Here is a 57,671-nt window from a genome sequence, read left to right as displayed (position 1 = left end):
GAAATCCACGTGGTGAACCGCACCCTGGATCGAGCGCAGGAGCTGGTCGATCGCTTCGGGGCGAAGGTTCACGCACATCAAATGGACAGCATTGGCGAGGTCATTGCAGGGGCTGGGCTCTTTGTTAACACGACATCCCTGGGAATGGGCGGCAGCAACGTACCGGAGTTGCCTTTTGACAGGATGGCATCGAATGGTGTGGTGAACGACATCATCTACACTCCGCGGCTTACACCGATCCTGATGCAGGCGGCTCGCGCCGGTCGGGTTTCGGTGGGTGGACTTGGAATGCTGTTGCATCAGGCGGTCCCGGGCTTTGAGAAGTGGTTTGGCCAAAGACCGGAGATAACGGACACGCTTCGTCAGATGATCATCAGCGACGTGGATCGAGAGACATGATTCGTCTGGGTCTCACCGGCTCTATCGGCACCGGGAAATCGACAACGGCTCGAATGTTCGCGGAAGAGGGTCTTCCCGTAAACGACGCCGATGAGGTTGTTCACCAACTGTATTGCGGGGAGGCCGTGCCGGCAGTGAAAAAAGCCTTTCCCGAGAGTGTGCTCGACGGCTGTGTCGATCGCCAAATCCTGTCGGGATTGCTAGCTAAGAATCCGGCTAGGTTTCATGAATTGGAAGCAATCGTTCACCCCTTGGTGGTCCAGAAAGAACGTGAATTCTTACTATTCCAAAAGGCAGCGGGCGCTGACATCGCGGTGCTGGACATACCCCTTCTGTTCGAAACAGGCGCCAACCAGAGGGTCGACAAGGTCGTTGTCGTGACCTGCGACCCCGAGACCCAGCGGCACCGCGTGATGGCGAGACCTGGGATGACGGAAGAAAAGCTGAGGATGATTCTGTCGCGCCAGATGCCAGACGAGGAAAAGCGTCGACGGGCCGACTATGTGATCGATTCGGGTCGCGGCATGGCAGACGCCAAAGAGCAGGTCCGGACAGTGATAGACGGCTTGAGAAATTTAGGAAAGTAGCCGATGCGCGAGATTATATTCGATACCGAAACCACGGGACTGGAGTTCAAGAACGACCGGGTCATCGAAGTGGGGGGCGTGGAGTTGCTGAATCACTTCCCGACGGGGCGGACATTTCATGTCTATATCAATCCCGGGGAACGCAAGGTTCATCCTGATGCTCTCGCGGTGCATGGGATAACGGACGAATTTCTCAAAGATAAGCCGATTTTTTCCGAAATCGTAGCGGAGTTGCTGTCTTTTTTCGAAGGAGCTCGCTGGGTTGCCCACAATGCGAATTTCGACATGAGCTTTATGAATGCGGAATTCGAACGCCTCGGTCTTCCCCCGATAGGCACCGAGCAGGTTGTGGATACGCTGGCCATGGCCAGGCGCAAACATCCAATGGGGCCGAATTCCCTCGATGCATTATGCCGGCGATATGGCATCGACAACTCCCATCGAACGAAGCACGGAGCTTTGCTCGACGCAGAGCTGTTGGCCGAAGTCTATATCGAAATGCAGGGGGGGCGACAGGCCGCCTTGGGACTTGTGCATACGGAAGCGGGCGCCTCGAGGCGTGCAGAGGATACCGCGGAAGAGATTGTGCTGCTCGACGCGACAAGACCTCATGCGCTAGCCGAGCGTCTTACCGCCCACGAGATTGAATGTCATGGAGCGCTCCGCCAAAGGCTCGGCGCAAAAGCGATCTGGAACAAGTACGAATGAAAAGCCCCGGTCGAAGCCGGGGCGTAGCTGACGTCAATAAAAGGAAAATCAGTTTGGGGCAGCAGACACCTGAGCCCTTGTCTTCTCCTCCGCCATCCGCTGGGCGAACATCTGAGCAAAATCGATCGGGTCGATCATCAGAGGGGGGAAGCCGCCATTGCGCGTCGCATCGGCGATAATCTGCCGCGCGAATGGGAACAGCAGACGCGGGCATTCGATGAACAGAAGCGGCAGCATGTGCTCCTGCGGGAAACCTGCAATTCTGAATACACCGCCATAAACGAGCTCCGCCGCGAATACGACCTTGTCTGCGTCTTTCGCTTCTGCCGTCAGGCTGAGAACCACGTCGAAGTCAGTATCCGAAAGCGGATTGGCATTAACGTTGACATTGATGTTGATGGCCGGCGCCTTGTCACGCGCCTGCAGAGACCGGGGCGCCCCAGGATTTTCAAAGGACAGATCTTTGATGTACTGGGCAAGAATGTTCAATGTCGGGCTTGTTGTTGCCTGAGCGCCGTTCTCGTTGGCCATAATGGTCCTCGCATATTGAAGTTTGATGGCCATCTAACATTTCGATATGGGCCTTACAACCCTCCGACCTCTCGGCAGCCTGCTGGCTTAAGAAGCCTCACGAAACTGTTCGGCTTCCGTATTTGAATGATCGGCATTTGCAGACTATATGAAAAAGCGGAATTTAATTGGAGCGATGGCCGGGTTCGTATGGGATCGAATGAATTTGTAACGCTGTTCTTTTTGGTGGCGGCTGTGTTGATCTTTCTGCAGCTGCGCAGCGTGCTGGGTCGCCGCACAGGAAACGAAAAGCCTCCCTTCGATCCTTACAGTCGGAGGGACTCGACCAAGCTGCCCGAGGGCGAAGATGGAAAGGTCGTCACGCTCCCCAAGAGAGAGGTGAATGACGACGGAAATCGTTTCGCCGTGGCAGACTCGTATGCCCCCACCGGCACCGCTCTCAACAGCGGACTTCGCGAAGTGTTGAAAGCCGACCAGAACTTCAGCCCGCGTGAATTTCTGGATGGCGCCAAGATGGCCTATGAAATGATTGTTTCGGCCTTCGCTGAGGGAAACCGACAAACTCTGTCCTCTCTTCTGTCGCCCGAAGTCATGGAAGGGTTTGACCACGCTATCCGAACCAGGGAAAGCCGCGGTGAAAAGGTTGTGTCTACCTTCGTCGGTATCGAAAAGGCGGACATCGTGCAGGCTGGTGTGAGGGATAATGAGGAGCATGTGACCGTCCGCATCACCTGCCAGCTTATCCAGGCGACATACGACAAGGACGGTAAAGTCATAGACGGGGATGCGGACGTCGTGTCTGAAGTGAACGACATCTGGACCTTCGCGCGGGACGTGCGGTCTAGAGACCCGAACTGGAAGCTCATTGCTACTGAAGCGGATCAATGACCGGTCGTCGCGCCGACTTCACACTGAAGCCCTGCACCTTCGCAGACTTGCCGAGGTGGGAAAACGATGATGCGACATGCCTTCTCGAACCGCTACGGAAATGCCTCGACTACGTAAAGAAAACCAAGCCGTATCGGGTGGGCAGTCTCGGCCTGCTGTCGGACGATCTGGCTGCAGTGGCGACGACCATTCCCACAGCGGCATCAACCACGCCTGAACGGGCGCGTCACTTTTTCGAAACCAGCTTCGTTCCCTTCATGATTCAGCCGTCCGATGGGCGCCGGGGGTTCGTAACCGCGTTCTACGAGCCTGTCGTCGAAGTCTCCGATCGTCCTGACGACGTGTATTGCTATCCGTTTTATCGGCCCCCAGTGGATCTGATAGAGATCGCCGACGGAAACCGGCCGGATGGTTGGCCCGCCGATTACCGCTTCGGCCGTCGAACCGGCGAAGAAATTTCGATTTATCCTGACCGAAGGGCGATCGACAGTGGCCTCCTTGAGGGCAGGGGTCTTGAGATAGCCTGGGCTAAATCGTCGGTAGATGTCTTCTTCGCCCACGTACAGGGCGCGGCGCAACTTCTGTTCCCGGACGGACAAACTAGAAGAATCACCTATGCCGCAAAAAATGGACATCCATTTACCGGGATAGGTCGACACCTAATCGACATTGGAGAGATCCCGGAAAGCCAGATATCCATGCAGGCGATCCGGGCGTGGCTTCGCGACAACCCCGCGCGCGTGGAAGAGATTTTGTGGACGAACCGCTCCTACATATTCTTCCGCGAAAGCTTGGTCGATGATCCGGCTCTCGGCCCGATCGCTGCTGCAAAGGTCCAACTTGTTCCCGGGCGGTCGCTCGCCGTCGATCGGGAAATTCACACGTTCGGCTTTCCGCTTTTCGTCCACGCAGAGACTATCACGCACATCGATGATGAGAGACCCTTCGCCCGGTTGATGTTGGCGATGGATACAGGCTCGGCCATTGTCGGACCCGCCCGTGGAGATATCTTCACGGGCTCCGGGGATCTCGCCGGCGAGCATGCGGGAGCGGTGAGAAGCGCCGCAGACTTTTACATTCTGATCCCGAAGGATGCGGCATCGAGGTACATCCCATGAGCCGGGACAGGAAGCTCACGCCGGAAGATCGGATCCTGTGGGGGCGGATCGCTCGCACGACGCGTCCGTTGCCGGGCCGACTGGAGGAGATGCTTCAGCTCACGGAGGAATTCGAAAAGATAGTCCCTGAAGCGGGCGGTTCCAAGGAGGCCAGTGTTGCGGTCACCCCTCCATCCCAGCGCGACGCAGCGCGACGTGACAAGGTTGGCGGCGTGCACCATCCGTTGGAGCGGCCCGTGAAGCGAAAGTTGTCTCGGGGGCGACTGGCTCTTGAGGCGCGACTCGACCTTCATGGTTTGATCCAGAGCGAGGCGCACACGGTGTTGCTCGATTTTCTGATCCGGGCTCACGAGCGAGGTCTCAGGCACGTTCTCATCATCACCGGCAAGGGAAGTTCCCTGGGAAGTGATGGGGCATTGAAGCGTGCCGTCCCGATGTGGTTCGCAAATCCCCAGTTTCGGTACCTGATATCCTCGTATGAAACTGCCGCACACCATCACGGCGGTGAGGGGGCGCTCTACGTTCGTTTGTCGCGTGGGGGGAGAGAACCGTCGTGACTCCCTTTGCAGAATTGGTGCGCGACCTGCGTCGTCAGAGAGGGGTGTCGCAAAAGGAGATGGCGTACGCCATAGGCGTCTCACCGGCATATCTCTCGGCTCTCGAACACGGGAAACGAGGCAAACCGAGTTTTGATCTGCTGCAACGGGTCGCCGGCTACTTCAACATCATCTGGGACGAAGCCGAACAACTGTTTCAGACTGCTGGCGTCTCCGACCCAAAGGTTACCATCGATACGTCAGGTCTCCCAACTCCCTACACCGCATTTGCTAATGCTCTGGCGGCTGAAATACGAACGCTTCCGATCGAGTCCCTTCTGGCTCTTCAGGAAGTCCTCGACCACGCGCAAAAGCGTGGTAACTGACGTGTTTTCCCCCTGTTTTGACTGCCTGCGGCCTGCGGATGTTTTGATCGCTCGAACAAAACCTCTATAGTCCCGCGTAACGCTGCGGCTGATTCGAAATAGCCGTTTTGCCTTAAATGGAAAGAACCTTGATGAGTGACATTCCTGTAACTGCAACCGCAGATTCGTCAGAATACGGCGCCGATTCGATCAAGGTGCTGAAAGGACTTGACGCGGTCCGGAAGCGGCCGGGGATGTATATCGGCGATACGGACGATGGTTCGGGCCTGCATCACATGGTCTACGAAGTCGTTGACAACGCGATCGATGAGGCGCTCGCCGGTCATGCTGACCTCGTGACCGTCACTCTTAATGCCGACGGATCCGTGAGCGTAACCGACAACGGGCGTGGTATTCCAACCGATATACACTCCTCCGAAGGCGTGTCGGCTGCTGAAGTTATCATGACGCAGCTGCATGCTGGCGGCAAGTTCGATCAGAATTCCTACAAGGTGTCTGGCGGACTTCACGGCGTGGGCGTCTCTGTCGTCAACGCGCTGTCCACCAAGCTGACGCTCCGCATCAGGCGTGGCGGGAAAATCCACGAGATGAGTTTCACCCACGGCGTGGCTGATGCACCGCTTCGCGTCACAGGTGATTATGAAGGACGGTCGGGCACGGAAGTCACCTTTCTGCCGAGCCCGCAAACATTCACGAAGATCGAGTTTGATTACGGCACCCTCGAACATCGATTGCGAGAGCTCGCTTTTCTGAACTCCGGAGTGAGAATTCTGCTTACGGATCGCCGTCATTCGGATGTCCGGCAGGACGAGATGATCTACGATGGCGGTCTGGAGGCGTTCGTTTCGTATCTCGACCGCTCTAAGAAGCCCTTGGTCGAAAAGCCGGTTGCCATTCGCGGAGAGAAGGATGGCATCACGGTTGAAGTGGCCATGTGGTGGAATGACAGCTACCACGAGAACGTGCTCTGCTTTACCAACAACATTCCTCAGCGGGATGGCGGGACGCACATGGCGGGGTTTCGCGCGGCTCTGACCCGCCAGATTGTCGGCTATGCCGATACGGCGGGAATTACCAAAAAGGAAAAGGTGTCGCTGACTGGCGACGACTGCCGCGAAGGCCTGACGGCCGTTCTGTCCGTCAAGGTTCCCGATCCCAAATTTTCCTCTCAGACGAAGGACAAGTTGGTATCGTCAGAGGTAAGGCCGGTGGTGGAGAGCTTGGTGAACGAGGCGCTCGGAACCTGGATGGAGGAGCATCCTACGGAGTCGAAGGTCTTGGTCGGAAAAGTCGTCGAAGCCGCGGCAGCTCGTGAGGCGGCTCGCAAAGCCCGAGAACTCACACGCCGAAAAGGTGCCCTCGATATCGCCTCTCTTCCGGGCAAGCTCGCCGACTGTTCAGAGCGGGATCCCTCGAAATCCGAATTGTTCCTGGTCGAGGGCGACTCGGCGGGCGGGTCGGCCAAACAGGGGCGTTCGCGCGAGACGCAGGCAATTCTGCCCCTTCGAGGCAAGATCCTCAACGTTGAGCGCGCGCGCTTCGACAAGATGTTGTCGAGCCAGGAGATCGGCACGCTGATCACAGCGCTCGGAACGTCGATCGGCAAGGACGAGTTCAATCCCGACAAGCTTCGGTATCACAAGATCATCATCATGACGGACGCCGACGTCGACGGTGCGCACATCAGAACGCTTCTTCTGACTTTCTTCTTCCGGCAGATGCCCGAGCTCATCGAACGGGGACATCTCTATATCGCACAGCCGCCGCTCTATAAGGTGACGCGCGGAAAATCAGTGCAATACCTGAAGGACGAGAAGGCGCTCGAGGACTACCTCATCTCAATGGGTCTTGACGACACGACGTTGCAACTTGGATCTGGTGAAGTCCGTGCGGGTGCTGATCTCCGGGAAGTCATCAACGATGCGTTACGTCTGCGTTCGCTGGTGGAGGGATTGCACTCCCGTTACAGCCGAAACGTTGTTGAACAGGCGGCAATCACCGGGGCTTTGAACCCCGAACTGACGCGCGACAAAGCCCGCGCCGAGGCGACGGCGGCTGAGGTTGCACGGCGGCTCGATCTTATTGCCGAAGAGACCGAACGCGGCTGGACCGGTCACGTGACAGATGAAGGCGGGCTGCGGTTCGAGCGCATGGTTCGCGGCGTAAAGGAAGTCGCCGCTATCGATGTCGCCCTTATCGGATCGGCGGATGCTCGTCATATCGATCAGCTTTCCACCCGTCTTCAGGAGGTTTACGCAAGCCAGCCGCTCCTTTCACGCAAAGACGGTCAGACGCAGATCTCCGGGCCGCGCGCGCTGCTCGATGCAATTTTCGCATCCGGCCGCAAAGGACTGTCGATGCAGCGGTACAAGGGTCTCGGCGAGATGAACGCCGAACAGCTCTGGGAAACAACACTCGATCCGAACGTGAGATCCCTTTTGCAGGTCCGGGTGGCTGACGCAACGGATGCCGACGGCCTCTTTGCGCGACTGATGGGGGACGAGGTGGAACCGCGTCGCGACTTCATTCAGGAAAACGCGCTCAGTGTAGCCAACCTGGATATCTGACGTTTTCACGTGAATCAGGCGAGGTCTGATTCACGTGAAACACTAGTCGACCATCAATACGTGTCTAAAGGCGATTTCGCTGAGCGGCCGACGACCACTCGGCGTTTCGTCGCCACTTGGGATGCCTTCGCGTATCTTGCCGATTGCTACTGCTACCTCTACCTGGTGATCTTGCGGAACACGCAAAACCTCAGCCGCACGCACAAAGTTGACACCACCCATTGCGTGGGCGGCCAGCCCACATTTCAATGACTGCAAAGCGATAGCCATCCAGGCCGCTCCCGCGTCAAAACTGTGGCTGCGAAGCGGCCTTGTTGAACCGTCCGGTCGTCGGCTCAACGTGTCGGAAATTACGAAAATCAGAGCGGAAGCATTTCTAGCCCACGCTTTGTTTCCGTCATCAAGAAGTTCAAGCGCCGTCTCGAATTCGTGGTCTTGACGCAAGAAATAGATAATTCGCCATGGTTGACGGTTAGATGCAGAGGGAGCCCAGCGGGCAGCCTCGATAATTGTCAGCAACGTATCATGGTCCATGTCCTCGCCGGTGAAAGACCGAGGCGACCACCTGTCTAAAAATATGGAATCGATCGGGAACTCCGAGATTCTTCCGTTCGATGCTGTCATGTCCGATCCTCTTGGCATTCGTGCGCTTATCGCGAACGCTCCTGTGATTCAAATTTCCTAAACCAGCCTTTGGAGAAGAAAATTTAAGTTCGGGGATCTATGATTTACCGCATGGAACCACGCGAGCAAGAGAGCGTTTTCGCGGGTGCAACAAAAGCGTTACACATTACGCGAACTCTGATAGCGTTTGATGCATGTAACGAATGATCGTTCCCGAACGGGAAGGGGTGGCCAATGTTCTACCAATTGTACGAGATGAATCACGCGTTCATGGCGCCCGTCCGGGCAACTGCGGATGCTATGAATCTCGCCTGGAAAAACCCCTTGAACCCATGGTCACATACCGTCGTTGGGCGGTCTCTTTCGGCCGGGTTTGAAGTCTTCGAACGTGTGACACGCCGGTACGGTAAACCCGCTTTTGGGCTTCCCACGACCACTGTCGCTGGCGAGAGGGTCGCGGTGGAGGAAGAGATCGTATGGCGCAAGCCCTTCTGCGACCTGATCCATTTCAAGCGACATCTGACGCCCGGTGCGGACAAGGGCCCGCGTATCCTCGTCGTTGCGCCTATGTCGGGTCATTATGCCACTTTGCTTCGCGGCACTGTCGAAACGCTGATGCAAAACGCAGACGTCTACGTCACCGATTGGATCGACGCACGAATGGTGCCGGTCACGGAAGGCGATTTCGATCTCGATGATTACATCGACTACGTCATCGAGATGCTGCATCACTTGGGTCCGGATACCCATGTAGTTGCCGTCTGCCAGCCTTCGGTTCCGGTTCTAGCGGCCGTTGCCGTGATGGAAGGGGATGGGGACACCTGCGCGCCTTCATCGATGACTCTGATGGGCGGTCCGATCGATACGCGCATCAATCCGACCGCCGTGAACCAGCTGGCACAGGACAAGCCGCTCGAATGGTTCCGCGACAACGTCATCATGCAGGTGCCGTGGCCACAGCCCGGTTTCATGCGCCAGGTCTATCCGGGCTTTCTGCAGCTTTCCGGCTTCATGTCGATGAACCTCGATCGTCACATGATAGCGCACAAGGACTTCTACATGCACCTCGTCAAGAATGACGGGGACTCGGCCGAGAAGCATCGCGATTTCTATGACGAGTACCTGGCTGTCATGGATCTGACCGCGGAATTCTATCTGCAGACGGTCGATACGGTCTTCATCAAGCATGCTTTACCCAAGGGCGAGATGATGCACCGGACGAAGCGCGTCGACATGACCGCGATCCGCAATGTCGCGCTCCTGACAGTCGAAGGCGAAAACGACGATATCTCCGGTGTCGGCCAGACCAAGGCGGCGCAGACGATCTGCACCAACATTCCCGACCACATGCGTATGCACTACATGCAGCCGGACGTCGGTCATTACGGGGTCTTCAACGGCTCCCGCTTCCGTCGTGAGATCGCTCCGCGGATCATCCAGTTTGCTAAGACGCACACCAAGAGTGTCAAGGCGCAGACACCGGTCAAGCGCGTCATTAAGGGCGGCAAGGCCCTCTGATACTTTTGACAATCCGAATTTAAGAAGCGGATTCAGTCGGTTCTCCGATTGGGTCCGCTTCTTTCTTGAAGCCCGCCCGCGCATTTCCCACATCGAAACCATCGGACGGCATTCCGCCGCCCGCGAGAACGAGGTTATCGATGATGAACCAGTCAGCACTGCTTCGGCCGGATTGGACTCCGGCAACCGTCGCCCTGATGGTGCTCGGCTTCATGGTCTTCTGGCCGCTCGGTCTGGCCATGCTCGCCTACATCCTGTTTGGCGAGAAGTTTCAGAACTTCAAGCGCGAAGCCAATCGCAAGGCCGATACGGCTTTCGCCTGGTGCCGCACCAACAGCTACTCTGCCTCTGGCTCGACCGGCAACGTCGCCTTCGACGACTGGCGTAAAGCCGAGCTCGAGCGTCTGGACGAAGAGCGTCGCCGTCTGGACGAGATGCGCGCCGAATTCGACACCTATGCCCGCGAACTGCGTCGGGCCAAGGACCAGGAAGAGTTCGATCGCTTCATGCGCGACCGTCAGCATGTGAAGACCGCGGACCAGTCCGGTCCGACCCAGGGCTTCACCGGCAACTGATCCGGCACATAGCTCTGAAAGAACGAGGTCGGCGCCATCGCGCCGACCTTTTTTTGTTGCTGTACAAGACCCAGAATCGGCTAGAACACGAATCATGTTCCCCCTGCTGAAAAAGCTGACACCTCAGAGAGCACCGGCGATCCAGCTGGAGCGGGCGATCGCCGTTGACGGCCGGTCCATCCCGCTCACCATCCGCAAGAACAGCCGCGCGACCCGGATCACGCTCAGGATCGAACCGGGCGGCCGGGCGTTGAAGATGACCATTCCACCGGGCCTCCGAGAACGCGACATCGATGATTTCCTCGATCGGCACCAAGGCTGGCTTAGCACCAAGCTTAAACGCCAGAAGACTGCAGGAAGCATCGAGGATGGCGGTGAGATTCTCGTCCGGGGCGTCCCGCACCGCATCGTTCATACGGGACAGCTGCGCGGATTGACCCAATCGATCGACAGCGAGATCGGCCACGTCCTCAGCGTCAGCGGCCTTGAGGATCACCTGGCTCGGCGTATTGCCGACTTCCTGAAGAAGGAAGCGCGCCGCGATCTGGAGCAACTGGTGGCGCTTCACGCCAAGACGGTCGGGAAGCCGGTCAAGAGCATGACCTTGAAGGACACCCGCAGCCGATGGGGATCCTGTTCCTGGGACGGAAAGCTAAGTTTTTCTTGGCGTATCGTCATGGCGCCGCCGCTTGTTATCGACTATCTCGCAGCCCATGAAGTCGCCCATCTCCGCGAGATGAACCACGGTCCGGCCTTCTGGGCGCTCTGCGGCAAGCTCTGCCCTCGGATGGATGAGGCCAAGGCCTGGCTGAAGCGCCACGGCTCGGCGCTGCATGCCATTGACTTCGACTGAGCTGCCAGCGACCTTTCAGCCTTTGTCGCAAATTGGCTCGACTCTTTTTTGTTTTCGTGCGACTTCGCTGCCATGAGACCCGATATCAAGATCTGCGGACTGAAGACGCCGGAGGCGGTCGATCGTGCTGCCGAACGCGGCGCGAGCCATATCGGCTTCATCTTCTTCGCCAAAAGCCCGCGCAACATCGAGCCAGACATTGCAGGCACACTCGCCGACCGCGTCCGTGGTCGGGTGAAGAGCGTTGCGGTGACGGTCGATGCAGACAACGACGATCTCGACGAGATCATCGCCTTGATGCGTCCGGATATCCTGCAGTTCCATGGTCATGAGAGCCCGGAACGCCTTTTGACAGTCAAGGCGGTCACCGGACTGCCGATCATGAAGGCATTTTCCATTCGCGATGCCGATGACCTGAAGAGGATCGAGCCCTATATTGGGATTGCCGATCGTTTCCTCTTCGATGCCAAGCCGCCGGTAGGCTCCGACCTGCCGGGCGGGAACGGCGTCACCTTCGATTGGCGTCTCCTGCGGTCGCTTGACGACAGCGTCGATTACATGCTTTCCGGGGGCCTCAACAAGGCCAACATCGCAGAAGCTCTGCGGGAGACCGGGGCGCGGGCAATCGATATCTCATCCGGAGTGGAGTCCGCCCCGGGCGTCAAGGATCTGCAGATGATGGACGAGTTTTTTGCGGCCGTTGCCGAAGCAAGTCGCGCACAGCCGGTTTCAGGGAGTGTCAAGTGAACCAGTCACCCAAGCCCAATTCCTTCCGTGAAGGTCCCGACGAAGACGGCCGTTTCGGCATCTTCGGTGGCCGCTTCGTCGCCGAGACGCTGATGCCGCTGATCCTCGACCTGCAGGCGGAGTGGGAAAAGGCAAAGACGGATCCGGAATTCCAGGCGGAGCTGGCGCATCTCAACACCCATTATACCGGTCGTCCGAGCCCGCTTTATTTTGCCGAGCGTCTGACGGAAGAACTCGGTGGCGCGAAGATCTACTTCAAGCGTGACGAGCTCAACCACACCGGCTCGCACAAGATCAACAACTGCCTCGGCCAGATTCTGCTCGCCAAGCGCATGGGCAAGACCCGCATCATCGCCGAAACCGGCGCTGGCCAGCACGGCGTAGCCTCAGCGACCGTCGCCGCCCGCTTCGGCATTCCTTGCGTCGTCTACATGGGCGCGACCGACGTCGAGCGTCAGGCCCCGAACGTCTTCCGCATGAAGCTGCTCGGTGCCGAAGTGAAGCCGGTCACCGCCGGTCACGGTACCTTGAAGGATGCCATGAACGAGGCGCTGCGCGACTGGGTCACCAATGTCGACGACACCTATTACATGATCGGCACCGCTGCCGGCCCGCACCCCTATCCGGAAATGGTCCGTGACTTCCAGTCTGTGATCGGACGAGAAACACGTGAGCAGATGCTGGCTGCCGAAGGCCGCCTGCCGGACATGCTGGTTGCCGCCGTCGGTGGCGGTTCGAACGCAATCGGTCTCTTCCATCCTTTCCTGGATGACGAGAGCGTGCGGATCGTCGGCGTCGAAGCCGGTGGCAAGGGTCTGGAAGGCGAGGAGCATTGCGCTTCGCTGACCGCGGGCACGCCGGGCGTCCTGCATGGCAACCGCACCTATCTGCTCCAGGACAATGACGGCCAGATCAAGGAAGGTCACTCGATCTCCGCTGGTCTCGACTATCCCGGTATCGGTCCGGAGCACTCCTGGCTCAAGGATATGGGCCGCGTTGAATACGTCCCGATCAACGATGACGAAGCGCTTGCCGCTTTCCAGCTCCTGACACGCACCGAAGGCATCATCCCGGCGCTCGAGCCGAGCCACGCCCTCGCCGAAGTCATCAAGCGCGCGCCTGGCATGGACAAGGACCAGATCATCGTGATGAACCTCTGCGGCCGCGGCGACAAGGACATCTTCACTGTCGGCAAGATTCTCGGTATGGGGCTCTGATCATGACTGCGCGTATGGACCAACGTTTTGCTGCCCTTAAGGCAGAAGGCCGCCCGGCTCTCGTCACCTATTTCATGGGTGGCGATCCGGACTACGACACGTCGCTTGCGATCATGAAGGCCCTGCCGGAAGCCGGCGCCGACGTTATCGAGCTCGGCATGCCCTTCTCGGATCCGATGGCCGACGGCCCGGCAATCCAGCTTGCCGGTCAGCGGGCATTGAAGGCCGGCCAGACCCTCGTGCGCACGCTTGATCTGGCCCGCGAATTCCGCAAGACGGACAATGAGACGCCGATCGTCATGATGGGGTATTACAACCCGATCTACGTCTATGGCGTCGACCGTTTTCTCGATGACGCACTGGCTGCCGGCATCGATGGCCTGATCGTCGTTGATCTGCCGCCGGAAATGGATGACGAACTCTGCATCCCGGCCCGCAGCCGCGATATCAACTTCATCCGCTTGGCGACTCCGACCACCGACGACAAGCGTCTGCCGACCGTTCTGAAGAACACCTCGGGCTTCGTCTACTATGTCTCGATGAACGGCATCACCGGTTCGTCGCTGCCGGATCCTTCGCGAGTTGCTGGCGCCGTTCAGCGTATCAAGGCGCATACGGACTTGCCGATATGCGTCGGCTTCGGCGTCAAGACCGCCGAGCATGCGCGCCTCATCGGCGCCAATGCCGATGGCGTTGTCGTCGGCACTGCGATCGTCAATCAGGTTGCTACCAACCTCACAGCCGATGGCAAAGCGACGGCGGATACGGTTCAGGCCGTCGCCACGCTGGTGCGCGGACTGGCAAGCGGCGTGCGTTCCGCCCGCCTTGCTGCTGCCGAATAAGCACCCCATATGGGCTTTAAACATCAGGAGTAAGCCGCGTGAACTGGATCACCAACTATGTGCGCCCGCGCATCAATTCCATGCTTGGTCGCCGCGAAGTTCCGGAAAACCTCTGGATCAAGTGCCCGGAAACGGGCGAGATGGTCTTCCACAAGGACCTGGAAGAGAACAAGTGGGTGATCCCGGCTTCGGGCTACCACATGAAGATGCCGGCCAAGGCCCGCCTGACCGACCTCTTCGACGGCGGTCAGTACGAGGCTCTGCCGCAGCCGAAGGTGGCGCAGGATCCGCTGAAGTTCCGCGACTCCAAGAAATACACCGATCGCCTTCGCGACAGCCGCGTGAAGACGGATCAAGAAGACACGATTGTCGCCGGCGTCGGCACGGTGCAGGGCCTGAAGCTCGTGGCCGTCGTCCACGAATTCAACTTCATGGGCGGTTCGCTCGGCATCGCCGCCGGCGAAGCGATCGTGAAAGCCTTTGAGCGCGCGATCAAGGAAAAGTGCCCGCTGGTCATGTTCCCGGCTTCGGGTGGCGCCCGCATGCAAGAGGGTATCCTCTCGCTGATGCAGTTGCCGCGCACGACGGTAGCCGTCGACATGCTGAAGGAAGCCGGCCAGCCCTACATCGTCGTCCTGACCAACCCGACTACGGGCGGCGTCACGGCGTCCTATGCCATGTTGGGCGATCTCCACATCGCGGAACCGGGCGCCGAGATCTGCTTTGCCGGCAAGCGCGTCATCGAACAGACCATCCGCGAAAAGCTGCCCGAGGGCTTTCAGACTTCGGAATACCTGCTGGAGCACGGCATGGTCGATATGGTGGTCAAGCGTCATGACATTCCTGACACGCTGGCTCGTGTCCTGCGAATGATGCTGAAAAAGCCGCAGCCAGACACTCGAAAGAAGCTGCCCGCGCCTGAGGCCATTGCCGTCTCACCTGCTTAATCCGCGCCGCACCGAACAGCTGTCGACGAGATCATAGAAATGACCAAGCCCGCCATCAGTGAGGCAGAGCTGGAGATCGAAAGGCTCATGGGCTTGCACCCAAAGGGCTATGATCTCTCGTTGACGCGCATCACCCGTCTTCTTGAAACGCTGGGAAATCCCCAAAAGCGTTTGCCTCCGGTCATCCATGTGGCCGGAACAAACGGGAAAGGCTCTGTGTCGGCTTTTTGCCGTGCACTGTTGGAAGCCGGCGGCATGAGCGTGCACGTTCATACCTCACCGCATCTTGTCAGATGGCACGAGCGATATCGCCTTGGTCGAAAAGGTGAACCCGGACGCTTTGTGGAGGACGCAAAGTTTGCCGATGCTGTTCGGCGCGTGGCTGAAGCCAATGCGGGCCAGCAAATTACCGTATTCGAAATTCTGACCGCTGTCGCATTCCTGCTCTTCTCCGAGGAACCTGCTGATGTTGTGATTATGGAAGTGGGCATGGGGGGCCGCTTCGACTGCACCAACGTCATCGACCAACCCGCTGTTTCAATCGTCATGCCCATATCTCTCGACCATCAAGCGTATCTCGGCGATCGCGTCGAACTGATCGCCGCGGAAAAGGCGGGGATAATGAAGCGCGGCTGTCCAGTCGTGATTGGTCATCAGGAGTTTGACGCCGCGCTGGAGGTTCTCATGACCACCGCTGAGCGACTGTCCTGTCCCATGAGTGTCTATGGACAGGATTACTTCGGTCACGAGGAGTTCGGCCGATTGATCTATCAGGATGAGTTCGGTCTCTCCGATCTTCCGTTGCCGCGGCTTCCCGGTCGTCATCAGTACGCAAACGCAGCAGCGGCCATCCGTGCGGTGAAGGCGGCAGGCGTCGTATTGACCGAAGACATTGTCGCCAAGGCCATGACGACGGTGGAATGGCCGGGACGACTTCAGCTTCTGACAGAGGGAGCGCTCTATGCAGCAGCTCCTGACGGCTGTGAGTTGTGGGTCGACGGCGGCCACAATCCCGGCGCCGGAGAGGTGATAGCCGAGGCAATGGCGAGTTTCGAGGAGCGCACATCGCGCCCCCTTGTTCTCATCATCGGAATGCTCAACACCAAGGACCCGACCGGCTATTTTCAAGCCTTTGCAGGTATCGCGTCTCACGTTTACACCGTTCCCATCAGGGGAACGGATAATGCCCTTGATCCGGTTGTCCTGGCGGATGCTGCTATGGATGCCGGGCTGGTGGCGGAGCCCATGTCGAGCATCCTGGACGCTCTTCACGCCATAACGGAGCGACAGCAGAAGGATGTTGCCGCCCCCCGCGTCATGATCGGTGGGTCGTTATATCTGGCAGGTAATGCGCTTGCAGACAACGGCACTCCCCCGAAATGAAGAAGCCCGGCGTACCGGGCTTCACATTCATCGACTTATGCTAGCAGTGAGCTTAAACTGCTCCAGCGATCCAGCTTGACAAAGCTGTTTTGGGGGCCGCTCCGACCTTGATGTCGGCAACCTCGCCACCCTTGAACATCGCAAGAGTCGGAATAGACCGAACGCCGAATTTGGCGGCGAGCTCGGGGTTTTCATCGATGTTCAGCTTGGCGATCTTGACCTTTCCAGCCATCTCCTGCGAAATTTCTTCCAGGCTCGGTCCGATCATCTTGCAGGGGCCGCACCATTCAGCCCAGAAATCCACGATGACAGGCTCAGCAGATTCAAGAACCTCCGCCTGGAAATTTGCGTTGTCGACTTTAACCGTAGCCATGATTGCTCCTTTCGCGGTCGAAGTATCTGACAGACATGTGAGAACGTTGGCCCGCCTTTTCAATGGGGCCTGTATTTCACAGTGTGTTGAGCTCGGCAAGCGTGCTGTCCAGCAACTCAGGTGGAAGCTCAAGCAGCTTTGCCTCTTCGGTGTATATCAGCAAGCCGTCAATTACGTGGCCCGGGTAGATGGGTTTCAGAAGTTCCCGATATATCGCCAGCTGAGCTCTATGAGGGAAGGGGACGTGAGAAAGATCGCGTGGTGGAATACGGTTCGTCTTGTAGTCGATCAGGATGACCCGTCCCTCGACCACGGCAAGCCTGTCAATTCGTCCACTCACCGCCCGGTCGTCACCAGCGATCATCAGAGTTCCCATGATGGATACCTCTGCCTGCCCGTAGGACGACATTATCTTCCTCATATCGGGGTGCTGGATAAGTTGGGCTATCTGCTGAAACAGTTGCAGGCGTTGCACTGTTGTCCAGAACCGCGCCGCGCGCGAAATGTAACGCTCCGCCGCGGCCATCCGATCTTGTTCTGGCACGTCTGGTAAAACCTGCAGCAGTCGATGAACCAGGCGTCCTTTTTGCAAGGCTCTATCGCCCTCCTGCTTCGGCGCGAAGAGCCTTGATCCGATGATAGCGTCACTAGGCGCATCCTCAACAAAAAAGCCGACGCCAGAAGGGCTCAGGGGACGCGGAAGTTGGCTCGGAGGTGGCAACGGCGTGAGCAAGGCGGGCGGGAGTTCATATTGTTCCAATCTGGCAGGTGGAGGTTCGTGTCCTTCAATTCGAGCAGCCTGTTCAGGCAGCTCCCAGACGATGCCGTCCCACTGGTCCCCAGCTGTGGTGAAACGTTCCTCCCGACAAAACCTCGGCTCTGCACGCAACGCGGTACTCACCATGTCGTGCCATATGTCGCTCGGCCTCTGCTTGCCGCAGTATCCGCAGATGACGAGGCGATCGGCTGCTCGGGTCATGCCCACATAAAGAAGGCGCCTGTACTCATCTTCGGCCAGCTGGCGAATCCGGTCACGATCGAACTGCGAGACGCATGTCTCCAGGTTTTTCGTCGGCACCCAGATTGGCACTGTCTTGCCGTGCTCTGTTGTCGCAAACCGGAACCGCGGCAGATGGTTGCTATTGAAGGGTCGGCCCCCACCATCGACAAGGAAGACAACCGGGGCTTCCAGACCCTTCGACGCATGGACTGTCATAATCCGTACCTCGTCACGGGAGGAGTCCTGCTCTCGCTTGATTTCCGGCGCTTCGGTTTCGAGCGCGGCAACAAATGCCTGGAGGCCTGGCATGCCTCCGCTCTCGTGATCTAGAGTGAGGTTGGTGAATTCGTCGAGAACGTCCGCTGCTTCTGATCCTAATCGACCCAGAAATTTGCGTCTGCCGCCAAAGGCGCCAAGCACATGGGCGTAGAAGCCATGGACGGACGACCGTCGCGAACGCTCGACCAGTTGCAGCAGCTCTGATGTGATCCGGTGCCAGACGCTGTCTGCATCCGTTTCAGCCAACGTCAGGATTCTTTGCCAAAGGGAATATCCTTCCGGACGGAACGCGGCGGCTTCATAAAGCTCCGTTTCGGTGAGATTGAAAAGTGGGCTTTTCAGGAGCGAAGCAAGAGACAGATCGTCCGACGGCAGCAATACGAAACGGCCAAGCGCAAGAAGATCTTGAATGGCTATGTGTGTCGTCAGCTTCAATCGATCCGCGCCTGCCACGGGGATATTGCCGCGACGCTTCAGCTCCCGCGTAAGTGCTCCCACAAAGCTGTCACGTTTCCGAACAAGCACGAGAATGTCGCCCGCGCGGATGGCGCGTTCGACTCCATCGTCGACGATTTTGCCCTGCCTGATCATCTGCTCCATTGTTTCGGCGATACGCCGCGCGACGATCGCCGGAGGAGCGTTCTCAGGGGTTGAATCGAAGGGAGCCGTCCAATCGTCGCTTTTCTGCGTCGCGTCCGCAGCAACAATATCCCAAACTTCGACGCGGCCGGGGTGACCGATACGATTCGAGACATGAACGATCGCTTCGGACGACCCGCTCAACCCACGAGCGTTGTCCTGGAAACGGAAGACTTGGTCGACCGCTGAAAGAACCGCTCCGGTTGACCGGAAGGAAAGCGGAAGGCGTACGGCACTGAAATCCAGCCCCCCCTGGCTGACGTCTCTTTCTGTAGCGCGGCTTTCCTCTGAAAAACGTTCGGGTCTAGCGCCCTGGAACGAGTAGATCGACTGCTTCTCATCGCCCACCGCGAAGAAGGTGCGCAAGCCCGGACGAGCGCTCTCGCCCGAAAAGAAATCGTCACGAAGCGATCGTATTACCGACCATTGTACGGGGCTGGTATCCTGAGCTTCGTCGACGAGGATATGATCAATGCCCTGATCCAGCTTATAGTGAACCCAGGGGGCGGCGTCGCTTTTGGTCAGGAGCTCCGCTGTTCGCGCAATCAGATCTTCGAAGTCCAACTGGCCCCGGACCTTCTTCCGATACTCATAATCGCCAATCAGGAATTGAGCGAGGACCAACGCCGCCGAAGTTGCTTCGTATGTCTGTACAAGTCGTACTCGTTCACGGCACTGCAACAAGTGTTCTTGCGCCCTGGTGAACCAGTCGCCGACATCGATCACCTGCCGCTGCATTTCCGCCGTAGCAACTGTTTTCAGACTTTTCGGCGCCCCTAGCTTTGTCAGAAGTGCGTTCTCTAGCCGGGCAAGTTTCAGCATAGGATCTGTTTCGCCAGTCGCCGCACGCAATTCGGAGGCGACTGCTTGAGCATTGGCTCCGCCGATTTTGTCGGCAAGCTCGAGATAAACCGCGAGATTTTCGCCTGAGAGGCCGGCCAGCGGCCAAACAGCCTCAGCGGCCGACCGAACCGTCTCGGTCTCCTTCAAGCCGAGGCGACCACGGAGCACTTGGTTGAAACCGTCTCCGCGCTCCGCCGCGGAAAGGAAATCCCGCAATGACTGCCGATTGCTGACAATATCAGCAAGAAGAGCTTCAAGGCCGTGTTCGTCAGCCAGGGAAAGAACCTGCTCGAAGGCGCTCACGAGTTCCGGATTCTGCCTCGCAGAGGCGAGCGTCAGAAGCGAACGCTTGACATCATCAAGAAGCGTTGAGGCCGCCCGATCCTCCAGAACGGTAAAATGGCCCGCCACGTTGGCCTCAAGCGGAAACTGGTGTAGCAGCGCCTCGCAGAATGCGTGGATGGTCTGAATTTTCAGACCGCCTGGGGTTTCGAGAGCCTTGGCGAAGAGTTGTCGGGCGTCGCGTAGCTTGGCATGGTCGGGTGGCTGTCCCTCGATTTTCTCGATCCGCAGGGCGAGTTGTTGATCATCCAGTCTCGCCCACTCGGCCAGCCGTGCAAAGACGCGATTGGACATCTCAGATGCGGCTGCTTTCGTGTAGGTCAGGCAAAGAACGGAAGAGGGCCTTGCCCCAGACAGCAGCAGTCTGATGACCCGCTGCGTTAGCACATGTGTCTTGCCAGATCCGGCGTTCGCTGACACCCACGCGGAGCGTCGGGGATCGGAGGCAAGGGCTTGCTGCGCTGTTGTCCAGTCCGCCGGATTCAGTCCCTCCGGCATCATTGTAATATCACTCATCGCCGACCTCGTCGGCTTCGGCGGTCGACCATTCCGCCACGCGCGCAAGATGATCGTAGTCTCCGCCGAGATCGCCTTGCTGGAAAGGTATGAGACGGGACACAAAGCCGCGCTCGCCGCTAAAGAGAAGCGCGACAAAGCGGTTTAGCTGTGATGCGGCGTCCGATCCCAGGTCTGACGCGGACTTTACTTTGTCGCCCTTGCCGCTCTGCTCATTGTTCACTGCCTCAGCCCCAAAACGCGCACCCGGACGAAGACGCACATACAGTAGATCGTTGGCATTGCGGATGCCGACGTTTTTAAAGGCACCGGCCTGAAGCGCGGCTGCCTCAAGAGGCAGCTGCGGATCGAGAAGGCTTCTTGCCTGAGCCACGCTGGGGCTGGAGCCAGTCTTGTAATCGATTATATCCGCAAGACCGTCGATCCGAATATCGATTCTGTCGGCAACGCCCGTCAGACGGATACCAGCACCCTCTAGTTCAAAGCCTGCGGGAACCTCTGTAAACGACTGGCTATATGATCCCTGCCGATTTTGCTCCCATTGCAAAAATGGATCGGCAATGCCCCAGAAGCGGTGACGCCAGACAACATCTATATGCGGCGGAAGCTTCGCGGCCGCGAAGCACTCGTTAATGATTCGCTCAACATCGGATCGCTCCACCTCATGTCGTGAGACCATCGCCTCGCGCACAAGCCGTTCCACTATCTTATGGTAGAGTGTGCCTCGTTCAGCAGGTCCCGGTTCGCCGCTGAAGGGGGCGATCGGTTCAAGTCTGAGGATACGTCTCGCATAAACCGAATAAGGATCACGCCTCAGTCGTGCCACCTCGCTGAAGGAGTACTGGCGTGGCTGCAAGGCCGCATCGGGCCTTGGCTCGGGACGTCGCGCCGCAGGCTGGGCTTCGCCTTCATCGAGCATCGCAACGAACTGTCTGTACCGATCACCACGTAGCCGGAGTTCTTCAGCAAGACCGTCACCGGCAAGTGCAAGCAGTCGCTGCAACCAGCGGGAGGCGACGGTGGGTGTGTTCCCTTGGCGCAAGGAGCGCGAAAAAATCAGCTTCCTGGTGCCGCACGCCATTTCGAAGTCGTGCGCCAGCTGGCCGGTCCGCCGCTCGGGTGGCTGAAGACCGATGTCTGTCTTCATCGTCCGCGACAGAAAGGGATTGTTCGTCGTCTGCGTTGGCCAAGAGCCTTCATTCAGACCTCCCAGAACCATCGTGTCGACATTCTGGAGGCGCGCCTCGAGGGTACCGAAGATAAAGACCCGAGGGTGCCGCATGGCTCTCGGCTTCACGGCCTCGCCCGCACTAAAAGCTTCGACGAGATCGATCCACTCGAGACCGGTGGCTTCCAGCTGTCCGTCCGTTTCGATGATCTGCTCGAGCAGGTTCGCCAGCTTCTCGCCCGCCTCGTCACCCCATAAGCTGGATAGGTCGCCTCGATCATCAATGCACACGGCTTCCAAGGCCTGACCGGTAAGGACTGCCCACTCGGAGAGCGGTAGTCGACGGTCTGCGGCATTCTTGAGATAGGCGAGTGCGTGGTCCATCAGCGTGGCGAGAGTGGCGGCCGCGGCCACCGCTTCTTCGCCGAGGTTCTTTCTCCAAAGGGGTGGATGCCTCTCCTGCGACTGTGCCTTCAGTTGATCTTCAAGAAGGCTCCGCACGTCTTTTATGTTCGCGTTTTTTGTCCCGCCTCGCAGCGCCAACAGCTCCAGCATCTCGGCCGATGTCACGATGTCGTGTTCGTTACAGCCGAAACGTGCGAGCGGATGTTTTAACAATCCGGCGAGCGTCGTCGGATTGCCGGGCTGCAAGCACGCTTCGAGCAGCAGACCAAGGATCGTCCCCTGCCTGCTTCCCGTGAGCGGTGTGCCGGCGGTGTCATCGGCGGCAATGTGATAGCGCGCCAGTTCTGCGACAACCCGCTTGGCTAGGTTCCGATCGGGGGTGACAAGCGCCACCCGGCTTTCGCCGGCGGCGCCGACATCCTCCAGGGCCAGACGGAGCGCGGTGGCGATGGCAGCCGCCTCTTCCCGCTCGTTAGCGGCTTCGATCAGGCTGACATCCTTAAAGGCATTCGAGATCCGCCCCGGATCGAAGCTTGACCGCCATTCCATCCAACTGTCGGTGGCGCCGGCCGGCGTCAACGCACGCGAAATGATCTGTGCCCGATCCGCCAGGTCGTCGTCCGGCCGTCCAAGTGCGGTGACGTCATTTCGATGAACTCCCAACTGTTTCAGCAATTGGGACAATCCGTACTGTGGATGACTGCGCGAGGCAGGATCAGGAATACTCTTGTCCCCGAGTTCAGCTCCAACGAGTGACCAATGAGCGTCGGGCATCGTCTGATCAAGACCCGGCAAGACCACGATACCTTCCGGTATCGATGCTGCTGCCGCAATCAACTCAGCTGCTGCGGGAATGGAGCCCGTCGATCCCGCAATAATGACGGGGTCTCGGCTGTCGAGCGCAAGCAGCCGCGCGGCTTCACCCCGGAGTTGGGCGTTGCGATGTCGCACGGGGGAAGAGCGGTTCAGTTCGTTCAGTCGATCGGGCCAGAACGTTCTCGCTATCTTGAGGAACTCCAGCGTCAGCTGCCACCATCCAGCAAAGTTGCCGGCTTCGATGGTCTCCAGGAGATTCCAGTCGGTTTCTTCCGTCTCGATCGCATCGATCAGTTCGGCAAGCGCCCTCGCGAGCCACACCGCGTCCGCGGGGCTTGCGGGTGCCACGAGCGGGGTATCAGAATGAAGACTGCGGACGATTTCGGGCAGCTGGTTCCGCCAGGCGAGAATCAGCCGTCCGAGTTCGATGAGGCGCGCCGTATTACTGATCGGTGGGTAGAGATCGAGAATATCAGGCGCGTCCACATCGAAGTAACCAAGATCTTCTTCCGTTTCGCCGAGCGGCTTTATGATCGGCAGTATGGCGGTCCGACCACCCATGAGATCGACAAACTCCGACCGCAATTCGCGGGCTGCGCGACGGGTGGGCAGATAAATCGTTATCTTGGCGAGAGCTAGCGGATCGGTCGGATCATGCCGAAAGCCGCGGATAAGCCGGCCGTTAAGCAAGCCACTGGCCAGCTCCCGGAGGAAAGGCACACCCGGGGCGATGGTCATGATCTGTCCCTCTCGCCCGCGCGTCATGTCATCGGTCCTCCTCGTGTTCGCGCATCGTGTTTTCTGCAGCTACAATTGCCTCAGGTGTGCCGACGGTGATCCAGTGACCGGAGAGTTCTATCCCATAGAGACGACCCGCAGAGATCGCCTTGTCAAAATAGAGGTTGAGATTGAATGCTTCGGATGGAGCATCGGAAAAAAGCCCCGGATCAAGAACCAGCGCTCCCGCGTACACAACCGGATGCTCGTCGCCATCGACATATCGGGTAAGCTTGCCCGTCGGTGCCATTGAAAAATCGCGCTTTTCATTGTGCCCCGTTGTCCGTCCGGGTGGCACGCAAAGGAGCGCCATGTCCATGCTGCCAGGATCGAAAAATTCCGCAAGCCGGTGAAGATTGGAGGACGATGACGTTTCGCCGATCCAGAAAAGATCGGCATTCATCACGAATACGGGCGCATCTCCAAGCTGCTGGAGTCCCTTGACCAGACCGCCGCCCGAGTTCAGCAGGCCTTGCCGCTCATCCGATACTAGTACTTGCAGGCGGGAGTAGGTGGACAAGTGCGCCATCATCGCATCCGCATGATGATGGACGTTGACGACTGCTCGTTCCACACCCGCCTCGGCGAGCAGATCCAGTGCGTAGTCGATCAACGGCTTTCCAGCAACCTGTATGAGCGGTTTAGGCGTCGTGTCCGTGAGGGGACGCATGCGCGTGCCAAGCCCAGCGGCCAGCACCATCGCTTCGGTGATTTTCATGTCAGTCAAGGCTCTGATTCGGCTACTTCAATTCCAGCCTTTATGCACCACTCGCGCAAGGGCGACATTATGGGATGCTCCAGGGCAACTGCCAGGTGCCAGAGGGTGCGCGACATATGGCGCATGTAGTCCGGTTTCCGGTCCCGCTGAAGCAGTCTGACCCAGAGTCCGTTGAGCTTGCAGGCTCGCTGAGCCGACATGATGTGCCACGACTTGACGAACGATTCCCCGTCAAATGACCCATGTTCGCGCCTCAGGGTGAAATACCGTGCCATCAGCATGTCCATCAGCGGTCTTCTCACCGTCACACGGGCATCCTGGACAATCGAAACCAGGTCATAGCTGCTAGGACCAATCATGGCGTCCTGAAAGTCGATCAGCCCAACGCGTGCGTGGCCTTGCTGTGCCTCTCGCCAGATGATGTTGGGAGAATGGAAGTCGCGCAGGACCACCTTTTTTTCGCAGGTCCCCAACTCGTCGATCAGATGGTCCCATATCGCCAAGAAGTTTGCACGCTCCTGCGGAGAAGCTACCTCGCCTCCGCGCTTCCATGGAATGTGCCAATCCAGAATCAGCTCCGCCTCGATCTTCATCGCGGACCGGTCGTAGTTCGGGATATGATGCGTGCGCCCGTCATCAAGTGGGATCTCGGCGGGAAAGGTGTTTGAGTGTAGCCAAGCCAGACACTCGACCGCAGCTTCGTACCGCTCCGGAACCGGCAACCCTTGATCGTCAAGGATGGAGCCGCTTCCAAAATCCTCGATCACGAGAATTCCTTGGTCCAGATCAGCGGCATGGATCTCGGGCGCGGCAAAGCCTTTGTCCCGCAACAACCGGTCGATGGCGACAAACGGACGAACATCCTCAGCAAGATGAACGAGTTGCGAATAGGGCTTTCCATCGCGTATGGGCGGACCGTCCGGCTGGCGGGGAGAATCCATCAACACCAGCGTCTTTGAGTCGGGCATATGGAGGCGTTCATAGGCCCTCGTCGATGCGTCTCCAACGAGGAACCGACGCTTTACTCCCCTGAAGCCGTGCTCATCTAGAAACGAGCGGATTGCCCGGAGCCGGATTAGCCGATCAAGTTTCTGGGACGGACCGCTAATGTCGAGGCGGCGCCCTTCAGCCTGATGGGTCAACTCCATCCATAATGTTGTTGCCGGCAGAGCGCCCGCGGCGCGATCCGGCCATTCAACCAACACGACACCATCTTCCAAAGCCTCATCGAGACCAAGTTCGTCCAGTTCGGAGACGTGTGTCAGCCGATAAAGATCGAGATGGTATAGAGGAATTCTGACGTCATAAGACTGGACCAGAGTGAATGTGGGGCTCGGTACATCAAGCATCGGATCATCCGCCACCGCGCGAATGAGGGCGCGAGCGAGCGTGGACTTTCCAGCGCCTAGGTCGCCTGAGAGCGCAATGCAATCACCCGGCTTTACCAAGAGCGCCAGATCCTCCCCGAACGCGGTGGTCGCGGATTCGTCAGGAAGGAAGAGATTGAAGCGGGAAGGTGCGTTCTGGATCATTCCGCAGCAGCGACTGACCGGGGTTGGCTGGATGATGGGATACGGCAGGTTACAGTAGTTCCAAGTCCAGGATCGCTGGCAATCGATACCTTGCCGTTGTGAAGGCTTACAAAACTTTCGACGATAGAGAGACCCAGACCGGCACCGCTCCGCCTGCCGCCCTTACCGTTGGATGAAAAACGGTCGAAGATGTTGTGCAACATGTCCGGCGCTATACCGCATCCCCGATCCTTGACTGCGAATAGAAAATCTGACCCCTCGCGCCAGCATTTCAATTCAACGGCCGTCGAAGCCGGTGCAAAGTTCACTGCATTGGTCAGGAGCTTGATGAGTATTTGCTTCAATCGCTGCTGATCGGCTGTAATCGTGCCCAGGCTTGGCGGTGCCGAAATTTCCAGCGTCACGTTCGCCTCCTGAAGACGATCGGTCATTTGCATCGCGACATCATCAAGGAGGTCATCGAGATCGATCTCCTCGTGGTTCAGGCGCATGATGCCCGCATCGACAGTTGCGAGGTCAAGAATGTCATTGACGATCGTCAGGAGCACCGACGATGACGTCGATATATGATCAATGTATTCGGCTTGTCGCTCGTTCAGCGGCCCGACGGACGGCGTTTTCAAAAGGTCCGTGAAGCCTATGATGTTCGTCAACGGTGAGCGCAGTTCGTAGGACATGTGTTGGACGAAATCGTTCTTGAGTTCGTCCGCCTTTCGCAAGGCCTCGTTCTTTTCCAGCAATGCGCGCTCCGCCCTTGCGCTGTCCGTCATGTTGACAAATGTCAGCATCGTCTGAGCGTTCGGCAGCGGGATGACAGCGTAGTCGAGTATGAGACCAGAATGCAGTTCGAGCGTACCTTGGAGGGAAGGTCTTTCGTCCTCGAAGCTCGTGATCATGCGTCCGAAGGTCTTCCAGCCGTCGGGCTTGTCGTAAGAGTTCGCGCACGCCGCTTCGATAGTTTGAATATGGGTATCCGGTTTGGCCACGGCCTCGCTAATACCCCACAAGGCGCGGAAAGCAGGATTGGATAGACGCAGACGTCCATCTGGACCGAAAACAGCCACGCCTTCCGAAAGATGATCGATGGTTTCGCCCTGAACACGCAAGAGAGTGTTGTATTTCGTTTCGAGATCGACCTGTTCGGTCAGATTTTCGAAGACCCAGGTCGCACCGCCCTGTGGGTGCGCTGCCGTGATGACGCGCAAGGTTTGGCCATTTGGCAGATGCCAGAGATCGGTCCTCGTCTCAATCGATCGGTAGACTGCCAGCGCCTGTTCTTTCCAGTTTTTCCAGTTCAGTTGCTCCGGCAGCTTCTTGTCAGTTCGCAGTCGGTCAAGAAGTTCGCCGTTCTCCGGTTTTCCTTCCAGGAAGGGCATATCCAGAGCCCAAAGGCGGGCAAACGCCTGGTTGTAGAACTGCAGTCGCCGCTGTGCATCGAATATCGCGACGGGTGTTGCCAAGTGGTCCAACGTATCCGCATGGCTCTTCAGCGTTCTCTGAAGTTCCTCCCGAAGAGCCTCGTTCTGGCTGATGTCGATGGCGAGACCGCAGCCGCCATCTGGCGTCTTCGTATCGACGATGTCGAGGAACGCGCGTCGTCCACGCACCACCGCCGATATGGTTCCATGGAATGGTGAATCTATCCCGGTTTGTGCCCTGACAGTGGCGCGGTCGATCGTGCCTAAAAGTTCTTGCTGCGACGCAATTACCTGCTGTGGGCTTTGCGCTTCCACGGCCTCGCTATAGGCATGGTTTACCCAGATAAGACGTCCGTCCGGATCACGCCGCCACGCCGGCTGATCGATTGAGTTCAGAAGCGTTTCGAAAGCCGTGATCGAAGACAGTAGACGTGAACGTTCGATTTTGAGCTCCGCAAGCTCGGCGCGAAGATTGTTCAAGGCCACGAAGCTCGTGAATGCTCTGCCCCCCGACAGGCGGCCCTGAACTTCAAGCAATTCGCTGCGGTTGGTCTCGATCACAAGATCGAATGTCTGGGCTTCCGAACGCAGCGCCTCGATTGCATGTTCCAACTGCATCGCGGAAGCCGAATTGAGCCAGCGACCAAATGCAAGGAAGTCAGCATCGCCTTGCGGAGCTCCGCAATCAGCGGGGAGCTGGCCCACGAATTCGGCTTTGCCGGTCCGGCCATCCCAGATCACGATACGCCTGTTCTTTTCCGCTATTAGCGCCTCATAACGTGACAGGCGTTGATTGGCGTCCGCGAGAAGGCCGCGGACTTCCTCGGTTTCTGCCTCGATTCCGGCTTTTTGCCTGATCAGCCAAAGAACGGAAAAGAGGCTGGCGGACAAAAGACCGAGAACAATCGAAAGTCCGACCATCTCCGCCGATCCGAACAGATTGCCCGTCTTCGTCAGGATTGCCGCGTCGACGCCGAATGCTGCTGGGGAAGAAGCGCCCAAGGCACTGCTGCCCAGGAGGAGCGCTGTAAGCCGTTGGCGCCATCGCGACCATTTCCGACTCTGCGGCAGAGAAATACCGCAAGAACCGTCAAGGCACGCAACGTGATGCGCAAAATTTGTCTGCTGCCCGGATGGCGACTCGCGCCATTCCGACCTCGTATTCTTCTTCACCGACATCCCCGGTCTGTCTCCGTCCCATGAGCCGCATCTCGACAAGACATCCCAACTTCACCGGAGCGCCAGTGCGCTTAACGGCGAATCAAGTTCTAAAACATTACTGCCTAAGGGAATCCCAGTGAAGGGTTGGGCTCAAAAAAGAAGCCGCGGCCTTTGTCAAGGTCGCGGCTACAATATGTTGTGTATATAAGGTCGTCGATTAATAGCGATAGTGGTCGGACTTGAACGGACCCTGGGGAGCCACGCCAATGTAGCTTGCCTGCTCGCTTGACAGCTCCGTCAGCTTCACACCGAGCTTTGCCAGATGCAGGCGCGCAACCTTCTCGTCCAGATGTTTCGGCAGGACATAAACCTTGTTCTCGTACTTCTCGCCCTTCGTGAAGAGCTCGAGCTGTGCAAGAACCTGGTTGGTGAACGAGGCCGACATGACAAAACTCGGATGTCCTGTGGCGTTACCGAGGTTCAGGAGGCGCCCCTCGGACAACAGAATCATGCGGTTTCCCTGCGGAAACTCCACCATGTCGACCTGCGGCTTGATATTGGTCCACTTGAGATTGCGAAGGGCAGCAACCTGAATCTCATTGTCGAAGTGGCCGATGTTTCCAACGATCGCCATGTCCTTCATCTGCCGCATGTGATCGAGGCGGATGACGTCCTTGTTGCCGGTCGTGGTGATGAAGATATCCGCAGTCGAAACGACATCTTCCAGCTGGACAACCTCGAAACCATCCATAGCCGCCTGCAGTGCGCAGATCGGATCCACCTCGGTGACCTTCACTCGGGCACCGGCTCCACGAAGGGATGCGGCCGATCCCTTTCCGACGTCGCCGTAGCCACAGACAACCGCAACCTTTCCGGCCATCATGACATCGGTTGCCCGCCGAATTCCGTCGACGAGAGACTCCTTGCATCCGTACTTGTTGTCGAACTTCGATTTCGTAACGGAGTCGTTGACGTTGATCGCCGGGAAGGGCAGCAGGCCCTTTTGGCTTAGCTGATACAGCCTGTTTACGCCGGTGGTGGTTTCCTCAGTCACGCCACGGATGGCGTCGCGCTGCTTGGTGAACCAACCCGGCGAAGCCGCGAGCCGCTTCTTTATCTGGGCGAACAGGATTTCTTCTTCCTCGGAATGAGGGCTCGACAGAACGTCCTCTCCGGCCTCCGCGCGTGCGCCAAGCAGGATGTACATGGTTGCATCGCCGCCGTCATCGAGGATCATGTTGCTGAAACCGCCGTCGGTCCATTGGAAGATGCGATCCGTGTATTCCCAATAGTCGGTCAGGCTCTCGCCCTTCACAGCGAACACCGGTATGCCGGACGCCGCGATTGCAGCGGCTGCATGATCTTGCGTCGAAAAGATATTGCACGACGCCCACCGAACTTCGGCGCCCAGCGCAACGAGCGTCTCAATGAGCACCGCGGTCTGGATCGTCATGTGGAGCGAGCCAGTGATGCGGGCACCTGAAAGCGGTTTTGCCTCGCCAAACTCATCACGGCAGGACATCAGTCCTGGCATTTCGGTTTCGGCGATGTCGATTTCCTTCCGGCCAAAATCGGCAAGCGAAATATCCGCTACGACGAAGTCACTTGTATGGCTCATCTGTTTCTCCAGCCTGTACGCTGGGGGACGGTCCTCGATCACCCATGCGTATGTGTTTCCTCTTTAAACAGAGGGTTGATAGCTGGAATAGCAGGCTTTGTTCGATGTGACAATATGGATATAAAGACCTCTTTATGTCTTTATATCCTTTCGATTTACGCTTCCTCGCCAAATTTGTTAAGGATCAACTGTTCCAGGGCATCCAGCACTTCGGTCGCCTGAGACCCGGTCGCCGATACGCGAATGCTGCAGCCGGGGCTGGCTGCAAGCATCATCAGTCCCATGATCGACATGCCGCCTACTTCGGTTCCATCCTTCGAGACCGATACGAGAGCGTCGTAACTTCCTACGGTTTGGACAAATTTGGCGGAAGCCCTGGCGTGAAGACCGCGTTTGTTGGAGATGAGCAACTCACGTGACAATGTCATCATGGACGCCTGATACCCTATTTACCGCTCAAAACTCGGCTCGCGACATTGATGTATTTTCGTCCAGCTTCCGACGCCTCAGCGAGTGCCTTCTCCATGTCATTATCGGAACGCACCCCTGCAAGTTTTATCAGCATTGGAAGGTTCACACCTGCTATCACTTCGATACGGCCGCTGTTCATAACGGAAATGGCAAGGTTTGAGGGTGTACCCCCGAACATGTCGGTCAAAATGATGACACCATGCCCATCGTCGGCTCTTAGGACGGCGTCGAGGATATCTTGACGCCTCTGGTCCATATCGTCTTCCGGCCCAATGGATACCGTTTCAACGAATTTTTGAGGGCCAACGACGTGCTCCACCGCATGGTGAAACTCTTCCGCAAGCTTGCCATGGGTGACAAGCACAAGTCCGATCATTATAGCCGCCTCTTTGCTGCCGCAAAACCTGGCCCAGTTATCGCACTGCGGCCTTTTCGTCCACCGGTGGCCGACAATCTTGGCGATGTATCCGCCGAGCGCAAGCAAAAACGAGACTCAATCATCACTGCGATGCCGCGTCCCTATAAGGCTCTCGATCCAAGCCAGCGGAGAACTGCAACCTATGACGATCCGCAGCAGGGGAACGCTGATATTTGCTGCGAATTCGTAGCATTCGTCATCCAGGGGAAGACGTTCTGCTTCGTTTCCAACCGGAAGGACACAATAATGGATCACAGTCGATCTCTGTCCGCCCATCTCAACAATACCGCTGTGCCTCAGCTCAAGAAGCCCGGCGGTCGCCACCGGACGGGACGCAATTACGGACCCATTTAATATCTGCAGCCAAGCCTGATCATCAGCGACGAGGGCTCCGTATCGCCCGTTGCGGCGCGCCTCGGCGATACATGAGAATGCCAAACTTGACTTGCCCGAACCCGACGGACCTACAAAGGCCAGTCCAGTTAAGCCGACGGCAATAACCGTCGTGTGGGCATTGATTCCGCTACCGGTCATGCCGCCACGTCAATCGGCAACGTGAGAGTGAATTTGGCTCCTCTTGGCTTTGAATCTTCCTGTTGGAGCAGGTTTTCTGCTCTCAAGGTGCCGCCATGTGCCTCGGCAATCTGCCGGCTGATCGACAAGCCAAGACCAGAGTTCTGCCCGAAACCCTCGCCTTCGGGACGGTCCGTGTAGAAGCGTTCGAAAATACGGTCAATGTTTTCAGCCTGAATCCCCGGTCCGTTGTCCTCGATCTGGATGACGCAACGTCCCTTGGTTCGTGACAGACGTACAACGATACGTCCGCCATGAGCGGGCGCGAAAGAGCGTGCGTTCTCGATCAGGTTTGAGATGATCTGGCCAAGCCGCAGGTCATGACCATTGACCATGAAGCCAGTTTTCATTCCTTGTTTCCGATCCACGATATAGTCGATCTCGACGGGCTTCTTGCGCGTGCTGATCTGCCGCGACGCGTCCACAAGATTGCTGAGAAGGACTTCCATATCGACGGGCTTGGCGTCGCTTCGCGCAAGCTCGGCGTCCAGCCGCGAGGCATCGGAAATGTCGCTGATCAGCCTGTCAAGCCGTCGCACGTCATGTTGGATAATATCGAGAAGCTTGTTTTTCGATTCTTCCGTCCGGGCGAGCGGCAGCGTTTCCACGGCACTGCGCAGCGAAGTCAGCGGGTTCTTTAATTCGTGACTGACATCGGCCGCAAAGCTTTCGATCGCATCGATACGATCGTAGAGCGCATTCGTCATTTCGCGTAGCGCCAGGGAGAGGTTGCCGATTTCGTCTTGGCGTGCAGAGAAGTCGGGAATTTCCTGCCGTTCCTTTGCTCCGCGTCGGACCCGAACCGCTGCCGCAGCAAGGCGGCGCAGGGGATTGGCAATCGTCGATGAGAGCAGAAGGGAGACAACGATGTTAACCAGCGTTGCCACGCCGAAAACGCGCATGATCGCAAGTCTTTCAGCATGAACAATTTTGTCGATGTCTCCGGCTTGCGTCGATAAGAGCAACACGCCGAGCACGGCTCGGAACCGCTGCACCGGGACGGCAACAGATACGATCAATTCACCGTTGTCGGTGACCCGCACCACCGCACCCCGCACACCCGTCAATGCATTCATCACTTCTGGATAGATAGACCCGTCGCCGCCGGGCGTTTCCTTGTACAAAGGGAGGTTGCTCGGTTGCAGCAGCTTGTTGAACAGACGCGCTGCCGCATCGGCCCAGCCCTCACTGTCGGTCTCCACAGGTGGGAGATCGAACCGGAGAATCTGTCCCCGCGAGTAAAGATGTCGCGAGTCCAGAAGCATGTTGGCATCCGCGTCAAAGAGCCGGGCACGGGTTCGGGTAGGGGAGATCAGCCGTCGCAGGACAGGCGCCACCCTCTCGGGATTGATTGGGAACTCCAGGTCTTCATCGTTGGGAACTGGCGTTATGCTTTGTCCGGCTTGCAGTTCCAGCAGCTTCTGCGGGTCGATTGTTATCGAATTCGTATCCACGGACGCCGACGCGGAGATGGCACCTGCAATGATTTCGCCTTGGGTAAGAAGGCTCTCAACGCGGGCGTCGATCAGTCCCTCGCGGAACTGATTGAGATACATAATCCCGGCCACCAGAACGACGAGGGCGGCAAGATTGAAGAAGACGATGCGGCGCGTGAGGCTGGAAAAAAGTGCATTGCCGAAGACGCGGCGAATGAGAGTAAACGGGTGAACCATGAAACGACGCCGCGCAACGGCTACATCGGTCTCATCCAGGTCATCATTCGAAAACGGTCGTTCCAATCCCTAAACCTCTTGCGTGGAACGGTGCCCCGCACAGTGCCAACGCGCTTCCAGTCAGGCCGCTTCCCGGAACCGGTAGCCGACGCCATAGAGTGTTTCGATCATGTCGAAGTCGCCGTCTACCATTTTGAATTTTTTCCGCAGACGCTTGATGTGACTGTCGATCGTACGGTCGTCGACATATACCTGCTCATCATACGCGGCGTCCATAAGAGCGTCCCGGCTTTTCACGACACCGGGCCTTTGCGCCAGGGACTGAAGAATCAGAAATTCCGTGACCGTCAAAGTGACTGGGTCGCCCTTCCAGGTACACGTGTGCCGTTCTTGGTCCATAACAAGTTGCCCGCGTTCAAGAGTACGCGCCTGCGGCTCGCCTGTCGTCTTGCCGGTGCTTGCTACCGGGTTCCCTTCACGATTTGCTGCACGCCGAAGGATCGCCTTGACGCGTTCCACCAATAGCCGTTGGGAGAATGGTTTGGTGATGAAATCGTCGGCACCCATCTTGAGGCCAAACAGTTCATCGATCTCTTCGTCCTTGGATGTCAGGAAGATCACCGGAAGATCCGACTTCTGACGGAGCCGCCTCAGCAGTTCCATGCCATCCATTCTCGGCATCTTGATGTCGAAGATCGCAAGGTGCGGCGGGCGAGCCAGCAGACCGTCGAGTGCGGATGCGCCATCGGTATAGGTCTCGACCTTGTAGCCCTCGGCCTCCAACGCGATTGACACCGACGTCAGAATGTTGCGGTCGTCATCCACGAGGGCGATTGTCTGCATGAGAGTACTCTCCATGATCATTGCTCTTCGGCTCCTGTCTCTGCCCGCCAGCCCGGAGGCAATCAGGGAACCGCGTTCTGGGGGTAAAGGTGGAACAAATTGTGGCAGAGATAAAGGGTAGTGCTCGGGACAATCTCTCGTTCTTGCAGATAGAGGCCGAGCGTAGACGGCGGACCCGCTATATTCAAACCGATTTAAAAAGGATGAATGAGATTTAAATCGATTAAATATCTGATATTATTGACATTTTTGGAAATATGCTCTTGCGCAAAGACACAACTGCATCTAGTTGTGCCTTGAATTTAACGGCTGTCGCCCAGAGCAAAGGAAGCTGTCCATGGAGGAGCTTGGAGTGAACAATCCCTTGATGGGGGTCGCTGCAATTGGTTTGGGCGACGCTGCGCGTGTCTTCTATAACCTGACGCCGAGCGAACTCTACGAGGAGATCATCCTGCGCCGTGAGGCTGTTTTGACGGCCGACGGCGCAGTTTGCGCCGAGACCGGACAACACACGGGGCGTTCGCCCAAGGATAAGTTTGTCGTACGGGATGGTACGACCGACGGGCAGATCTGGTGGGAAAACAACAAGCCCATGTCACCAGAAAACTTCGGTCTTCTGCATAAGGATATGCTGGCGCATGCTGCTGGTCGGGATCTGTTTGTTCAGGATCTCATCGGCGGCGCGGATGTCGACAACGCGCTTCCGACCCGCGTCGTTACTGAATATGCGTGGCACTCGCTATTCATCCGGAATCTTTTGATTCGGCCGGACCGATCGACTTTGAAAACTTTCCATCCGAAGCTGACGATTATTGATCTGCCAAGCTTCAGGGCCGATCCGGCCCGTCATGGTTGCCGTACCGAGACCGTGATTGCCTGCGATCTCACCAACGGTATCGTTCTGATTGCAGGCACCTCCTATGCCGGGGAGATGAAAAAGTCGGTCTTCACCGTCCTGAATTATTTGTTGCCCGCCAAGGGTGTGATGCCGATGCATTGCTCCGCCAACGTTGGGGCAGATGGAGATGCCGCTGTTTTCTTCGGATTGTCCGGTACCGGAAAAACGACGCTCTCCGCGGATCCCTCGCGCACTTTGATCGGGGACGACGAGCACGGTTGGGGCGAGCATGGTATCTTCAATTTCGAAGGTGGATGCTACGCAAAGACAATACGTCTGTCGGCCGAAGCCGAGCCGGAAATCTTTGCAACCACGAAGAGATTCGGGACCGTTTTGGAAAATGTGGTTCTCGATCAGAACCGCGTGCCAGATTTCGACGACGGATCCAAGACCGAGAACACCAGGTGCGCCTATCCGCTGCACTTCATTCCGAATGCATCGCCGACCGGAACGACAGGACACCCTCGGACCATCATCATGCTGACGGCTGACGCATTCGGAGTCATGCCGCCGATCGCGCGGTTGACCCCCGAGCAGGCGATGTACCACTTCCTGTCTGGATACACGGCCAAGGTTGCCGGGACGGAGAAAGGTGTCACAGAACCCGAAGCCACGTTCTCCACCTGCTTTGGTGCGCCGTTCATGCCGCGTCATCCGGCGGAATACGGACGTTTGCTGCGCGATCTTATTGCCGAGCACGACGTGAAATGCTGGCTGGTCAACACCGGCTGGACCGGTGGTGCCTATGGCGTTGGTCATCGCATGCCGATCAAGGCAACGCGGGCCCTGCTCACCGCTGCGCTCAAGGGGGATCTGCTGAGCGCCGAATTCAGAACCGATCCGAATTTCGGTTTTGCTGTGCCTGTTGATGTCCCCGGGGTAGACCGAGCCATACTGAATCCCCGCTCCACCTGGGCTGATCCGGAGGGATACGATGCGCAGGCCCAGAAACTGGTCGCTATGTTCATCACGAATTTTGCCAAATTCGAAGAACATGTGGACCACAAGGTGCGGGATGCGGCACCCACCGTGAGAATCGCTGCTGAGTAATAGTGCGTTTTCGGACTGTATAAACCCGGCGGCTTCCGCCGGGTTTTTTGTTTCCCGGATGGTGCCTATAATGGCGCGCCGCAGAAACGGAACAGGACTATGGCCAGCGAACCCCTCGTCATCAATGAAAGAATAGTCATCGCGGCATGGGAGTTGACCGAGCAGTTTGTGCTGGCCGGCGGTCCCGGCGGGCAGAACGTCAACAAGGTTGCGACTGCTGTTCAGTTGTTTTTCAACGCTGCCGGGTCTCCGGCTCTAAGTGAGCGCATTAAGACAAACGCGTTGAAACTGGCGGGGAGGCGGGCATCCAAGGATGGTGTCATTCTAATTGAGGCGGCCCGATTCAGGAGTCAGGAACGGAATCGAGACGACGCTCGCGAACGGCTGCGCGAGCTTATCCTCAAGGCAGCGGAACCACCGGCACCGCCAAGGCGAAAGACCAAACCGTCCAAGGGTGCAATTGAACGGCGGCTGAAGGAAAAGAGCGGTCGGTCCGAAGTCAAGCGGATGCGCGGCCGGCCGGACAACGAATGAATAACGCCTGGAGACGACATTCAATGTCGACACCCGTACTTCTGGAAGAGGGATTGCTGCTCCGCCCCGGTTATTTCTCTCAAGAGCAGCAGGAACTGGTGCTAGAGGATGTGCGGTCTGTTGTTGGTATCGCGCCGCTCTTTGTTCCGGTCATGCCCAAAACGGGCAAGTCACTGTCGGTGCGTATGACCAACTGCGGTGATCTTGGCTGGGTCACAGATCGTGAGGGCGGATACCGATATCAGGATTTTCATCCGGTTACCCGAGAACCATGGCCAAAGATCCCGCAGCGTCTTCTGGAGTTATGGTGTGACGTTTCCGAATACGACGCCCCGCCGCAGGCGTGCCTAGTCAATTTTTATGAACCCGGGGCCAAGATGGGTCTCCATCAGGATCGCGACGAGAAGAACTTCAAGGCTCCCGTCGTCTCCGTTTCTCTTGGAGACGCATGTCTCTTTCGGGTTGGTGGTCTCGACCGACGCGATTCTACCCGTTCGTTTAAGCTGGAAAGCGGGGACGTTCTCGTCCTCGGCGGAAAAAGCAGGTTAAGATATCACGGCGTCGACAGGATTTATCCCGGCACGTCGACGTTGCTTCGGCACTCCGGGCGCGTAAACCTGACGATGCGCCGAGTCACGGACTGATACGTCGAATAAATCACAACTTTCTCAGTGCGACTTTCTCGATAAGGTGGTCTTTGCCTTTTCTCAGTATGAGATCGGCACGCGGTCGCGTTGGCAGAATGTTTTCCCGCAGGTTTTTCAGGTTGATGCTGCTCCAGAGATCCTCAGCGCGGGCCAGCGCTTCTCCTTCGGTTATTGTCGCGTATCGATGGAAATAGGAATTGGGATCCTTGAATGCTGTCTGGCGTAACTTCATGAAGCGATCGACATACCAGCGATGAATGTGTTTTTCGTCGGCGTCGATGTAGATCGAGAAGTCGAAGAAATCGGATACCATGGGCACGATCTTTCCATCGGCCGGTAAGTCCCGCGACTGCAAGACGTTGATACCCTCGAAGATCAGAATATCCGGACGGTCCACCACGCGGTACTCGTTCTGAAGGATGTCGTAGGTAAGATGCGAGTAGGTCGGCGCGTTCACGTTCGGACGACCGGCCTTTATGGCGGAAAGAAACCGGAGGATGGCCGCCGTGTCGTAGCTCTCTGGGAATCCCTTGCGGTTCAGGATGTTCTGACGAACGAGCGTCTCATTGGGATAGAGAAAGCCGTCGGTGGTAACGAGATCCACTTTGGGGCTTGACGGCCAGCGGGCCAGAAGTTCTTTCAGGACGCGAGCGGTCGTGGACTTGCCAACGGCGACCGATCCGGCGATCCCGATGACAAACGGCGTTTTTGTCACGTCCGAGAGGCTGAGAAACCTGTTTCGCTGCTCGAACAACAGTTGCGAAGACTCGACGTGTGCCGATAGCAGGCGAGACAGAGAGAGGTAGATTCGTCTGACCTCTTCCAGATCAATCGGATCATCGATGGACCGAAGTCGCCGGACTTCGTCCTCCGTCAGCGTGAGAGGCGTATCGGCACGGAACCTGGCCCATTCATTCGAAGAGAAGAAATGATATGGCGAATAGTCGTTCGGCTGAAAATGATCGAGCGCCTCGGACGTTTCGGCTTCCCTGCTTGCAGTAGTCATGGGTCTTTTCGACTGGCCTTCTCGCTGAGGCCGCTTTGACCGGTTCGCCGCTCAAGCTCGCTCATCACCGCTTGTAGCGGGATATCAGCGATTTTCAATACGACCATCAGATGATAGAGAAGATCTGCGGTTTCGTAGACGAGGTTGTCTCTGTCGCCCGTTGTTGCGGCGATGATGGTTTCGATAGCCTCTTCGCCCAGTTTCTTCGCCGCTTTCGCCTGCCCACTTGCGATCAGTCGCGCCGTCCAGGACTCGTCTGCTGGCGCTGACGATCTCTCGTCAACAATGGCCTCAAGGTCCTGTAGCGTGAACTTGGACATTCCAGTTCTCCATTCATCAGTCAAGGCGGACGGCGATGCCGTTGTTGGCCATGTGCTTCTTAGCGTCGAGGATGGAAAATGTCCCGAAGTGGAAGATTGAAGCCGCAAGAACCGCCGTTGCGTGGCCGTCATTGATGCCCGCCACAAGATCATCCAGTGTTCCGACACCGCCGGACGCGATAACTGGAACGCGAACGGAGTCGGCGATGCGCCGAGTTAAGGCGATGTCGTAACCGCTCTTGGTTCCGTCCCTGTCCATGGACGTGACAAGCAGTTCGCCGGCGCCCCTCGCCACGACCTTTTCTGCAAATTCGATCGCATCGATACCTGTGGGATTACGGCCGCCATGTGTGAAGATTTCCCACCGGTCGGTTTCGCCCGTGGCTGACACTCTTTTGGCGTCGATCGACACGACGATGCACTGATCCCCGAATTTGTCCGCCGCCTCCGCCACGAAATCCGGATTTTTGACCGCTGCGGAGTTGATGGAGACCTTGTCGGCGCCACAGAGAAGCAGCTTGCGAATATCGGCAACGGTGCGCACACCGCCGCCGACAGTCAGCGGCATGAAACAGTGCTCGGCGGTCTGTGCCACCACGTCGAAGATCGTGTCACGTTCGTCGGACGACGCCGTTATATCGAGAAAGCAGAGTTCGTCCGCGCCAGCGGCATCGTAGGCCTTTGCCGCTTCCACTGGATCTCCGGCATCAATCAGGTCAACGAAGTTGACGCCCTTGACGACGCGACCGTCCTTGACGTCCAGACATGGGATCACGCGGGCCTTGAGTGTCATATGCCTTCCCCCTTGGGCGCTCTGGCAGCCTTTATCATCGAGAGGGCTGCTGCGGGGTCGATTCGACCATCGTAGAGCGCGCGTCCTGAAATCGCCCCCTCAAGCTTACTGGCATCCGGCTCCAACATGCGGCGGATATCGTCAACGGAAGCAAGACCGCCGGATGCAATGACCGGTATTGATACCGCATCGGCGAGCTGCAACGTAGAGGGCCAATTGATGCCGGCGAGAACGCCATCCCGATCTATGTCGGTATAAATGATGGCTGAAACCCCGGCTCCTTCGAATTTGCGTGCGAGTTCTATCACGCCCAGCTCAGACGCTTCTGCCCAGCCTTCGACAGCGACCTTGCCACCCTTCGCATCGATTCCTACCGCAATTCGGCCCGGAAAGCGGCGGCACGCCTCAACAACAAGAGCCGGATCTCGGACGGCAATCGTGCCCAGTATTACGCGCGCCAGGCCTCGGGAAAGCCAGTTCTCGATATGGGCAAGAGTGCGAATCCCGCCGCCAAGCTGCACTGGATTTCTGGTCGCCTTCAAGATTGCGTCGACGGCTGCACCGTTCACGCTTTCACCAGCGAATGCGCCGTTGAGGTCGACCACGTGCAACCATTCGAAGCCTTGTTCCTCGAAGGCTCGGGCTTGGGCGGCCGGGTCCACATTGTAGATCGTGGCTTGCGTCATGTCGCCCAGCTTGAGCCTGACGCAACTACCATCCTTGAGATCAATGGCGGGGAATAGAATCATGTTAGCCGGCTAGCCTTCAGTGTGCTTCCAGGACTCACGGGTCCCATCTAAGAAAATTGGCGATCAATTTCAGGCCCAGCCTTTGGCTCTTTTCAGGATGGAACTGGGTTCCCACCATGTTTTCCCGGCCCACGACCGCTGTCATCGGACCGCCATAGTTGGTCGTTGCGATGACGTCTGCCTGATCCGTCGCCGCAAGATGGTACGAGTGTACGAAATAGGCATGAAGTCCGCTCTCACCTGTTGGGATGCCGTCAAAGAGAGGATGCTGACGATTGAGATCGACGGTATTCCAGCCGATTTGCGGAATTTTGAGGTTCGGATCTGCGGGCGACATCTCAATCACGTCGCCAGAAATCCAGTCAAAACCCGGCGTCACCGTCTTTTCTAGTCCACGGGAAGACATAAGCTGCATTCCAACGCAAATGCCCAGGAAAGGGCGGGCTTTCCGCTCTACGACCTCAAGCAGCGCGTCATGCATGCCGTCCACCGAATCCAGGCCCTTGCGGCAGTCCGCATAAGCGCCAACGCCTGGGAGAACGACCCGGTCGGCAGCCGCCACGACTTCTGCCTTGTCCGTTAGATCTACCGCTGCGTTGACCCCGGCTTCGGACGCGGCGCGCTCGAAGGCTTTGGTGGCCGACCGCAGATTTCCTGATCCGTAGTCTATGATTGCGACACGCATCGACACTACCTCCTCTGGCTAGACCAGCGTCCCTTTCGTCGAGGGAACGCGATCGGCCTGACGCGGATCGATTTCGGTAGCGACGCGAAGAACGCGCGCGACCGACTTGAAACAGGTCTCCGCGATATGGTGATTGTTGGCCCCGTAGTGATTGACTACGTGAAGCGTGATGCCGGCATGTTGTGAGAAGGCTTGAAAGAACTCCCGCACGAGTTCCGTGTCGAAGGTACCGACCTTCGGCGAACTGAAATCGACCTTCCAAACCAGAAACGGCCGTCCGGACAGATCCACTGCAGCCTTTGTCATTGTCTCGTCCATAGCGAGGTCGAGAGAGGCGTAACGCGTTATTCCGCGGCGATCTCCGAGAGCCTTGGCGACTGCCTGACCAACGGCTATTCCCGTGTCCTCCACGGTGTGGTGGTCATCGATATGCAAGTCGCCCTTTGCGTCAATTGCCATGTCGATCAGCGAATGCCGGCTGAGTTGGTCCAGCATATGATCGAAGAAGCCGATGCCCGTAGCGATACGAGACAGACCGGTGCCGTCGATATTCACTGAGACGGTGATGTCGGTTTCATTGGTTTTGCGCGAAACCTCGGCTTTGCGACCTGCCATCGAAGCTGCTCCCTGGGAAATTGGCCGTTCCATATCAGGAGGAACACTGAATATCCAGAAATTACATTGCGCTGCGCCTACCCGGATGTCGCTGTGCCAAGTGATCGCGTTGTATTTGCCGGATGCGCGCTTACATAAGCGCCGATTGGCAGTGTATGCCGCTACAAACGAATGTCCTGTCGGGACGGAGAGTGCTCATGACCACGATTATCACAGTTAGAAAGAACGGTTCGGTTGTCATGGCGGGTGATGGTCAAGTCAGCCTCGGGCAGACCGTCATGAAAGGCAATGCGCGCAAGGTCCGAAGGATCGGGAAGGGCGGCGAGGTGATAGCTGGCTTTGCCGGAGCGACGGCAGATGCCTTCACACTGCTTGACCGGCTGGAAAAGAAGCTGGAGCAATATCCCGGCCAGCTGATGCGCGCGGCAGTCGAATTGGCGAAGGACTGGCGCACGGACAAATATCTGCGCAATCTCGAGGCCATGATGCTGGTCGCCGACAAGAGTATTACCTTGGCAATCACGGGAAATGGCGACGTCCTTGAGCCCGAACACGGAACGATCGCGATCGGATCCGGTGGGAACTACGCCTTTGCCGCGGCTCGGGCGCTTATGGATACCAACAAATCCGCTGAGGAAATTGCGCGTCGGGCTATGCAGATAGCCAGCGACATCTGTGTCTACACCAATGACGCGATTGTTTTGGAAAGTCTTGATGGTGAATGACGGCTTCCTGAACTGGTTAGACAAAGTCGCGATACCGTCATCACGACACACGAAATTCTGAGCACGAGTGACAAACCATGACCAATTTTTCGCCCCGTGAAATCGTTTCCGAACTCGATAGGTTCATCATCGGTCAGCACGAGGCCAAACGGGCCGTCGCGATCGCCCTTCGCAATCGCTGGCGACGCCAGCAACTCGACGAGAGTCTGCGTGACGAAGTGATGCCAAAGAATATCCTGATGATCGGTCCGACCGGGGTCGGGAAGACCGAGATATCGCGTCGTCTTGCGAAGTTGGCCGGCGCCCCCTTTATCAAGGTCGAGGCAACCAAATTCACGGAAGTCGGATATGTCGGCCGTGACGTTGAGCAGATTATCCGGGACTTGGTTGAGATAGGAATCGGCCTTCAGCGCGAGAAGAAGCGGGCTGAGGTTCAGGCAAAGGCCCACGCCGGTGCCGAGGAACGTGTCCTTGATGCGCTTGTCGGTGCGACAGCCTCGCCGGCAACTCGCGACAGTTTTCGTCGAAAGCTCCGCGCTGGTGAGCTGGATGACAAGGAAATCGACATCGAAATTGCGGACACTGCCGGCGGAATGCCGAGCCTGGACATCCCGGGCATGCAGGGCGGCAACGTCGGCATTCTCAACCTATCCGATCTGTTCGGCAAGGCGATGGGTGGCCGGACCAAGAAGGTCCGCACGACCGTCAAGGCTTCCTACGCTGATCTCATCCGAGACGAATCTGACAAGCTGATCGACAACGAAGTCATCCAGCGCGACGCTGTTCGCTCAGTTGAAAATGACGGCATCGTGTTTCTTGACGAGATCGACAAGATTGCGGCGCGCGATGGAGGCATTGGCGCCGGCGTTTCCCGTGAGGGTGTGCAGCGTGATCTTCTACCGCTTGTTGAGGGAACAACCGTTTCGACGAAATACGGACCGGTAAAAACCGACCATATTCTGTTTATCGCGTCTGGCGCCTTTCATGTTTCCAAGCCTTCCGATCTGCTGCCCGAATTGCAGGGACGCTTGCCGATCCGTGTTGAGCTCAAACCCCTCAGCAAGGAGGATTTCCGCAGGATTCTTACGGAAACGGAAGCAAGTCTGATTCGGCAATACCGCGCCTTGATGGAAACCGAGGAATTGCAGCTCGACTTTACCGAGGACGCGATCGACGCTCTGGCTGATATTGCCGTGAAGCTCAATGCATCAGTTGAGAACATTGGCGCACGCCGGCTGCAGACAGTCATGGAGCGCGTCCTGGACGACATTTCGTTCAATGCTCCTGATCGCTCCGGTTCCGCCGTGATGATCGATTCTGAATACGTCCGGGAGCACGTTGGTGAGATCGCAGCTGACGCGGATCTGTCTCGTTACATATTGTGATCCTCTTTCGAGGCTGTGAATGACCGTAAGGACGGTCCTCACAAATAGTTTTTTCTGCAGCCTCGACAGTTCCATTTTGTCTTTATAAGTATGGCCGCATTCTTTGCACCGGCCGTACCGTCGGTCAGGATGCGAACCTTCCGACTTCCGGAGCGCAGGCTTCAAGATAGAGGCGCAGGCATCGTGCAACGTTTTCTTCTGGCATTGGTCACGACCCTTGGACTGGTTTTCGCCGCAGGCAATGCCATGGCCGTCACGAAAGTGCCGGCCGGCAACCGGAATGCGGAGCAACCGGCGATACCGGGCGCTTCGGTACGACGTACCAAGGCCGGGAAGACATCTTTCGATCTCAAGTACGAGAAGGTTCGAGACCTTCTTGCGACCGACAAAAAGCTCGTCTCGAAGATCAAGGAAACTGCGTCCCGCTACAACATAGATCCGATTCATATGATCGGCGCGATCGTTGGCGAACATACCTACAACGTGGACGCCTATGATCGCTTGCAGAGCTATTATGTGAAGGCCGCTTCCTATGCCGGAAACGTCTTCGATTTCTCCTACAAGGGAGAAAAGATATCCGACTTCGTCAATCGACCCCAGTTCTCGGTTTGCGCCTCTAAGACGGATTCGTATGCTCTCTGGACTTGTCGAGATGAGGTCTGGCAGAAGGTTTTCCAGGGAGAGTCGGTTGACGGGCGAACCTATCCCGACAACCGATTCAGTGCTGTTTTCTTCCAGCCTTTCTATGCCGGGCAGACGTTCGGCCTTGGCCAAATCAACCCGCTGACCGCGCTGATGATGAGCGATACGGTGCACGAGAAATCGGGTTACCCCGAGCTTGATGAAAATGATGCTGCCGACGTCTACCGTGCGATCATGCAGCCAGACGTGTCTCTGGCTTTCATGGCGGCAATCATCCGCAAGGCAATCGATGATTATCGCGAGTATGCGGACATGGACATCTCCGGAAATCCCGGCATCACCGCAACTCTCTTCAACATCGGGGACTCGCAGCGGCGTGCACGCGCTCTGGCTCGGAAAAATGCCTCGGGCGGACGGGTGTGGCCGGAGGAAAACTACTATGGCTGGTTGATAAACGACAAGCTGCCGGAGCTCGAAGCGTTGTTGTAGCGACTTGTCCGGCAAGGGAACGGAATGTACGTCGACAGAGAAGTTTTCGAACCCCCTGCACCAATACCTAGATCGATGCCGCCCGGCTGGCTGACGGTGATAAACACTGTCTTGAAAAATCCCCTCGAGCTTTGGGGAGAGCCATCCTACAATCGCCCCTGGATCGTCGCCCGCTTCTTCAACCAGCGAAGCCTCATCGCCAATCATCCTGGTCTCATCAAGCATATCTTGGTCGAAAATGCCGCGAACTACCGGATGCAGACAATTCGCCAATTGGTATTGCGCCCTATTTTGCGAGATGGCTTGCTGACTGCCGAGGGTTCTGTCTGGCGGCGAACGAGGAAAGCGATAGCGCCCGTCTTTACGCCACGCCACGCAAAAAGTTTCGCCGCTCAGATGCATGCCAAGTCTGTCGAGCACGTCGAGCTGAGATACGCGGATGGTGACTTCGTGGTCGACGTCTCCGAAGACATGAACCAACTGACGTTTGCGATTCTTTCCGAAACGCTTTTCTCCGGTGAACTCGCGGTCCCAACGGAGAGCTTCTCGGAGGACACCGAACGACTGCTGCATGTCATGGGGCGGATAGATCCAATGGATCTACTGCAGGCTCCGGGCTGGATCCCACGCCTGACACGCACCGGCGGTGAAGCCGTCCTGAACAAATTTCGCGACATAGTCCAGCGTACCATCGATCTCCGTCGGAGGCGTTTGCAGAAAGAACCGGAAAAAGCCCCGCAGGACTTTCTCACGCTGATGCTTGAGCAAACCGGAGAGAGGGGTCTGACGGAAGACGAGCTCCAGGACAACATCCTGACCTTTATCGGCGCCGGTCACGAAACGACGTCGCGTGCCCTCGCCTGGACGCTATACTGCGTTGCCCGGTCGCCGGTCGTGCGGGATAGGATGGAAGCGGAAATCGATAGCGTCATTGCAGACGGGGATGACCCGGTCGATTGGATCGAACGCATGCCCCAGGTGCGGGCAGCCTTCGAGGAGGCAATGCGCCTCTATCCACCCGCACCTTCGATCAACCGCGAAGCGATCGACTCTGACAGTTGGTCGGATGGCACAGGAGAGCGCGTCGAAATCACCAAGGGCATGACAGTTCTGATCATGCCGTGGACCCTCCACCGTCACGAACTCTTATGGGAACGGCCCCGGGCTTTCATACCCGAACGTTTCCTGCCTCAAAATCGGAATAAGATAGACCGTTTTCAATATTTGCCTTTCGGAGCCGGACCTCGTGTCTGCATCGGCGCATCCTTCGCGCTGCAAGAGGCCGTGATCGCACTGGGAGTCATGATGTCGCGCTACCGGTTCGACGTGACGGCAGCGACCAGACCGTGGCCGGTGCAAAGGCTGACGGTGCAACCCAAATCAGGATTGCCGATGCGCGTATCCCGACGGCGGTGAAGGCGATACAGGTTTGCTGAAAGGCGAAATCAGACCGTGTTTTGCCGTTTGTCAGCTGGTTCCATCAACGATATCGGTGCGATAAGGTCCGGCTGAAGAATGACACCGCCGGGAGCAAGACGTGGCCTCTGACATTTTGTTGGGAATCGATACCGGTGGAACCTATACCGATGCGGTTCTCTTCAGCGAAACTAGGGGCGTCATCGCCAAAGCAAAATCACTCACCACCCGACACGATCTTTCAGTTGGCATCTCTGGTGCCGTTGAAGCCGTTCTGACGAGTTCCGGGGTTCTTAGCACACAGATTTCGCTGGTTTCGCTTTCCACCACCCTGGCGACCAACGCGCTGGTCGAGGGACATGGCGGCCGCGCTGGCCTGGTGATGATTGGATTTGGTCCGGAAGATCTCGGGCGTGACGGCCTTGATCAGGCTCTCGGGAAGGATCCCGTGGTCTTCCTGAAGGGCGGACATGATGTACACGGGACAGAAACGCCGCTGGAGCTTGGCCCGCTCGAATCCGCCATGAGCGATCTGAAAGACAGCGTTACATCCTTTGCGGTGGCAGGATATTTTGCCGTCAGAAACCCTTCACACGAATTGAAAGTAAGGGATTTCCTGCGGTCCCATTCGCCGCTGCCTGTTACCTGCAGCCATCAACTTTCTTCGAAACTCGGAGGTCCTCGACGCGCCCTTACGACGTTGCTGAACTCACGCTTGGTATCGATGATCGACCGGCTTGTCGGTGCGTGCGAAGATTTCATGCTCGCGCGGGGCATAACAGCCCCGATAATGGTTGTCAGAGGTGATGGAGCTCTGATTTCCGCTGCGGAGGCGCGCCTGAGGCCCATTGAGACCATATTGTCGGGTCCGGCTGCAAGTCTGATCGGCGCCCAGTTCCTGACAGGCCGCAGCGATGCAGTCGTTTCAGACATTGGCGGTACGACCACCGATGTCGCCATTCTCGACAAAGGTCGACCACGCCTAGATGCCGAAGGCGCCGTCGTCGGCGGGTATCGAACGATGGTGGAAGCCGTGGCCATGCGGACGTATGGGCTCGGCGGTGACTCGGAAGTGCGGGTTCACGACCGGGGGCTTGCGGCCTCGATCGAGCTGGGGCCGCGTCGGCTAATGCCGCTCAGCCTTGCCGCCTGGATCCATGGTGACGAAGTAAGCGCTGTTCTCGAACGTCAGTTAAAGGCGAGTTACATAGGTCGTTACGACGGTCGCTTCGCGGTCCGAACCGGTGTTCCGGCGCGTTTTGCCGCAGGCTTGGAGAAGAAAGAGATCGAGCTGTTTGACCGGATAGGCATGGTACCCGTGCCGCTGGATCAGCTTATCAGTGTTACACCGCAGAAAGCGACCTTAGATCGGCTGGTTTCCCGTGGTCTTGTCCACGTCTGCGGCGTAACGCCATCAGACGCCCTTCACGTGCTCGACCGTCAGCATCAATGGGATCGCGAAAGCGCTCTCTTGGGCTTGGAACTTCTTGCTCGCACCCGGGACGGCGCAGGTCGGCCAATCGCCGATTCCGCCGTAACGATGGCAAACCGGATCGTCGATCGGTTGACGCGTCAATCCGCAGACTTGCTGATCGCATCAGCGCTTTCCGAGGACGGCGTTTTCGATGTCGACCCGACCCGGTCACCTATGGTAGATCGTGCGCTAAACCGGGCAGGCGGCATTGTGCGTCTTTCCATATCGCTTGATCGTCCGTTGATCGGTTTGGGTGCATCCGCCCGAGAATACTATCCGGCCATTGCCGCGCAACTGTCGGCCGAATCGATTGTTCCGGACGAAGCGGATGTGGCAAACGCCGTCGGGGCAGTGGTTGGCCAAGTCCGTTCGGCTGTTACCGTCTTTGTCACCTCGCCGGAGGAGGGGCGGTTCGTTCTTTCGGGCGCGGGCGAGAATCGACTGTTTGCTGACGAGGCTCAGGCTCTCGCGGCAGCCGAGGAGCGTGCGCGTGCCGTTGCGCTGGATCAGGCGATTGTCAACGGCGCTAATGATCCTGCCGTTCTGTGTGACGTTTTCATCCAAGCGCCGGAGATTGAGGGGCGGAAAAGGCTGATCGAAGCGCGTATTGTCGCCACGGCGAGCGGCCGACCTCGCTTTGCAAGCTAAACTCTTTCCGTATTGGAAAGAATCCTTCGAACTTATGCCGCATTGACTTGAATTCGCATCGCGAGTTTGCTGCGCATCAAGAATATGAACGTTTCCGGAGGAATGATATGAATCGCGTGGATGCGCACGGCCTTGCCTTCGATGGGCAACTTTACGATTTCCTTTGCAGCCATGCTCTGCCGGGAACTGGCGTAGACCAGGAAACGTTTTTCCGCGCGTTCTCCGATATCGTACATGACCTTGCACCCCGCAATGAGGCTCTTCTTGCTGTGCGGGATGAGATGCAACACCAGTTGGATACCTGGTACCGCGAAAACGGTGCACCGTCGGATATTGCTGACTATGAAGCATTTCTGCGACGGATTCGGTATCTTCTGCCGGAGGGTGCAGCCTTTTCGGTATCCACGAGCAATGTAGACCCGGAAATATCGTCGATCGCGGGGCCGCAGCTGGTCGTTCCCGTGATGAACGCCCGATACGCTCTCAACGCCGCGAACGCACGCTGGGGCTCGCTCTACGATGCGCTTTATGGAACGGATGCCATTCCCGAAGAGGACGGAGCAGAGAGGCAAGCCGCTTACAATCCGATTCGAGGCGAAAAAGTCATCGCGTGGGCACGCACGTTCCTTGACGATGCCGTCCCGCTTGGCCTCGGCCGTTGGAAGGATGTCGCATCGTTTTCGATCCTGCATGCGGCTCTTCATATCACACTCGTTGATGGGCAACAGACATCTGTGGCCGATCAAAGTCAGTTCGTCGCTTATTCAGGACCCGCCGATCACCCCAACACGGTCGTATTGCGGCGAAACGGACTTCATATTCAACTCGTCTTCGACGCGGAAGGAAACATCGGACGCACAGACCGAGCTCACATTGATGATATTCGCCTTGAATCAGCGATCACGACGATCATGGATTGTGAGGACTCGGTCGCTGCGGTCGATGCCCAGGACAAGGTAGCGGTGTACGCCAACTGGCTTGGTCTCATGCGCGGAAATTTGACGGAAGACGTTACCAAGGGCGGCTCTGTCTTCACCCGTCGTCTGGCACCCGATATCTCGTGCAACGCGCCCGACGGATCATCCTCGCAGCTTCGCGGCCGTTCGTTGATGCTCGTTCGAAACGTCGGTCACCTCATGACCAATCCGGCGATTCTTGATCGCTCTGGAAAGGAAGTGCCGGAAGGGATCATGGACGCCGTGATCACCGCCTTGATCGCTCTTCACGATATTGGTCCGAATGGCCGCCGAAAAAATTCTCCGGCAGGTTCCATGTACGTGGTCAAACCGAAAATGCATGGCCCGGACGAGGTAGCATTTGCCTGTGATCTATTCGCGCGGGTGGAACAAGCGTTGGGTATGGCGCCCAACACGATCAAGATGGGGATCATGGACGAGGAGCGACGTACCACCGTCAATCTCAAGGAGTGCATACGTGTCGCCCGCGAGCGCGTGGTCTTCATCAACACCGGTTTTCTGGACCGAACCGGCGATGAAATCCACACGTCGATGGAAGCAGGGCCGATGATACGGAAGGGTGATATGAAGCAGGCCGCCTGGATCGCCGCCTATGAGAACTGGAATGTCGATATTGGCCTTGAATGCGGTCTGTCGGGACATGCCCAGATCGGCAAGGGTATGTGGGCGATGCCGGATCTGATGGGCGCGATGCTGGAACAGAAGATCGCGCACCCAAAGGCGGGAGCCAATACAGCATGGGTTCCGTCACCGACCGCCGCCACCCTGCACGCAACCCACTATCATCGAATTTCGGTGAAGGACGTCCAGCAGGCGCTCATGAATCGGAAGCGTGCGAACCTGCACGACATCCTCTCGGTCCCTGTTGCAGTGCGTCCAAACTGGACGGCGGAAGAAATACAGCGGGAACTCGATAACAACGCACAGGGGATCTTGGGTTACGTTGTCCGCTGGATCGATCAAGGAGTGGGTTGTTCCAAGGTTCCGGATATTAACAACATTGGCTTGATGGAGGACCGCGCCACCCTTCGGATTTCAGCCCAACACATGGCGAACTGGCTCCGTCACGGCGTCGTTTCGGAGCAGCAGATTGTTGATACAATGAAGAGAATGGCAATTGTGGTCGACGCTCAAAACAAGGACGATGTAGCTTACCGACCTATGGCGCCTGACTTCGACTCCTCGGTTGCTTTCCAAGCCGCTGTGGAACTTGTGCTGAAAGGACGTGAGCAGCCTAACGGATATACGGAACCGGTTCTGCATCGGCGCCGACAGGAGTTGAAGGCGAAGCTCTCAGCCTAAAAACTTACTGCATACAGAAAAGCCGCCGGAAATCGGCGGCTTTATAATGTCGCACGTGCCGAGGGCCTACTGGATCACGACGACCTTCGCGCCCTTTCCAGGGCGGACACGGTTGTAGAGGTCAATCACGTCCTGGTTCATCAGGCGGATGCAGCCAGATGACGCGGCGGTGCCGATCGACGCCCACTCAGGTGTACCGTGCAAACGGAAAAGCGTGTCCTGACCTTTCTCGTTAAACAGATACATCGCACGCGCGCCCAGCGGATTATTAAGGCCCGGCCCCATGCCGTCATCGACGTATCTGGCGATCTCGGGCTTCCGGACCGCCATTTCTTTCGGCGGGTGCCAGGTCGGCCAAGCCTGCTTCCAAGCGATATAGGCCGTCCCAGACCAGGCAAAGCCCTGCTTGCCGACGCCAATGCCATAACGCATGGCTTTGCCATTCGGCAGAATGTAGTAAAGGAATCGCTCACGGGTATTCACAACGATTGTTCCGGGCTTCTCGTCAGTCTTGTAGGAGACGATCTGCCTGTGAAATTTCGGATTGACCCGATTGATGGGAATAGCGGGCAGCGTGTAGCCGGCGTCCGACATTTTGCCATAGGAGTCTGAGAAAATCTGGCCTTTCTCGATCTTGGCGGTGTCGGTCGAATTGTCGGTCGTTGTGCATCCGGTGAGCGCTAGCGCTGCTACAAGGCCGAACGCTGTCAAGGTATTGCGGAATCGCATGGAGGGCTCGTGTGAAAGGCTGGATAATGGTCGACTACCGACCATCTGTGATTATGGTTTATTTTGAATTAATTCGGCCTTGGCAATACTGTGCACGGCGCAGAGGACGAACGCCGCAGCAAATTAAAACTGCATTGCTTTTTTGCAACATGTGGACCCGGCAATGGAGGATTTGTCCATGACTCTTTTGTCAATCGCGGCAAACAATCCGTTAGTGGATGGGCGCCAATCGACGAATGCGCTTCTTGTGCGTAGAGGCGTTCAGATCCTGCTCAGCGAGATGCGTCACGCCGTGCTTCCGGAACTGACACTTTCAAACGGCCGACGCGCCGACCTGGTAGCGTTGTCCGAAAAGGGTGAGATCTGGATCATTGAGGTGAAGTCCTCGATTGAGGACTTCAAGGTCGATCGGAAATGGCCGGATTACAGGCTTCATTGCGACCGCTTGTTCTTCGCCACTCATCCCGGCGTTCCCGCTGAGATATTCCCACAGGACTGTGGCCTTATCCTGTCTGACGGTCGTGGCGCTGATTTGCTGCGTGAGGCACCAGTCCACCTCCTGCCGCCTGCACGCCGGAAAGCGATCACTCTGTCTTTTTCTCGCACGGCTGCACAAAGACTTATGCAGGCAGAGTGGGCGGCGACGACTGTCTCCTAGCGAACGGTCTATTTTGGAGCGCGCTTGGCGAGGATTCGCTGCAATGTGCGGCGGTGCATGTTAAGGCGGCGCGCCGTTTCCGAGACATTCCTTTCGCAAGCTTCATAGACGCGTTGTATGTGCTCCCAACGCACCCGATCCGCGGACATGGGGTTCTCCGGAACCTCCGCCTTTTCACCGGGCTTCTGCGTAAGAGCGTTGAAAACGTCATCCGCGTCAGCCGGCTTAGACAGGTAATCCAAGGCTCCAAGTTTGACCGCGGTGACAGCCGTGGCAATGTTGCCGTATCCCGTCAGCACGACGATCTTTGTGTCATCGCGTCGCTGCCGGATCGCCTCGATCACGTCCAGGCCGTTGCCGTCTCCAAGCCTCAGGTCGACGACCGCGTATTTTGGGGTCGCGCTTCTGGACTTTGCTACGCCTTCGGCTACGGAAGCTGCGATGTCGACAGTAAATCCTCTCGACTCCATAGCCCGTGCAAGCCTTCGCAGAAAGGGAACGTCGTCGTCGACAATCAGCAGAGTCGGATCCGATCCAATCATTTCGACCGAGGTGTTTCCGCCAGTTCCGGGTGTTCCGGCTACCGATGCATTGTTTTCGCTCATGACACCTCCACGGCATTCGACCCGCATTATTCCGACTGAGGACTATATAGGGCCGCAAACATCATTTTGTCGAACTGATGTCGAGGCGTTGGCGAGGCCAAATGACGCTGACGCGTGCGCCGGGTTCAGGCGCCGCGCGATTCTCGAATCTTAGCTTGGCACCCGACCTCTCAAGCAGCGTTTTGGCAATGAACAGGCCGAGCCCGAGGCCGCCTGCACTGTCTGGCCGCGTCCTGGTCGTCATGTACGGCTCGCCAATACGCGCAAGGATATCGAGAGAATATCCTGGCCCGTCGTCCTCCAGCACGATCGAAATCGTATCCTGATTATGACCGACGAAAACGACAACCCTGCTCTTTGCGAAGTCAACGGCGTTTTCAATGAGATTCCCAAGACCAAAGAGAATTCCGGGATTTCGGCTTAGAAGCGGTTCGGGTTCTTGGGTCTTGGTTTCGATTAGCTCGACGGCAATGCCAAATTCGCGGTGTGGCGCCATCACCTCCTCCATCATGGAAGAGAGAGTCAGCCGTCGCATATGTTCTTCGCTTTCCGATGGAAGGCTCGTCAGGCGACGAAGAATATCACGGCATCGTTCACTCTGGCTTCGCAGCAGTTGGACGTCTTCGCCGAAGCGCTCGTCCTGACCCAGTTCGCGCTCCATCTCCTTGGCAACGACGCTAATCGTTGCCAATGGAGTCCCGAGCTCGTGTGCTGCGGCGGCGGCTAGTCCGTCCAGCTGCGATAGGTGCTTCTCCCTTTGCAGGACGAGTTCCGTTGCCGCGAGCGCATCAGCGAGAAGCGATGCTTCTTTTGATACTCGGTATGCATAGAAGGCGGCAAAGCCCATCATCGAGATCACGGAGCACCATGTCGCAACCTGCATCAGCGGCTTTACGTTCAAGATTTCACCGCTGAACCAGGGCAGGGGGAAAGGCGAAAGGAAAAGCACTGTAACGGCCACCACCGCCAACACCATCAGACCGATGGAGTGTCTGAGGGGTTGGGAAGCGAAGGAAATGATAACCGGAACGCACATCAGCGGAGCGAAAGGGTTCGCGAGCCCCCCGGTGATGAAAAGCAAAGCCGCCAGTTGCAGCAAATCAAGTGCTAGGAGACCCGATGCCGCCAGGGGCTTGAGGCGATGTGTCGGAGGGAACAGTAGTGATAGGGATATGTTTGCCAGAGCAAGCGCCGCAATCAGTCCAAGGCTGGCAACGACCGGCAGGTCGAAGTGCAGCCAGAATGCCACGGCGAAGACGGTGACGCTTTGGCCGGCAACTGCCAGCCACCGCAATCGGACGAGCGTTTCAAGACGCAGTCGCCGGCTGGTATTGTCGAAACCAGGACTGGAAGTATCTTGTGGCTCCATTGCAGACTTCCCGATTATCGTGCTCGCGGCTTGGCTCGCGTCGTTGGATTGGCGTCTGCAGGGTTGTCCGGCCACTCGTGTTTCGGATACCGGCCACGCATCTCCGCGCGTACATCCCTCCATGAGCCAGACCAGAATCCTGGGAGATCGCGCGTCGTCTGGATAGGCCGGTGGGCTGGTGACGTCAATTCAAGCAGCAGCGGCAGCCTGCCGTTACCGATTGTCGGATGGTTCTTCAACCCGTACAGTTCCTGGACGCGAATGGAGACCGTCGGCTCTTCCCCGTTGTATCGGATGGGATGATTCTGCCCGGTAGGTGCTGTGAAATGGGTCGGGGCCAAGTGATCCATTTCCCTTTGCAGAGTGAAAGGAATGATCGACACGAGTCCCTGATGCAGACTGCCGGGCGATATGTCCGAAAGGCTTCGCACGGAACCCTGAAATGGGACGAACCACGCCTCAAGCAGCGAAATCAGTGCTTCATCGGACATGTCTGGCCACGGCTCGCCGATGGCGCGACGGAGAAACTCGACGCGTTGCCGGAACTGAATCGCGGCCGTCCCGAACGGGAGAATCCCAATACCCAGTTGACGAACCCCTTCCGCCAACCCCTTTGCAGTTAGCTCTCCCGGCGGCACGGGAAGCGGCGTTTCCTCAAGTGTAATGGCGCCGACTTTCACGGTTCTCCGGGCACGAACCTGACGGCTGTGGGTGTCGAAATAGCTTTCCTCGCACTTCTGTATCGCGCCGGGAAGCAGGTCCTCGATATCGTCCTTGTCGATACGCGCGGCCGCAAGGATTCGAGGTTTTTCCGCTCGTCCGGTGACATCGGCGACCACGAGCATCCTCTCGCTTGCCAGCCGTTCGCTCTGATCGAGTTCCCCTCCACGCCCATTGGCCATCAGGAACCGCCCAGGTGCGCCTCGGGCGAAAGCGATCCGATCGGGATAGGCAAACAGCAGAAGCTGTCCAGCTGTCATCGACGCAGCAGAGGCATTATTGACGAGAGATGTGGCGATCTGCCTCGCAAGCCGTTTTGCCGCAGTAGCCCTCGCGGAGCTGTCTCGTTCGAAATGAAGCAGGCGCTCGTCAAGATCGATGTTCTGTCCACCGATGCCCGGTTCTCCGACGAGAACCGCAAGCCTGGCGGCCCTTTCGGCCTGACCGTAAGCGGCAGCGCTGAGGATCATAGCCGAAAGCCGCGGCTCGAGCCCCAACCGCCGAATCTGTCGGCCTCTCTCTGTCAGCGTTCCGGCCGGGTCGAGCGCCCCAAACGTCCGAAGCAGGTTCCGCGCCTCGGCGAGAGCCGGTGCGGGTGGAAAGTCGATGAAAGCCAGCGCTTGCGGATCACGAACCCCCCAGATGGCGAGATCCAGTGCAAATCCCGTGAGGTCGGTGCTCAGGATGGATGGCGGGGTGAACGCGGGCAAAGCAGCGGTCTGTCCGGCATGCCATAGCCTTATTGCGATTCCCGGCTCGGTTCGGCCCGCGCGTCCCGCGCGTTGGTCGGCCGACGCCTTCGAGACCCGTGTCGTCTCCAGCCTCGTGATCCCGGTGGAGGGCTCGTAGACAGGCAAACGCTGCAGGCCGCTGTCGATAACAATACGCACGCCGTCGATGGTAATCGAGGTTTCGGCGATCGAGGTTGCAAGCACCACCTTTCGCCGCCCTGACGGAGCGGGCTTTATGGCCTCGTCCTGTTCCTTGCCTGTGAGATTGCCGTACAGCGACGTTATCGCGATGTCGTCGTCAACGATCGATTGAAGTCGCTCCGCAACCCGTCTTATTTCCGCCTGTCCCGGGAGAAAGGCAAGGATCGACCCTTCTTCCTCCCGCAATGCCTGGCTTACAGCCGTTGTCACTGTTTCTTCTATCGAGGCTGTGCCGGGTCTATCCCGATACCGGATCTCGACGGGAAAGGCTCTTCCCGGGCTTTTGATAAGGGGTGCCGTTTCGAGCAGTTGCGCCAAACGATCCACATCCAGCGTCGCGGACATCACAACGATCTTCAGGTCGGGTCGCAGGGCCGATTGGACGTCAAGCGCCAGTGCGAGTCCGAAATCCGCGTCGAGAGAACGTTCGTGAAATTCGTCAAAGATAACGGCAGCGATGCCTGGCAGGTCCGGTTCCTCCAGGATCATCCGGGTGAAGACACCTTCAGTAACCACCTCTATGCGGGTGGCGGACGAGATACGGTTATCAAGACGCATCCTGTAGCCGACGGTCTGACCGACTTCTTCGCCCAGCAGGTCGGCCATGCGGCGGGCAGCAGCCCGCGCAGCAAGTCTTCGGGGTTCAAGAAGAAGTATCCGTCCGTCCTTCCGCCATGCTTGCTCGAGGAGGTGGAGCGGTACCAGCGTTGTCTTGCCGGCGCCCGGAGGGGCAGTGAGAATGGCGCGGTTACCGTTGCTGAGCGCGCGCGACAGTTCACCAAGAACGGACGAAACGGGAAGGTGCGGAAGATCGACAGTCAAGTTGCCTTGATTCCGTGTAAAGACGATGTGCTTTCATAAGCGAGGATTGCCGCAGCAAGATCTTCGATCGCCGCGCCAACCGATTTGAAAAGGGTAATGTCGGAACGTTCCGATCGGCCGGGAACACGTCCTGCAACAAGTTCCGACAATTCGCCGATGATGGAGGCCTCGTTGATGACACCGCTTTTTATTGCCTGGACGATATCTCCTGCTTCCGAAAGCGCGCCCGCTCGCGTGTCGACATACACCTTCGCCCGCCGGATGGCCTCATCGTCACTTTCACGCATGGACGGCTTGAAGGCACCGACAAGATCGACGTGACATCCAGGCTGGAGCCACGCACCTTGGACCAGCGGCTCTTCGGAAAGCGTGGCGCATGAAACAATGTCGGCCGACCGCACACCCGTCTCGATGTCGGGGCACCTTTCGGCATCGAGCCCGAGCGATCGGGCCATCAGCGCCGTCTGCTCGGCCTTTTCCTCCGACCGGCCCCACACGAGAAACCGCCGCAAAGGATGGACGCTCGCATGCGCCTGCATCAAATTGAGAGAGAGGCGGCCAGTCCCGATCGTCATCATAGTTTCTGAATCGGGACGCGCCAGATACTGAGACGCCAGTGCAGACGCCGCTGCCGTACGCCGAGCCGTCAATTCCCCGCCATCGACGACAGCCAGCAGTTCGCCGGTGCTTCCTGACGTCAGCATATAGCTGCCGTTAACGGCGGGTAGACCTCTGGAGCCGTTGCCGGGATAGACCGAGACGAGCTTCACACCTGCATATTCGCCGGGTAGCCATGCGGGCATCAGCAAAAGGGTCGCTGTCGGTTCGCCGGGCACCTGAATGTCATGATGATGCCGAACCGGCATCACGCTCGGGGCGACGAACATGGCTTCGAGAGCCTTTATAAGCGGGTCCCAGGGAAGTGCGGCGGCCGTCTCCGCTGCATTCAATACGATCATGTTGTCTTGTCTCCGTAGCGTTGGTTGGAGAGTAGCCAACGGATCTGCGCATTCAACCCGAATTGCGCCTGAATTGCTCGCTGTTACGTCTGAATAATGGGAATCCCCCATTCTTTTCAGTCACTTGTATCTTTTTCGTGATTTTTTTGAGTTATGAGTTGACTTGTTTTTGGAGTGGGCCTAGAAAGCGCCTCACCGAAGGCGAGGTTGCTGCGGTTTCCGCGGCTGGTTCTGTTGTCTTTGGTTTATCTCTAGAGAATTGGCTGAGATGCTGATTTGGGGCCGGGTTACGGTTTGGCTCTTGGGGAGAAGACGTGCGGGTTCTCTGTGTCGTCTGTTATTTGACAATTGAAGAATGGAAGAAAGAGAAACGTGGACGGCGGCGTTGCGTGGAGAGGTTTAGGCTTCTCTGTGAATGATACGCAGACGGTCACGTTTTGATATGAGAACACCAGGTCGGGTTCGCAGGGATGCGGGTTCGATCGAGTGAGTTCTCGTCGATTCAGAACATAG

At 57.6% G+C, this 57,671-nt stretch carries 51 protein-coding genes (1 of these 51 running past the window's edge); 26 read left to right on the top strand and 25 right to left on the bottom strand.

Annotation, left to right across the window (positions count from 1 at the left end; translation table 11 throughout):
• The 3 genes in view from J5J10_RS18330 to dnaQ are tightly spaced (at most 3 nt apart) and all read left to right on the top strand, a layout consistent with a single transcriptional unit that may run on beyond the window.
• Window positions 1-399, top strand: the 3' end of a protein-coding gene (locus J5J10_RS18330; RefSeq protein WP_211930963.1) for a shikimate dehydrogenase. 462 nt of this gene lie to the left of the window's left edge; 399 of the gene's 861 nt are visible here — the last part of the coding sequence; the start codon falls outside the window, past its left edge; the stop codon is at window positions 397-399.
• Window positions 396-986 (top strand): dephospho-CoA kinase, encoded by a 591-nt coding sequence (gene coaE / locus J5J10_RS18325; RefSeq protein ID WP_211930962.1) that lies wholly within the window; start codon window positions 396-398, stop codon window positions 984-986. Before J5J10_RS18330 ends, coaE begins: the two co-directional genes overlap by 4 nt.
• 3 nt (window positions 987-989) lie before the next feature.
• Window positions 990-1,694 carry a DNA polymerase III subunit epsilon gene (gene dnaQ / locus J5J10_RS18320; RefSeq protein WP_211930961.1) on the top strand — a complete coding sequence of 235 codons (705 nt, stop codon included), beginning with the start codon at window positions 990-992 and terminating at the stop codon, window positions 1,692-1,694.
• Between the two features lie 48 nt (window positions 1,695-1,742).
• Here the strand turns inward: dnaQ and secB are convergent, their stop codons facing one another.
• Window positions 1,743-2,225 (bottom strand): protein-export chaperone SecB, encoded by a 483-nt coding sequence (secB, locus tag J5J10_RS18315; protein WP_208552942.1) that lies wholly within the window; start codon window positions 2,223-2,225, stop codon window positions 1,743-1,745.
• Between the two features lie 189 nt (window positions 2,226-2,414).
• Here secB and J5J10_RS18310 point away from each other — a divergent pair, with 189 nt between their 5' ends.
• The 5 genes from J5J10_RS18310 (at window position 2,415) to gyrB (ending at window position 7,720) form a co-directional block, all read left to right on the top strand.
• Window positions 2,415-3,113, top strand: a complete 699-nt coding sequence (locus J5J10_RS18310; RefSeq protein WP_211931296.1) for a Tim44/TimA family putative adaptor protein — start codon at window positions 2,415-2,417, stop codon at window positions 3,111-3,113.
• Window positions 3,110-4,231: a murein transglycosylase A gene (locus J5J10_RS18305; protein ID WP_211930960.1), complete on the top strand. Its 1,122-nt coding sequence runs from the start codon at window positions 3,110-3,112 to the stop codon at window positions 4,229-4,231. The genes J5J10_RS18310 and J5J10_RS18305 overlap by 4 nt, the downstream gene beginning before the upstream one ends.
• Window positions 4,228-4,788 (top strand): Smr/MutS family protein, encoded by a 561-nt coding sequence (locus J5J10_RS18300; protein WP_211930959.1) that lies wholly within the window; start codon window positions 4,228-4,230, stop codon window positions 4,786-4,788. Before J5J10_RS18305 ends, J5J10_RS18300 begins: the two co-directional genes overlap by 4 nt.
• The gene (locus tag J5J10_RS18295; RefSeq protein ID WP_208547837.1) at window positions 4,785-5,153 is read left to right on the top strand and encodes a helix-turn-helix domain-containing protein; all 369 of its coding nucleotides are present in this window, start codon (window positions 4,785-4,787) and stop codon (window positions 5,151-5,153) included. The genes J5J10_RS18300 and J5J10_RS18295 overlap by 4 nt, the downstream gene beginning before the upstream one ends.
• Window positions 5,154-5,284: 131 nt before the next feature.
• Window positions 5,285-7,720 carry a DNA topoisomerase (ATP-hydrolyzing) subunit B gene (gene gyrB, locus J5J10_RS18290; RefSeq protein ID WP_211930958.1) on the top strand — a complete coding sequence of 812 codons (2,436 nt, stop codon included), beginning with the start codon at window positions 5,285-5,287 and terminating at the stop codon, window positions 7,718-7,720.
• Window positions 7,721-7,762: 42 nt separating this feature from the next.
• Here the strand turns inward: gyrB and J5J10_RS18285 are convergent, their stop codons facing one another.
• Window positions 7,763-8,344, bottom strand: a complete 582-nt coding sequence (locus J5J10_RS18285) for a nitroreductase family protein (protein ID WP_211930957.1) — start codon at window positions 8,342-8,344, stop codon at window positions 7,763-7,765.
• Window positions 8,345-8,578: 234 nt separating this feature from the next.
• On the opposite strand from J5J10_RS18285, the gene phaZ reads away from it, so the two are divergent.
• The 8 genes from phaZ (at window position 8,579) to J5J10_RS18245 (ending at window position 16,426) form a co-directional block, all read left to right on the top strand.
• Window positions 8,579-9,862: a polyhydroxyalkanoate depolymerase gene (gene phaZ / locus J5J10_RS18280; protein WP_211930956.1), complete on the top strand. Its 1,284-nt coding sequence runs from the start codon at window positions 8,579-8,581 to the stop codon at window positions 9,860-9,862.
• A gap of 143 nt (window positions 9,863-10,005) precedes the next feature.
• Window positions 10,006-10,437 carry a DUF2852 domain-containing protein gene (locus tag J5J10_RS18275; RefSeq protein WP_211930955.1) on the top strand — a complete coding sequence of 144 codons (432 nt, stop codon included), beginning with the start codon at window positions 10,006-10,008 and terminating at the stop codon, window positions 10,435-10,437.
• A gap of 94 nt (window positions 10,438-10,531) precedes the next feature.
• Window positions 10,532-11,290: a SprT family zinc-dependent metalloprotease gene (locus J5J10_RS18270; protein WP_211930954.1), complete on the top strand. Its 759-nt coding sequence runs from the start codon at window positions 10,532-10,534 to the stop codon at window positions 11,288-11,290.
• Between the two features lie 72 nt (window positions 11,291-11,362).
• Window positions 11,363-12,037 (top strand): phosphoribosylanthranilate isomerase, encoded by a 675-nt coding sequence (locus tag J5J10_RS18265; protein WP_211930953.1) that lies wholly within the window; start codon window positions 11,363-11,365, stop codon window positions 12,035-12,037.
• Complete coding sequence (gene trpB / locus J5J10_RS18260; RefSeq protein ID WP_211930952.1) at window positions 12,034-13,254, top strand: tryptophan synthase subunit beta; 1,221 nt, start codon at window positions 12,034-12,036, stop codon at window positions 13,252-13,254. Before J5J10_RS18265 ends, trpB begins: the two co-directional genes overlap by 4 nt.
• A 2-nt stretch (window positions 13,255-13,256) precedes the next feature.
• Window positions 13,257-14,096: a tryptophan synthase subunit alpha gene (gene trpA / locus J5J10_RS18255; RefSeq protein WP_211930951.1), complete on the top strand. Its 840-nt coding sequence runs from the start codon at window positions 13,257-13,259 to the stop codon at window positions 14,094-14,096.
• Between the two features lie 38 nt (window positions 14,097-14,134).
• Window positions 14,135-15,043, top strand: a complete 909-nt coding sequence (gene accD, locus J5J10_RS18250; RefSeq protein ID WP_211930950.1) for an acetyl-CoA carboxylase, carboxyltransferase subunit beta — start codon at window positions 14,135-14,137, stop codon at window positions 15,041-15,043.
• Window positions 15,044-15,082: 39 nt separating this feature from the next.
• Window positions 15,083-16,426, top strand: a complete 1,344-nt coding sequence (locus J5J10_RS18245) for a folylpolyglutamate synthase/dihydrofolate synthase family protein (protein WP_211930949.1) — start codon at window positions 15,083-15,085, stop codon at window positions 16,424-16,426.
• A 52-nt stretch (window positions 16,427-16,478) separates the two neighbouring features.
• Here the strand turns inward: J5J10_RS18245 and trxA are convergent, their stop codons facing one another.
• The 12 genes from trxA to J5J10_RS18185 form a co-directional block, all read right to left on the bottom strand.
• Entirely contained in the window at window positions 16,479-16,799 is a 321-nt protein-coding gene (gene trxA / locus J5J10_RS18240; protein ID WP_208547847.1) for a thioredoxin, read from the bottom strand.
• Between the two features lie 76 nt (window positions 16,800-16,875).
• Window positions 16,876-20,418, bottom strand: a complete 3,543-nt coding sequence (addA, locus tag J5J10_RS18235; RefSeq protein ID WP_211930948.1) for a double-strand break repair helicase AddA — start codon at window positions 20,416-20,418, stop codon at window positions 16,876-16,878.
• A complete protein-coding gene (addB, locus tag J5J10_RS18230) occupies window positions 20,411-23,572 on the bottom strand; it encodes a double-strand break repair protein AddB (protein ID WP_211930947.1) in 3,162 nt (1,053 codons plus the stop codon). Before addB ends, addA begins: the two co-directional genes overlap by 8 nt.
• A 1-nt stretch (window position 23,573) precedes the next feature.
• Window positions 23,574-24,302, bottom strand: coding sequence for a nucleotidyltransferase family protein (locus tag J5J10_RS18225; RefSeq protein WP_211930946.1), 729 nt, complete (start codon window positions 24,300-24,302; stop codon window positions 23,574-23,576).
• Window positions 24,303-24,307: 5 nt separating this feature from the next.
• Window positions 24,308-25,834 carry a tRNA (adenosine(37)-N6)-threonylcarbamoyltransferase complex ATPase subunit type 1 TsaE gene (gene tsaE, locus J5J10_RS18220; RefSeq protein WP_211930945.1) on the bottom strand — a complete coding sequence of 509 codons (1,527 nt, stop codon included), beginning with the start codon at window positions 25,832-25,834 and terminating at the stop codon, window positions 24,308-24,310.
• Window positions 25,831-28,431, bottom strand: a complete 2,601-nt coding sequence (locus J5J10_RS18215; protein WP_211930944.1) for a PAS domain-containing sensor histidine kinase — start codon at window positions 28,429-28,431, stop codon at window positions 25,831-25,833. The genes tsaE and J5J10_RS18215 overlap by 4 nt, the downstream gene beginning before the upstream one ends.
• Before the next feature lie 199 nt (window positions 28,432-28,630).
• Entirely contained in the window at window positions 28,631-30,031 is a 1,401-nt protein-coding gene (gene ahcY / locus J5J10_RS18210) for an adenosylhomocysteinase (RefSeq protein ID WP_211930943.1), read from the bottom strand.
• A 155-nt stretch (window positions 30,032-30,186) separates the two neighbouring features.
• Window positions 30,187-30,462, bottom strand: coding sequence for an HPr family phosphocarrier protein (locus J5J10_RS18205; RefSeq protein ID WP_211930942.1), 276 nt, complete (start codon window positions 30,460-30,462; stop codon window positions 30,187-30,189).
• Between the two features lie 14 nt (window positions 30,463-30,476).
• Window positions 30,477-30,878 carry a PTS sugar transporter subunit IIA gene (locus J5J10_RS18200; RefSeq protein ID WP_211930941.1) on the bottom strand — a complete coding sequence of 134 codons (402 nt, stop codon included), beginning with the start codon at window positions 30,876-30,878 and terminating at the stop codon, window positions 30,477-30,479.
• A gap of 117 nt (window positions 30,879-30,995) precedes the next feature.
• Window positions 30,996-31,454 (bottom strand): hypothetical protein, encoded by a 459-nt coding sequence (locus J5J10_RS18195; RefSeq protein ID WP_208547855.1) that lies wholly within the window; start codon window positions 31,452-31,454, stop codon window positions 30,996-30,998.
• Window positions 31,451-33,166, bottom strand: coding sequence for a sensor histidine kinase (locus tag J5J10_RS18190; RefSeq protein ID WP_211931295.1), 1,716 nt, complete (start codon window positions 33,164-33,166; stop codon window positions 31,451-31,453). The genes J5J10_RS18195 and J5J10_RS18190 overlap by 4 nt, the downstream gene beginning before the upstream one ends.
• Before the next feature lie 120 nt (window positions 33,167-33,286).
• Complete coding sequence (locus tag J5J10_RS18185) at window positions 33,287-34,009, bottom strand: response regulator transcription factor (protein ID WP_208552946.1); 723 nt, start codon at window positions 34,007-34,009, stop codon at window positions 33,287-33,289.
• A gap of 337 nt (window positions 34,010-34,346) precedes the next feature.
• Between J5J10_RS18185 and J5J10_RS18180 the strand changes: the two genes are divergently transcribed.
• The 3 genes from J5J10_RS18180 (at window position 34,347) to J5J10_RS18170 (ending at window position 37,135) form a co-directional block, all read left to right on the top strand.
• Window positions 34,347-35,957, top strand: a complete 1,611-nt coding sequence (locus tag J5J10_RS18180; RefSeq protein WP_211930940.1) for a phosphoenolpyruvate carboxykinase — start codon at window positions 34,347-34,349, stop codon at window positions 35,955-35,957.
• 99 nt (window positions 35,958-36,056) lie between these two features.
• Window positions 36,057-36,491, top strand: a complete 435-nt coding sequence (arfB, locus tag J5J10_RS18175) for an alternative ribosome rescue aminoacyl-tRNA hydrolase ArfB (RefSeq protein ID WP_211930939.1) — start codon at window positions 36,057-36,059, stop codon at window positions 36,489-36,491.
• A gap of 23 nt (window positions 36,492-36,514) precedes the next feature.
• Window positions 36,515-37,135 carry an alpha-ketoglutarate-dependent dioxygenase AlkB gene (locus tag J5J10_RS18170; RefSeq protein WP_211930938.1) on the top strand — a complete coding sequence of 207 codons (621 nt, stop codon included), beginning with the start codon at window positions 36,515-36,517 and terminating at the stop codon, window positions 37,133-37,135.
• Between the two features lie 13 nt (window positions 37,136-37,148).
• On the opposite strand, the gene coaA is transcribed toward J5J10_RS18170, so the two are convergent.
• Genes coaA through hisB form a run of 6 tightly spaced genes read right to left on the bottom strand, consistent with a single transcriptional unit; the run spans window position 37,149 to window position 41,306 of the window.
• On the bottom strand, window positions 37,149-38,144 hold the full coding sequence (gene coaA, locus J5J10_RS18165) for a type I pantothenate kinase (RefSeq protein WP_211930937.1): 996 nt from the start codon (window positions 38,142-38,144) through the stop codon (window positions 37,149-37,151).
• Window positions 38,141-38,464 (bottom strand): phosphoribosyl-ATP diphosphatase, encoded by a 324-nt coding sequence (locus tag J5J10_RS18160; protein ID WP_211930936.1) that lies wholly within the window; start codon window positions 38,462-38,464, stop codon window positions 38,141-38,143. Before J5J10_RS18160 ends, coaA begins: the two co-directional genes overlap by 4 nt.
• A gap of 16 nt (window positions 38,465-38,480) precedes the next feature.
• Window positions 38,481-39,257 carry an imidazole glycerol phosphate synthase subunit HisF gene (gene hisF / locus J5J10_RS18155; RefSeq protein ID WP_211930935.1) on the bottom strand — a complete coding sequence of 259 codons (777 nt, stop codon included), beginning with the start codon at window positions 39,255-39,257 and terminating at the stop codon, window positions 38,481-38,483.
• On the bottom strand, window positions 39,254-40,006 hold the full coding sequence (gene hisA, locus J5J10_RS18150) for a 1-(5-phosphoribosyl)-5-[(5-phosphoribosylamino)methylideneamino]imidazole-4-carboxamide isomerase (protein WP_211930934.1): 753 nt from the start codon (window positions 40,004-40,006) through the stop codon (window positions 39,254-39,256). Before hisA ends, hisF begins: the two co-directional genes overlap by 4 nt.
• Window positions 40,007-40,040: 34 nt before the next feature.
• Window positions 40,041-40,691: an imidazole glycerol phosphate synthase subunit HisH gene (gene hisH / locus J5J10_RS18145; protein ID WP_211930933.1), complete on the bottom strand. Its 651-nt coding sequence runs from the start codon at window positions 40,689-40,691 to the stop codon at window positions 40,041-40,043.
• A gap of 18 nt (window positions 40,692-40,709) precedes the next feature.
• Entirely contained in the window at window positions 40,710-41,306 is a 597-nt protein-coding gene (gene hisB, locus J5J10_RS18140; protein WP_211930932.1) for an imidazoleglycerol-phosphate dehydratase HisB, read from the bottom strand.
• Between the two features lie 197 nt (window positions 41,307-41,503).
• On the opposite strand from hisB, the gene hslV reads away from it, so the two are divergent.
• From hslV to J5J10_RS18110, 6 genes are all read left to right on the top strand, one after another.
• Window positions 41,504-42,031, top strand: a complete 528-nt coding sequence (gene hslV, locus J5J10_RS18135; protein WP_211930931.1) for an ATP-dependent protease subunit HslV — start codon at window positions 41,504-41,506, stop codon at window positions 42,029-42,031.
• Window positions 42,032-42,108: 77 nt separating this feature from the next.
• Window positions 42,109-43,416: an ATP-dependent protease ATPase subunit HslU gene (hslU, locus tag J5J10_RS18130; RefSeq protein WP_208547865.1), complete on the top strand. Its 1,308-nt coding sequence runs from the start codon at window positions 42,109-42,111 to the stop codon at window positions 43,414-43,416.
• Between the two features lie 183 nt (window positions 43,417-43,599).
• Window positions 43,600-44,547: a DUF1402 family protein gene (locus tag J5J10_RS18125; RefSeq protein ID WP_349252082.1), complete on the top strand. Its 948-nt coding sequence runs from the start codon at window positions 43,600-43,602 to the stop codon at window positions 44,545-44,547.
• 24 nt (window positions 44,548-44,571) lie between these two features.
• Window positions 44,572-45,963: a cytochrome P450 gene (locus tag J5J10_RS18120; protein ID WP_211930929.1), complete on the top strand. Its 1,392-nt coding sequence runs from the start codon at window positions 44,572-44,574 to the stop codon at window positions 45,961-45,963.
• A gap of 121 nt (window positions 45,964-46,084) precedes the next feature.
• Window positions 46,085-48,085: a hydantoinase/oxoprolinase family protein gene (locus tag J5J10_RS18115; protein ID WP_211930928.1), complete on the top strand. Its 2,001-nt coding sequence runs from the start codon at window positions 46,085-46,087 to the stop codon at window positions 48,083-48,085.
• 107 nt (window positions 48,086-48,192) lie between these two features.
• Window positions 48,193-50,364, top strand: a complete 2,172-nt coding sequence (locus tag J5J10_RS18110; RefSeq protein WP_211930927.1) for a malate synthase G — start codon at window positions 48,193-48,195, stop codon at window positions 50,362-50,364.
• 66 nt (window positions 50,365-50,430) lie between these two features.
• Here J5J10_RS18110 and J5J10_RS18105 read toward each other — a convergent pair whose 3' ends face one another.
• Window positions 50,431-51,093 (bottom strand): L,D-transpeptidase, encoded by a 663-nt coding sequence (locus tag J5J10_RS18105; RefSeq protein WP_208547870.1) that lies wholly within the window; start codon window positions 51,091-51,093, stop codon window positions 50,431-50,433.
• Window positions 51,094-51,271: 178 nt separating this feature from the next.
• Here J5J10_RS18105 and J5J10_RS18100 point away from each other — a divergent pair, with 178 nt between their 5' ends.
• Window positions 51,272-51,751, top strand: coding sequence for an MmcB family DNA repair protein (locus J5J10_RS18100; protein WP_211931294.1), 480 nt, complete (start codon window positions 51,272-51,274; stop codon window positions 51,749-51,751).
• 8 nt (window positions 51,752-51,759) lie between these two features.
• On the opposite strand, the gene J5J10_RS18095 is transcribed toward J5J10_RS18100, so the two are convergent.
• The 4 genes from J5J10_RS18095 to J5J10_RS18080 form a co-directional block, all read right to left on the bottom strand.
• Window positions 51,760-52,356, bottom strand: coding sequence for an ActR/PrrA/RegA family redox response regulator transcription factor (locus tag J5J10_RS18095; RefSeq protein ID WP_211930926.1), 597 nt, complete (start codon window positions 52,354-52,356; stop codon window positions 51,760-51,762).
• A 61-nt stretch (window positions 52,357-52,417) separates the two neighbouring features.
• Window positions 52,418-53,725, bottom strand: a complete 1,308-nt coding sequence (locus tag J5J10_RS18090; protein ID WP_211930925.1) for an ActS/PrrB/RegB family redox-sensitive histidine kinase — start codon at window positions 53,723-53,725, stop codon at window positions 52,418-52,420.
• A 14-nt stretch (window positions 53,726-53,739) separates the two neighbouring features.
• Window positions 53,740-56,199 (bottom strand): ATP-dependent helicase HrpB, encoded by a 2,460-nt coding sequence (gene hrpB / locus J5J10_RS18085; protein ID WP_211930924.1) that lies wholly within the window; start codon window positions 56,197-56,199, stop codon window positions 53,740-53,742.
• Window positions 56,196-57,158, bottom strand: a complete 963-nt coding sequence (locus J5J10_RS18080) for an ornithine cyclodeaminase family protein (protein ID WP_211930923.1) — start codon at window positions 57,156-57,158, stop codon at window positions 56,196-56,198. The genes hrpB and J5J10_RS18080 overlap by 4 nt, the downstream gene beginning before the upstream one ends.
• Window positions 57,159-57,671: the final 513 nt, after the last annotated feature.

Origin of the sequence: Ciceribacter sp. L1K23 (assembly GCF_018122705.1) — a bacterium.
GTDB lineage: Bacteria > Pseudomonadota > Alphaproteobacteria > Rhizobiales > Rhizobiaceae > Allorhizobium.
The sequence above is the reverse complement of the archived record's forward strand: the minus strand, read 5'-3'. Positions and strand labels throughout refer to the sequence as shown.

Coding starts and splice junctions, on each gene's coding strand:
- hisA (WP_211930934.1), bottom strand. CDS start 40,006: ATGATTCTATTCCCCGCCATTGATCTCAAGGATGGTAGTTGCGTCAGG.
- J5J10_RS18090 (WP_211930925.1), bottom strand. CDS start 53,725: ATGGAGCCACAAGATACTTCCAGTCCTGGTTTCGACAATACCAGCCGG.
- addA (WP_211930948.1), bottom strand. CDS start 20,418: ATGAGTGATATTACAATGATGCCGGAGGGACTGAATCCGGCGGACTGG.
- coaA (WP_211930937.1), bottom strand. CDS start 38,144: ATGACTACTGCAAGCAGGGAAGCCGAAACGTCCGAGGCGCTCGATCAT.
- J5J10_RS18095 (WP_211930926.1), bottom strand. CDS start 52,356: ATGAGCGAAAACAATGCATCGGTAGCCGGAACACCCGGAACTGGCGGA.
- tsaE (WP_211930945.1), bottom strand. CDS start 25,834: ATGATCCAGAACGCACCTTCCCGCTTCAATCTCTTCCTTCCTGACGAA.
- hisH (WP_211930933.1), bottom strand. CDS start 40,691: ATGCGTGTCGCAATCATAGACTACGGATCAGGAAATCTGCGGTCGGCC.
- J5J10_RS18305 (WP_211930960.1), top strand. CDS start 3,110: ATGACCGGTCGTCGCGCCGACTTCACACTGAAGCCCTGCACCTTCGCA.
- gyrB (WP_211930958.1), top strand. CDS start 5,285: ATGAGTGACATTCCTGTAACTGCAACCGCAGATTCGTCAGAATACGGC.
- J5J10_RS18190 (WP_211931295.1), bottom strand. CDS start 33,166: ATGGTTCACCCGTTTACTCTCATTCGCCGCGTCTTCGGCAATGCACTT.
- phaZ (WP_211930956.1), top strand. CDS start 8,579: ATGTTCTACCAATTGTACGAGATGAATCACGCGTTCATGGCGCCCGTC.
- J5J10_RS18285 (WP_211930957.1), bottom strand. CDS start 8,344: ATGACAGCATCGAACGGAAGAATCTCGGAGTTCCCGATCGATTCCATA.
- J5J10_RS18185 (WP_208552946.1), bottom strand. CDS start 34,009: ATGCAGACAATCGCCCTCGTGGATGACGACCGCAACATTCTGACGTCG.
- J5J10_RS18195 (WP_208547855.1), bottom strand. CDS start 31,454: ATGACCGGTAGCGGAATCAATGCCCACACGACGGTTATTGCCGTCGGC.
- arfB (WP_211930939.1), top strand. CDS start 36,057: ATGGCCAGCGAACCCCTCGTCATCAATGAAAGAATAGTCATCGCGGCA.
- J5J10_RS18265 (WP_211930953.1), top strand. CDS start 11,363: ATGAGACCCGATATCAAGATCTGCGGACTGAAGACGCCGGAGGCGGTC.
- J5J10_RS18205 (WP_211930942.1), bottom strand. CDS start 30,462: ATGATGACATTGTCACGTGAGTTGCTCATCTCCAACAAACGCGGTCTT.
- dnaQ (WP_211930961.1), top strand. CDS start 990: ATGCGCGAGATTATATTCGATACCGAAACCACGGGACTGGAGTTCAAG.
- J5J10_RS18110 (WP_211930927.1), top strand. CDS start 48,193: ATGAATCGCGTGGATGCGCACGGCCTTGCCTTCGATGGGCAACTTTAC.
- J5J10_RS18180 (WP_211930940.1), top strand. CDS start 34,347: ATGGAGGAGCTTGGAGTGAACAATCCCTTGATGGGGGTCGCTGCAATT.
- coaE (WP_211930962.1), top strand. CDS start 396: ATGATTCGTCTGGGTCTCACCGGCTCTATCGGCACCGGGAAATCGACA.
- J5J10_RS18215 (WP_211930944.1), bottom strand. CDS start 28,431: ATGTCGGTGAAGAAGAATACGAGGTCGGAATGGCGCGAGTCGCCATCC.
- J5J10_RS18160 (WP_211930936.1), bottom strand. CDS start 38,464: ATGTCCAAGTTCACGCTACAGGACCTTGAGGCCATTGTTGACGAGAGA.
- addB (WP_211930947.1), bottom strand. CDS start 23,572: ATGACGCGCGGGCGAGAGGGACAGATCATGACCATCGCCCCGGGTGTG.
- J5J10_RS18080 (WP_211930923.1), bottom strand. CDS start 57,158: ATGATCGTATTGAATGCAGCGGAGACGGCCGCCGCACTTCCCTGGGAC.
- hisF (WP_211930935.1), bottom strand. CDS start 39,257: ATGACACTCAAGGCCCGCGTGATCCCATGTCTGGACGTCAAGGACGGT.
- J5J10_RS18170 (WP_211930938.1), top strand. CDS start 36,515: ATGTCGACACCCGTACTTCTGGAAGAGGGATTGCTGCTCCGCCCCGGT.
- trxA (WP_208547847.1), bottom strand. CDS start 16,799: ATGGCTACGGTTAAAGTCGACAACGCAAATTTCCAGGCGGAGGTTCTT.
- J5J10_RS18300 (WP_211930959.1), top strand. CDS start 4,228: ATGAGCCGGGACAGGAAGCTCACGCCGGAAGATCGGATCCTGTGGGGG.
- hslU (WP_208547865.1), top strand. CDS start 42,109: ATGACCAATTTTTCGCCCCGTGAAATCGTTTCCGAACTCGATAGGTTC.
- J5J10_RS18105 (WP_208547870.1), bottom strand. CDS start 51,093: ATGCGATTCCGCAATACCTTGACAGCGTTCGGCCTTGTAGCAGCGCTA.
- J5J10_RS18120 (WP_211930929.1), top strand. CDS start 44,572: ATGTACGTCGACAGAGAAGTTTTCGAACCCCCTGCACCAATACCTAGA.
- hslV (WP_211930931.1), top strand. CDS start 41,504: ATGACCACGATTATCACAGTTAGAAAGAACGGTTCGGTTGTCATGGCG.
- J5J10_RS18100 (WP_211931294.1), top strand. CDS start 51,272: ATGACTCTTTTGTCAATCGCGGCAAACAATCCGTTAGTGGATGGGCGC.
- hisB (WP_211930932.1), bottom strand. CDS start 41,306: ATGGCAGGTCGCAAAGCCGAGGTTTCGCGCAAAACCAATGAAACCGAC.
- J5J10_RS18270 (WP_211930954.1), top strand. CDS start 10,532: ATGTTCCCCCTGCTGAAAAAGCTGACACCTCAGAGAGCACCGGCGATC.
- J5J10_RS18225 (WP_211930946.1), bottom strand. CDS start 24,302: ATGAAAATCACCGAAGCGATGGTGCTGGCCGCTGGGCTTGGCACGCGC.
- J5J10_RS18200 (WP_211930941.1), bottom strand. CDS start 30,878: ATGATCGGACTTGTGCTTGTCACCCATGGCAAGCTTGCGGAAGAGTTT.
- J5J10_RS18245 (WP_211930949.1), top strand. CDS start 15,083: ATGACCAAGCCCGCCATCAGTGAGGCAGAGCTGGAGATCGAAAGGCTC.
- trpA (WP_211930951.1), top strand. CDS start 13,257: ATGACTGCGCGTATGGACCAACGTTTTGCTGCCCTTAAGGCAGAAGGC.
- secB (WP_208552942.1), bottom strand. CDS start 2,225: ATGGCCAACGAGAACGGCGCTCAGGCAACAACAAGCCCGACATTGAAC.
- J5J10_RS18310 (WP_211931296.1), top strand. CDS start 2,415: ATGGGATCGAATGAATTTGTAACGCTGTTCTTTTTGGTGGCGGCTGTG.
- ahcY (WP_211930943.1), bottom strand. CDS start 30,031: ATGAGCCATACAAGTGACTTCGTCGTAGCGGATATTTCGCTTGCCGAT.
- J5J10_RS18275 (WP_211930955.1), top strand. CDS start 10,006: ATGAACCAGTCAGCACTGCTTCGGCCGGATTGGACTCCGGCAACCGTC.